This window comes from Streptomyces sp. NPDC039736 (assembly GCF_055596485.1).
In genome coordinates this window covers 110833-168369 of record NZ_JBVIUQ010000005.1, presented here as the reverse complement: position 1 = coordinate 168369, position 57537 = coordinate 110833, and the positions used below count along the sequence as shown (strand labels likewise).

At 71.7% G+C, this 57537-nt stretch carries 51 protein-coding genes and 1 pseudogene (2 of these 52 cut by a window edge); 35 read left to right on the top strand and 17 right to left on the bottom strand.

All coding sequences use genetic code 11. The features are described 5' to 3' along the window. The 4 genes from ACZ56L_RS17430 to ACZ56L_RS17415 form a co-directional block, all read right to left on the bottom strand. Window positions 1–990, bottom strand: partial view of an MFS transporter gene (locus tag ACZ56L_RS17430; protein ID WP_471064837.1) — the 5' portion only. The gene continues 315 nt to the left of window position 1, outside the view; 990 of the gene's 1305 nt are visible here — the first part of the coding sequence; the start codon lies at window positions 988–990; its stop codon lies beyond the left edge, outside the window. 181 nt (window positions 991–1171) lie between these two features. Next, on the bottom strand, window positions 1172–2191 hold the full coding sequence (locus ACZ56L_RS17425) for a carcinine hydrolase/isopenicillin-N N-acyltransferase family protein (protein ID WP_471064835.1): 1020 nt from the start codon (window positions 2189–2191) through the stop codon (window positions 1172–1174). 101 nt (window positions 2192–2292) lie between these two features. Then, the gene (locus tag ACZ56L_RS17420) at window positions 2293–2949 is read right to left on the bottom strand and encodes an MBL fold metallo-hydrolase (protein ID WP_468684100.1); all 657 of its coding nucleotides are present in this window, start codon (window positions 2947–2949) and stop codon (window positions 2293–2295) included. 22 nt (window positions 2950–2971) lie between these two features. Further along, entirely contained in the window at window positions 2972–3658 is a 687-nt protein-coding gene (locus tag ACZ56L_RS17415; protein ID WP_401757749.1) for a maleylpyruvate isomerase family mycothiol-dependent enzyme, read from the bottom strand. Window positions 3659–3909: 251 nt separating this feature from the next. Between ACZ56L_RS17415 and uvrA the strand changes: the two genes are divergently transcribed. The 3 genes from uvrA to ACZ56L_RS17400 all read left to right on the top strand — a co-directional run bounded on the left by uvrA (window position 3910) and on the right by ACZ56L_RS17400 (window position 9351). Then, window positions 3910–6927 (top strand): excinuclease ABC subunit UvrA, encoded by a 3018-nt coding sequence (gene uvrA / locus ACZ56L_RS17410; RefSeq protein ID WP_471064832.1) that lies wholly within the window; start codon window positions 3910–3912, stop codon window positions 6925–6927. A gap of 268 nt (window positions 6928–7195) precedes the next feature. Then, a complete protein-coding gene (locus ACZ56L_RS17405; protein WP_471064830.1) occupies window positions 7196–8770 on the top strand; it encodes an alpha/beta hydrolase in 1575 nt (524 codons plus the stop codon). A gap of 149 nt (window positions 8771–8919) precedes the next feature. Then, window positions 8920–9351 (top strand): Rieske (2Fe-2S) protein, encoded by a 432-nt coding sequence (locus tag ACZ56L_RS17400; RefSeq protein ID WP_345224091.1) that lies wholly within the window; start codon window positions 8920–8922, stop codon window positions 9349–9351. Between the two features lie 202 nt (window positions 9352–9553). On the opposite strand, the gene ACZ56L_RS17395 is transcribed toward ACZ56L_RS17400, so the two are convergent. Next, window positions 9554–10507: a hypothetical protein gene (locus tag ACZ56L_RS17395; protein WP_345224093.1), complete on the bottom strand. Its 954-nt coding sequence runs from the start codon at window positions 10505–10507 to the stop codon at window positions 9554–9556. A 271-nt stretch (window positions 10508–10778) separates the two neighbouring features. Here ACZ56L_RS17395 and ACZ56L_RS17390 point away from each other — a divergent pair, with 271 nt between their 5' ends. The 16 genes and pseudogenes from ACZ56L_RS17390 to ACZ56L_RS17315 all read left to right on the top strand — a co-directional run bounded on the left by ACZ56L_RS17390 (window position 10779) and on the right by ACZ56L_RS17315 (window position 30294). Beyond that, window positions 10779–11438: a papain-like cysteine protease family protein gene (locus tag ACZ56L_RS17390; RefSeq protein WP_468684114.1), complete on the top strand. Its 660-nt coding sequence runs from the start codon at window positions 10779–10781 to the stop codon at window positions 11436–11438. 4 nt (window positions 11439–11442) lie between these two features. Then, a complete protein-coding gene (locus tag ACZ56L_RS17385) occupies window positions 11443–12225 on the top strand; it encodes a hypothetical protein (RefSeq protein ID WP_471064827.1) in 783 nt (260 codons plus the stop codon). Window positions 12226–12298: 73 nt separating this feature from the next. Then, a complete protein-coding gene (gene uvrC / locus ACZ56L_RS17380; RefSeq protein ID WP_471064825.1) occupies window positions 12299–14350 on the top strand; it encodes an excinuclease ABC subunit UvrC in 2052 nt (683 codons plus the stop codon). After that, window positions 14313–15341 carry an RNase adapter RapZ gene (rapZ, locus tag ACZ56L_RS17375; RefSeq protein WP_380836921.1) on the top strand — a complete coding sequence of 343 codons (1029 nt, stop codon included), beginning with the start codon at window positions 14313–14315 and terminating at the stop codon, window positions 15339–15341. The genes uvrC and rapZ overlap by 38 nt, the downstream gene beginning before the upstream one ends. Then, on the top strand, window positions 15338–16396 hold the full coding sequence (locus ACZ56L_RS17370; protein ID WP_345224100.1) for a gluconeogenesis factor YvcK family protein: 1059 nt from the start codon (window positions 15338–15340) through the stop codon (window positions 16394–16396). Before rapZ ends, ACZ56L_RS17370 begins: the two co-directional genes overlap by 4 nt. After that, a pseudogene (whiA, locus tag ACZ56L_RS17365) lies at window positions 16387–17367 on the top strand (DNA-binding protein WhiA); the annotation flags it as partial. The gene ACZ56L_RS17370 and the pseudogene whiA, both read left to right, overlap by 10 nt. A 460-nt stretch (window positions 17368–17827) precedes the next feature. Next, window positions 17828–20785 carry a M14 family metallopeptidase gene (locus ACZ56L_RS17360; protein ID WP_471064823.1) on the top strand — a complete coding sequence of 986 codons (2958 nt, stop codon included), beginning with the start codon at window positions 17828–17830 and terminating at the stop codon, window positions 20783–20785. A gap of 246 nt (window positions 20786–21031) precedes the next feature. Then, a complete protein-coding gene (gene gap, locus ACZ56L_RS17355) occupies window positions 21032–22042 on the top strand; it encodes a type I glyceraldehyde-3-phosphate dehydrogenase (RefSeq protein ID WP_345224105.1) in 1011 nt (336 codons plus the stop codon). A 108-nt stretch (window positions 22043–22150) separates the two neighbouring features. Next, window positions 22151–23362, top strand: coding sequence for a phosphoglycerate kinase (locus ACZ56L_RS17350; protein ID WP_345224109.1), 1212 nt, complete (start codon window positions 22151–22153; stop codon window positions 23360–23362). A gap of 7 nt (window positions 23363–23369) precedes the next feature. Then, on the top strand, window positions 23370–24149 hold the full coding sequence (gene tpiA / locus ACZ56L_RS17345) for a triose-phosphate isomerase (protein ID WP_345224111.1): 780 nt from the start codon (window positions 23370–23372) through the stop codon (window positions 24147–24149). 177 nt (window positions 24150–24326) lie between these two features. Continuing rightward, entirely contained in the window at window positions 24327–24557 is a 231-nt protein-coding gene (gene secG / locus ACZ56L_RS17340; RefSeq protein WP_345224113.1) for a preprotein translocase subunit SecG, read from the top strand. Between the two features lie 180 nt (window positions 24558–24737). Continuing rightward, window positions 24738–25073 (top strand): RNA polymerase-binding protein RbpA, encoded by a 336-nt coding sequence (locus ACZ56L_RS17335; protein ID WP_380836918.1) that lies wholly within the window; start codon window positions 24738–24740, stop codon window positions 25071–25073. A gap of 150 nt (window positions 25074–25223) precedes the next feature. After that, window positions 25224–26435 (top strand): MFS transporter, encoded by a 1212-nt coding sequence (locus tag ACZ56L_RS17330; RefSeq protein ID WP_471064820.1) that lies wholly within the window; start codon window positions 25224–25226, stop codon window positions 26433–26435. Window positions 26436–26484: 49 nt separating this feature from the next. Next, window positions 26485–28158, top strand: coding sequence for a glucose-6-phosphate isomerase (gene pgi, locus ACZ56L_RS17325; RefSeq protein ID WP_380836915.1), 1674 nt, complete (start codon window positions 26485–26487; stop codon window positions 28156–28158). 43 nt (window positions 28159–28201) lie between these two features. Then, window positions 28202–28714: a PH domain-containing protein gene (locus tag ACZ56L_RS17320; protein ID WP_345224117.1), complete on the top strand. Its 513-nt coding sequence runs from the start codon at window positions 28202–28204 to the stop codon at window positions 28712–28714. Next, window positions 28711–30294: a PH domain-containing protein gene (locus ACZ56L_RS17315; RefSeq protein ID WP_471064817.1), complete on the top strand. Its 1584-nt coding sequence runs from the start codon at window positions 28711–28713 to the stop codon at window positions 30292–30294. The genes ACZ56L_RS17320 and ACZ56L_RS17315 overlap by 4 nt, the downstream gene beginning before the upstream one ends. A gap of 77 nt (window positions 30295–30371) precedes the next feature. Here ACZ56L_RS17315 and pgl read toward each other — a convergent pair whose 3' ends face one another. From pgl to tkt, 5 genes are read right to left on the bottom strand one after another with little or no spacing between them, the layout of a single operon-like run. Then, entirely contained in the window at window positions 30372–31154 is a 783-nt protein-coding gene (gene pgl, locus ACZ56L_RS17310; RefSeq protein ID WP_471064815.1) for a 6-phosphogluconolactonase, read from the bottom strand. Continuing rightward, complete coding sequence (gene opcA, locus ACZ56L_RS17305; RefSeq protein ID WP_345224125.1) at window positions 31154–32200, bottom strand: glucose-6-phosphate dehydrogenase assembly protein OpcA; 1047 nt, start codon at window positions 32198–32200, stop codon at window positions 31154–31156. The genes pgl and opcA overlap by 1 nt, the downstream gene beginning before the upstream one ends. After that, entirely contained in the window at window positions 32197–33720 is a 1524-nt protein-coding gene (gene zwf / locus ACZ56L_RS17300; RefSeq protein WP_345224127.1) for a glucose-6-phosphate dehydrogenase, read from the bottom strand. The genes opcA and zwf overlap by 4 nt, the downstream gene beginning before the upstream one ends. A gap of 4 nt (window positions 33721–33724) precedes the next feature. After that, window positions 33725–34843, bottom strand: a complete 1119-nt coding sequence (gene tal, locus ACZ56L_RS17295; protein WP_345224129.1) for a transaldolase — start codon at window positions 34841–34843, stop codon at window positions 33725–33727. Window positions 34844–34877: 34 nt separating this feature from the next. Then, window positions 34878–36980 carry a transketolase gene (gene tkt / locus ACZ56L_RS17290; protein WP_401757774.1) on the bottom strand — a complete coding sequence of 701 codons (2103 nt, stop codon included), beginning with the start codon at window positions 36978–36980 and terminating at the stop codon, window positions 34878–34880. A 384-nt stretch (window positions 36981–37364) separates the two neighbouring features. On the opposite strand from tkt, the gene ACZ56L_RS17285 reads away from it, so the two are divergent. The 3 genes from ACZ56L_RS17285 (at window position 37365) to ACZ56L_RS17275 (ending at window position 39936) form a co-directional block, all read left to right on the top strand. After that, a complete protein-coding gene (locus ACZ56L_RS17285; protein WP_345224133.1) occupies window positions 37365–38315 on the top strand; it encodes a heme o synthase in 951 nt (316 codons plus the stop codon). 92 nt (window positions 38316–38407) lie between these two features. Next, entirely contained in the window at window positions 38408–38761 is a 354-nt protein-coding gene (locus tag ACZ56L_RS17280; protein WP_345224135.1) for a hypothetical protein, read from the top strand. A 95-nt stretch (window positions 38762–38856) separates the two neighbouring features. Then, entirely contained in the window at window positions 38857–39936 is a 1080-nt protein-coding gene (locus ACZ56L_RS17275; protein ID WP_345224137.1) for an amidohydrolase, read from the top strand. Between the two features lie 65 nt (window positions 39937–40001). Here ACZ56L_RS17275 and ACZ56L_RS17270 read toward each other — a convergent pair whose 3' ends face one another. The 4 genes from ACZ56L_RS17270 to ACZ56L_RS17255 form a co-directional block, all read right to left on the bottom strand. After that, entirely contained in the window at window positions 40002–40976 is a 975-nt protein-coding gene (locus ACZ56L_RS17270; protein WP_345224139.1) for a COX15/CtaA family protein, read from the bottom strand. Between the two features lie 76 nt (window positions 40977–41052). Beyond that, window positions 41053–41835 (bottom strand): ABC transporter permease, encoded by a 783-nt coding sequence (locus tag ACZ56L_RS17265; protein WP_345224141.1) that lies wholly within the window; start codon window positions 41833–41835, stop codon window positions 41053–41055. Then, entirely contained in the window at window positions 41832–42758 is a 927-nt protein-coding gene (locus ACZ56L_RS17260; RefSeq protein ID WP_345224143.1) for an ABC transporter ATP-binding protein, read from the bottom strand. The genes ACZ56L_RS17265 and ACZ56L_RS17260 overlap by 4 nt, the downstream gene beginning before the upstream one ends. Before the next feature lie 105 nt (window positions 42759–42863). Next, window positions 42864–43664, bottom strand: coding sequence for an AAC(3) family N-acetyltransferase (locus tag ACZ56L_RS17255; RefSeq protein ID WP_471064813.1), 801 nt, complete (start codon window positions 43662–43664; stop codon window positions 42864–42866). Between the two features lie 160 nt (window positions 43665–43824). Between ACZ56L_RS17255 and ACZ56L_RS17250 the strand changes: the two genes are divergently transcribed. The 8 genes from ACZ56L_RS17250 (at window position 43825) to ACZ56L_RS17215 (ending at window position 50370) form a co-directional block, all read left to right on the top strand. Further along, window positions 43825–44550: a helix-turn-helix transcriptional regulator gene (locus ACZ56L_RS17250; protein ID WP_345224147.1), complete on the top strand. Its 726-nt coding sequence runs from the start codon at window positions 43825–43827 to the stop codon at window positions 44548–44550. Next, on the top strand, window positions 44547–45971 hold the full coding sequence (gene sufB / locus ACZ56L_RS17245) for a Fe-S cluster assembly protein SufB (protein WP_345224149.1): 1425 nt from the start codon (window positions 44547–44549) through the stop codon (window positions 45969–45971). The genes ACZ56L_RS17250 and sufB overlap by 4 nt, the downstream gene beginning before the upstream one ends. A 66-nt stretch (window positions 45972–46037) precedes the next feature. Then, the gene (gene sufD, locus ACZ56L_RS17240; protein ID WP_345224152.1) at window positions 46038–47216 is read left to right on the top strand and encodes a Fe-S cluster assembly protein SufD; all 1179 of its coding nucleotides are present in this window, start codon (window positions 46038–46040) and stop codon (window positions 47214–47216) included. Continuing rightward, window positions 47216–47533 (top strand): non-heme iron oxygenase ferredoxin subunit, encoded by a 318-nt coding sequence (locus ACZ56L_RS17235; RefSeq protein WP_189821526.1) that lies wholly within the window; start codon window positions 47216–47218, stop codon window positions 47531–47533. Before sufD ends, ACZ56L_RS17235 begins: the two co-directional genes overlap by 1 nt. 7 nt (window positions 47534–47540) lie before the next feature. Continuing rightward, window positions 47541–48305, top strand: a complete 765-nt coding sequence (gene sufC, locus ACZ56L_RS17230) for a Fe-S cluster assembly ATPase SufC (protein WP_345224156.1) — start codon at window positions 47541–47543, stop codon at window positions 48303–48305. Further along, complete coding sequence (locus tag ACZ56L_RS17225) at window positions 48302–49558, top strand: cysteine desulfurase (RefSeq protein WP_345224158.1); 1257 nt, start codon at window positions 48302–48304, stop codon at window positions 49556–49558. The genes sufC and ACZ56L_RS17225 overlap by 4 nt, the downstream gene beginning before the upstream one ends. A gap of 12 nt (window positions 49559–49570) precedes the next feature. Further along, window positions 49571–50038, top strand: coding sequence for a Fe-S cluster assembly sulfur transfer protein SufU (gene sufU / locus ACZ56L_RS17220; protein ID WP_345224160.1), 468 nt, complete (start codon window positions 49571–49573; stop codon window positions 50036–50038). After that, entirely contained in the window at window positions 50035–50370 is a 336-nt protein-coding gene (locus tag ACZ56L_RS17215; RefSeq protein WP_189821522.1) for a metal-sulfur cluster assembly factor, read from the top strand. Before sufU ends, ACZ56L_RS17215 begins: the two co-directional genes overlap by 4 nt. A gap of 75 nt (window positions 50371–50445) precedes the next feature. Here ACZ56L_RS17215 and ACZ56L_RS17210 read toward each other — a convergent pair whose 3' ends face one another. Further along, on the bottom strand, window positions 50446–51456 hold the full coding sequence (locus ACZ56L_RS17210) for a DUF7847 domain-containing protein (protein WP_471064808.1): 1011 nt from the start codon (window positions 51454–51456) through the stop codon (window positions 50446–50448). A 384-nt stretch (window positions 51457–51840) separates the two neighbouring features. Between ACZ56L_RS17210 and ACZ56L_RS17205 the strand changes: the two genes are divergently transcribed. From ACZ56L_RS17205 to ACZ56L_RS17195, 3 genes are all read left to right on the top strand, one after another. Next, on the top strand, window positions 51841–52161 hold the full coding sequence (locus tag ACZ56L_RS17205) for a DMT family transporter (protein ID WP_345224167.1): 321 nt from the start codon (window positions 51841–51843) through the stop codon (window positions 52159–52161). 115 nt (window positions 52162–52276) lie between these two features. Beyond that, a complete protein-coding gene (gene dapD / locus ACZ56L_RS17200) occupies window positions 52277–53281 on the top strand; it encodes a 2,3,4,5-tetrahydropyridine-2,6-dicarboxylate N-succinyltransferase (protein WP_401757788.1) in 1005 nt (334 codons plus the stop codon). Between the two features lie 77 nt (window positions 53282–53358). After that, the gene (locus ACZ56L_RS17195) at window positions 53359–53595 is read left to right on the top strand and encodes a hypothetical protein (RefSeq protein ID WP_345224172.1); all 237 of its coding nucleotides are present in this window, start codon (window positions 53359–53361) and stop codon (window positions 53593–53595) included. Here ACZ56L_RS17195 and dapA read toward each other — a convergent pair. Further along, window positions 53586–54485 carry a 4-hydroxy-tetrahydrodipicolinate synthase gene (gene dapA, locus ACZ56L_RS17190; protein ID WP_471064806.1) on the bottom strand — a complete coding sequence of 300 codons (900 nt, stop codon included), beginning with the start codon at window positions 54483–54485 and terminating at the stop codon, window positions 53586–53588. The two genes, ACZ56L_RS17195 and dapA, sit on opposite strands and share 10 nt — an antisense overlap. A 149-nt stretch (window positions 54486–54634) precedes the next feature. Here dapA and ACZ56L_RS17185 point away from each other — a divergent pair, with 149 nt between their 5' ends. Together ACZ56L_RS17185 and ACZ56L_RS17180 are read left to right on the top strand one after the other, a co-directional pair. After that, window positions 54635–55291, top strand: coding sequence for a DUF4232 domain-containing protein (locus ACZ56L_RS17185; protein ID WP_471064804.1), 657 nt, complete (start codon window positions 54635–54637; stop codon window positions 55289–55291). 107 nt (window positions 55292–55398) lie between these two features. Continuing rightward, the gene (locus ACZ56L_RS17180; RefSeq protein WP_401757793.1) at window positions 55399–56100 is read left to right on the top strand and encodes an antibiotic biosynthesis monooxygenase; all 702 of its coding nucleotides are present in this window, start codon (window positions 55399–55401) and stop codon (window positions 56098–56100) included. A gap of 95 nt (window positions 56101–56195) precedes the next feature. Here ACZ56L_RS17180 and ACZ56L_RS17175 read toward each other — a convergent pair whose 3' ends face one another. Then, window positions 56196–57537: the 3' portion of an endonuclease/exonuclease/phosphatase family protein gene (locus tag ACZ56L_RS17175; protein ID WP_401757795.1), read on the bottom strand. 524 nt of this gene lie beyond the right edge of the window; only the last 1342 of its 1866 coding nucleotides appear in the window; its start codon lies off the right edge, out of view; the stop codon is at window positions 56196–56198.

Here is a 57537-nt window from a genome sequence, read left to right as displayed (position 1 = left end):
GCCCAGGAAGCCCAGGAACATCCACAGCGGCTGCCCCGTGGCCAGCAGCGCCGTCATCGGGAACGTCCACACGGCGCTGAGCGCGCACCCGGCCAGGCACATCGGCCGCCGCCCCACCCGGTCGCCGAGCACCGCGGCGAGCGGGATCAGCGGCCCCTTGAGCACCACGGCCGCCATGACGCAGCCGAGCATGACGGTGCGGTCCACGCCCAGGCGCTCGGTGCCGTACGCCAGCGACCAGGTCGACATCGTGTAGACCAGCGCGTACCCGAGGGAGAGCGCCCCGGCGGTCAGCAGCACCAGCCGCCAGTGGTCGCGCACCACCTCGGCGAACGGCGCGCCCGCGCGCTCGCCCTTCGAGGCCAGGTCCCGGAAGTCCGGCGTCTCCGCCAGCGAGGAGCGCAGCAGCAGCCCGGCCGCGGCGAGCACGCCCGCCGCCCAGAACGGCACCCGCCACCCCCACGCGGTGAACTGCGCGTCCGACAGCACCGCCGACATCGCCAGCATCACGCCGTTGGCCAGCAGGAACCCGATCGAGGGCCCGGCCTGCGGAAAGCTCGCCCACAGGGCCCGCCGGTGCGGCGGCGCGTGCTCCACGGTGAGCAGCACCGCCCCGCCCCACTCGCCGCCGAGTCCGAGTCCCTGGAGGAAGCGCAGCAGGATCAGCAGCACCGGCGCGAGGATGCCGATCGTGTCGTACGTCGGCAGACAGCCGACCGCCACCGTCGCCGCCCCGGTGAGGATCAGCGAGGAGAACAGCACGGGCCTGCGGCCGAGACGGTCGCCCATGTGCCCGAAGAGGACCGCGCCGACCGGGCGGGCGACGAACCCGACCCCGAAGGTGCCGAAGGCCGCGAGCGTGCCGGCCAGGGGGGAGAAGGAGGGGAAGAAAAGGGGGCCGAGGACGAGGGCCGCTGCGGTGCCGTAGAGGGCGAAGTCGTAGAACTCGATGGCCGTCCCGGCGAGCGAGGCGGTCGCGAGCCGGAGCATGGAGGGACCGCCCGTCCGGGAGGCACGGGAGGCTCGGGACGTCCGGGCCGGTGATCGTGAAGCGCGCATGCGGCCGTCGCTACCCGGGGCGCCGCGCCCTCAAGAGGCGCGCGGCACTAGTCGTACCGGTTCACCGGGAAAATCACCCGGCAGGCCCCGGCCCGGCCCCCGGCGCCGGCCCTCACTCCATGGGCAGCGTGAACTCGTGCCGCTTTCCCCAGCGTTGCCCCGTCACCAGCGTCACCCTGCCGGTCTTCAGGCCGTACACCACGGACCACTGCGTGTGCGGCTGCGCGACGGAGCGCAGCAGCTCCAGGGAGCCGCCGGTGTCCAGCACCCCCCTGGCGGCGTCGAGCGTCTTCGCGGCGGTCCCGTACCGCGCGTCGTTGCGGCGCTCGGCGACCGGGGTGCCGGCGAAGGTGAAGTTGACCGCGCCGTTCCACGGCTGCCTGCCGCGCTCGGCGACCACGTTCCTGCCGCCGACCAGCTCGACCACGGCGGAGTCGCCGGTGGCGTCGGCGAGGAAGTAGTGCAGCGGCGGACTGTCGGTGAAGTCCAGTTCGTACTGGTCGAAGAGGCGGAGCGCCTCGGCGACGGTGGCCGCCTTGTCGAGGGCGATGCGCTGGATCCGCGTACTGCCCACCCGGGGGCCGCCCCTGGGCCCGTCGGCGCGGTCCACGGAGGCGAAGCCCACCGCGAGGCCCTTGCTGTTCATGCCGTCGAAGGGCAGCAACGGGGCCTGGAGCAGGGCCCGTCTGCCGCGCGCCGTCGTGAAGTCGGCGGCGGAGCCGAGGCCGAGGTAGGAGGTGTCGACGACGGACACCGAGGCGTAGCCGTCCGGCGGGTCGGTGAACAGGAGCAGCGCGGGGCCGTGCCGCCAGTCGAAGTTCCGCGCGAACCGCGGGTCGTTCCGGTCGCCGTTGGCAAAGAACAGCGAGCACCCGAAGTCCGGCCGCCGCTCCACCCGCACCGCGCGCAGCCGCTCGTAGGCGCCCTCGAAGCGCAGGTGCCACAGCGGGTGGTCGTCCACCTGGCGCAGGGACTTCAGCTTCGCCTCGTCCCCGGCGGAGAGCCCTCCGCCCGACGCCGGCTGCGAAGTGCCCGGAGACCTCGCGGACGCACCCGGATCCGCGCATCCGGACAGCAGGACGGCCAGGGCGAGGAACGGGGCGGCGACGGCGGCGGCGCGGGGCTTCTTCATGGCTCGGCCCTCCCTTTCCTCCACTGTCCGCGCGGAACAGCGGCGTCCGGGAGGGCCGTGCGGTCACGAGTGCGTGACGGTGCGGAGCCGTCCGCCAGGGGCTACCAGCCGCGCTCGCGCCACTCCCGCAGGTGCGGGCGCTCGTCCCCGAGCGTGGTGTCGTCGCCGTGCCCCGGGTAGACCCAGGACTCGTCCGGCAGCGGGGCGAAGACCTTCGCCTCGACGTCGTCGAGCAGCGAGACGAAGGCGGCCGCGTCGCCGAAGGTGTTGCCCACGCCGCCCGGGAAGAGGCAGTCGCCGGTGAAGACGTGCGGGTGGCCGTGCGGGTCGTCGTACACGAGGACGACGCTGCCCGGGGTGTGCCCGACGATGTGCCGCGCGGTCAGCTCCACGCGCCCCACCCGCACGGTGTCGCCGTCCTCCAGCAGGGTGTCGGTGGGCACCTCGATGCCCTCCGCGTCGTACCGCCCGGCGAGCGTGCGCGCACCGGTGGCGGCGACCACCTCGGCGAGGGCCTGCCAGTGGTCGCCGTGCCGGTGCGTGGTGACGACGGAGGCGATCGAGTCGTCGCCGATCAGCGACAGCAGGGTGTGCGGCTCGGCCGCGGCGTCGATCAGCATCTGCTCGCCGGTGTCCCGGCAGCGCAGCAGATACGCGTTGTTGTTCATCGACCCGACCGCGACCTTGGAGATCATCAGGTCCTTGAGCTCGTGCACGTCCGCAGGTCCGCCGACCTTCACCGCTCCGCTGTACGTCATACCGGGCAGCCTATAGCGGCCGTCACAGCGGCGGCAGTACGGGCAGGGCCCCGCCGGTGACGGTGAGCGCCCCGCCGTCGCGGCGGCCCGCCAGCCAGCCCACGAGGTCGGGTGCGGCGCCCTCGACGGAGACGTGCTCCTCCAGTCCGCCGCCAGTGGTCCACACCCGGCCCGCCCGGTCCTTCAGGCCGATCGACGGCAGTTGCGCGTGCCGTCCGAAGCGGTCGGCGAGGAACTCGATCTCGCGCTGCACGAACTCCTCGGGCAGGTCCTCCAGCTCGTAGCCGATCCCGAGGTCCACATGGTGCAGCTCGATCTCGATCAGCCGCCGGAACGGAATGCGCGACGCCGCGTCCGTGACGCCGTTGCGCAGCTCGACGGTGCGGCTCCAGTCGTCGTACGCCTCGGCCGCCCGGCGGAAGCCGTCGGCGGTCGCGCGGACGTCGTCGAGCTGCACGTCCAGGGGGCGCGGGGCGTCGCGCTCGATGTCCGCGTCGCGGCCCTCGGCGCTGACGTACATGGGGCGGCCGGCGAGGACGTTCTGGAGGGCGTCCCCGTTGCGGGCGAGGTGCGCCAGCACATGACCGCGGCTCCAGCCGGGCAGGCGGGAGGGCAGGGCGACGGCGTCGTCGTCCAGGGCGGCGGCGTCGGCGAGCAGGCGGTCCGTGGCATCGCTCAGCAGGGCCAGATCGTGCGCATGATCATTCATGGGGCAGACGATAGGCGGCCGCGCAAGGCGCGACCACTCGTTCGGGTGAAGCCGATGCCATGTGGCCAATAATCGAATGTACGTGCTATACGCTCGAAGGGAACATCCGAGCCCGCCGTCGCCGTTGAAAGGAACGGTGCCCGAGGGCTCGGCGTCCTCTGTGGCACAGGGGACCGCCCATACGGGCACCCCCGTCTCAGCAGCCTGCTTCTCGGCACCCTGCTTTCTTCTCCAGAAAGGTGCGAACCGGCGTGGCCGACCGTCTCATCGTTCGTGGCGCTCGCGAGCACAACCTCAAGAACGTCTCGCTGGACCTCCCCCGCGACTCCCTCATCGTCTTCACGGGACTCTCCGGTTCGGGCAAGTCCTCCCTCGCGTTCGACACGATCTTCGCCGAGGGGCAGCGCCGCTACGTCGAGTCGCTCTCCTCCTACGCGCGGCAGTTCCTCGGCCAGATGGACAAGCCGGACGTGGACTTCATCGAAGGTCTCTCGCCCGCCGTCTCCATCGACCAGAAGTCGACCTCGCGCAACCCGCGCTCGACGGTCGGCACCATCACCGAGGTCTACGACTACCTCCGCCTGCTCTTCGCCCGCATCGGCAAGCCGCACTGTCCCGAGTGCGGCCGCCCGATCGCCCGGCAGTCGCCGCAGGCCATCGTCGACAAGGTGCTGGAGCTGCCGGAGGGCAGCCGCTTCCAGGTGCTGTCGCCGCTGGTGCGCGAGCGCAAGGGCGAGTTCGTGGACCTCTTCGCCGAGCTCCAGACCAAGGGGTACAGCCGTGCCCGGGTCGACGGCGAGACCGTCCAGCTCAGCGAGCCGCCCACGCTCAAGAAGCAGGAGAAGCACACGATCGAGGTGGTCATCGACCGCCTCACCGTGAAGGGGAGCGCCAAGCGCCGCCTCACGGACTCCGTGGAGACCGCCCTCGGGCTCTCCGGCGGCATGGTGATCCTCGACTTCGTCGACCTCGACGCGGACGACCCCGACCGCGAGCGGATGTACTCCGAGCACCTGTACTGCACGTACGACGACCTGTCGTTCGAGGAGCTGGAGCCGCGCTCCTTCTCCTTCAACTCGCCCTTCGGCGCCTGCCCCGACTGCTCCGGCATCGGTACGCGCATGGAGGTCGACCCCGAGCTGATCGTCCCCGACCCGGAGAAGTCCCTGGACGAGGGCGCCATCCACCCCTGGTCGCACGGACACACCAAGGACTACTTCGCCCGGCTGGTCAACGCCCTCGCGAGCGAGCTCGGCTTCAGCACCTCGATGGCGTGGGCGGGCCTGCCGCAGCGCGCCAGGAAGGCGCTGCTCCACGGCCACAAGACGCAGATCGAGGTCCGCTACCGCAACCGCTACGGCCGCGAGCGCGCGTACACCACCTCCTTCGAGGGCGCACTGCCGTTCGTGAAGCGGCGGCACGCGGAGTCCGACAGCGACTCCAGCCGCGAGCGCTTCGAGGGCTACATGCGGGAGGTGCCCTGCCCCACCTGCCAGGGCACGCGCCTCAAGCCGCTGATCCTCGCGGTCACGGTGATGGAGAAGTCCATCGCCGAGGTCTCCTCGATGTCGATCAGCGAGTGCGCCGACTTCCTCGCGCAGCTCACGCTGAACGACCGGGACAAGGTGATCGCCGAGCGCGTCCTCAAGGAGGTCAACGAGCGGCTGCGCTTCCTGGTCGACGTGGGCCTGGACTACCTGTCGCTGAACCGCCCGGCGGGCTCCCTGTCCGGCGGCGAGGCCCAGCGCATCCGGCTCGCCACCCAGATCGGGTCGGGCCTGGTGGGCGTGCTGTACGTCCTGGACGAGCCGTCCATCGGCCTGCACCAGCGCGACAACCACCGCCTCATCGAGACGCTGGTGCGCCTGCGCGACATGGGCAACACCCTCATCGTCGTCGAGCACGACGAGGACACGATGAAGGTCGCCGACTGGATCGTCGACATCGGCCCCGGCGCCGGCGAGCACGGCGGAAACGTCGTGCACAGCGGCTCCCTGAAGGGCCTGCTGGCCAACAAGGAGTCGATCACCGGGCAGTACCTGTCCGGCAAGCGGGCCATTCCGACTCCGGACGTACGCCGTCCCGTCGACCCGGCGCGCCACCTCACGGTGCACGGGGCGCGGGAGAACAACCTGCGGGACATCGACGTCACCTTCCCGCTGGGCGTGCTGACCGCCGTCACCGGTGTCTCGGGTTCCGGCAAGTCGACGCTGGTCAACGACATCCTCTACACGCATCTGGCGCGCGAGCTGAACGGCGCGCGCAGCGTTCCGGGCCGCCACACCCGGGTGGAGGGCGACGAGCTCCTCGACAAGGTCGTGCACGTCGACCAGTCGCCGATCGGCCGCACCCCGCGGTCCAACCCGGCGACGTACACCGGAGTCTTCGACAAGATCCGCAAGCTGTTCGCGGAGACGACGGAGGCGAAGGTCCGGGGCTACCAGCAGGGCCGGTTCTCCTTCAACGTCAAGGGCGGCCGCTGCGAGAACTGCTCCGGCGACGGCACCATCAAGATCGAGATGAACTTCCTGCCGGACGTCTACGTCCCGTGCGAGGTGTGCCACGGCGCGCGGTACAACCGCGAGACGCTCGAAGTGCACTACAAGGGCAAGAACATCGCCGAGGTGCTCAACATGCCGATCGAGGAGGCGCTGGCGTTCTTCGAGCCGGTCACCTCGATCGCCCGGTACCTCCAGACCCTGAACGAGGTCGGTCTCGGGTACGTACGCCTCGGCCAGGCCGCGACCACGCTCTCCGGCGGCGAGGCGCAGCGCGTCAAGCTGGCGGCGGAGCTCCAGAAGCGGTCGTCGGGGCGGAGCGTCTACATCCTGGACGAGCCGACCACCGGTCTGCACTTCGAGGACATCAGCAAGCTCATCAAGATCCTCGAGGGGCTCGTAGAGAAGGGGAACTCGGTGATCGTCATCGAGCACAACCTCGACGTCATCAAGACCGCCGACTGGGTCGTGGACATGGGCCCCGAGGGCGGCAAGGGCGGCGGCCTGGTCGTCGCCGAGGGGACGCCGGAAGAGGTGGCGGGCGTGCCCGCCAGCCACACCGGGAAGTTCCTGCGGGACATCCTCGACCCGAGCCGGATCAGCGACGCCTCGCCTGCGGGGGCGGGGCGGAAGAAGGCCGCCGCGAAGAAGCCGGCCGCCAGGAAGACGGCGGCGAAGAAGGCCGCGGCGCCGGCGAAGAAGGCTGCCGCCCCGGCGAAGAAGGCTGCCGCCCCGGCGAAGAAGGCCACCGCGAGGGCTCGCAAGGCCTGATCCTTCCCGGTCGTACGGTGCTCGGGCGCGGGCCCGGGGGTCCCTTCGGGGGCTCCCGGGCCCGCTCTGCTGTTCCGGCACGGGGGTCCCGTGCGCGCGTCGGCGCGGGTGCGCCGTGGTCGCCCGTGCGGTTCCCCGCACCCCTGACGGGGCGCTCCTTGCCCGCAGCCGCCCCCGGGGCCCTGGGGCACGCCTTCGCCGCGCTGCGTGCCGTCGTCGGTGCTCATAGGCTGATTCCGGGGGCCCGCCTCGCGAAAGGCACACCCGGATGCACCCACGCCGCACCGCGACCGCCCTCACCTGCACCGCCCTCCTGCTCGCCGCGAGCACCACCACCGCCGTCGCCGCCGACACCGCTCCCGACCTCGCCCGCTTCTACGAGCAGAAGCTCACCTGGGGCGACTGCGCCGCCGAGGAGCAGCCCCGGGGCGGCACCGCCCTCAAGGGCATGGAGTGCTCCCGTCTCACCGTCCCGATCGACTACGCGAAACCGGACCTCGGCACCCTCGCCCTCGCCGTCGGCCGCTACCGCGCCACCGGCGCGGACACCGGCCGCAAGGGCTCCCTCGTGTTCAACTTCGGCGGCCCCGGCACCTCCGGCGTGACCACGCTGGCCGAGGCCAGGGACACGTACGAGAGCCTGGGCAGGCGTTACGACCTGGTCAGTTTCGACCCCCGGGGGGTGGGGCGGAGTTCGCCCGTCGACTGCGGCAAGGAGGCCGAGGAGGAGTTGGCGGAGGGCGACGGCGCCCCGCGGACGCCGTCCGGCGACCGGCGGCTCGACGCCGGCGCGCTGGTCAAGGAGGCCGAGGCCGTCGCCGCCGCCTGCGCCCGGCACACCGGCAAGCTGCTGCCGCACGTCGGCACCGTCAACGTCTCCCGCGACATGGACGTCCTGCGGCAGGCGCTGGACGAGCGGAAGCTGAACTACATGGGCATCTCCTACGGGACCCGGCTCGGCTCGGTGTACGCGGCCCAGTTCCCCGACCGGTCCGGGCGGCTCGTCCTGGACGCCGTGGACACCCTCACCGAGAGCTCCCGGGTCTCCGGGCTCAACCAGGCCCGCGCCTTCCAGCAGGCCTTCGACACCTTCCTGGCGACCTGCGCCGAGCGGTACCCGGAGGACTGCCCGCTCGGCGGCACCGTCGCGGACGCCACCCGCACCGTGGACCGGGTCGTCGCCTCCCTCTCCGAAGCCCCGCTGAAGGCCCCGGACGGAACCGCGTTCACCGTGGCGGACCTGCGCGGCGCGATGAGCACGTCCATGTACGTCCCCCAGGCCTGGGGCGCGCTCGCGTTCGGCATCGCGGAGATCGACCGGAACCGCGACCCCTCGGTCCTCGTCGAACTCAACGAACTCGCCGACGCGCCCGGCAACGCCGACGAAGCCATTCTGGCCGTCAACTGCGCCGACGACCCCGACCGCACGCCCCTCACCGAGGAGGAACTCGCCGCAGCGGAGAAGGAGTTCGACCAGGCGTCCCCCGACTTCGGCCGCGACATGATCGGCGGCGCGTTCTCCTGCACCGGCTGGCCCGCGGGCACGGACTACATCCGGAAGCTGGAGAACATCAGCGGCCCCGAGGTCCTGTTGATCGGCACCAGGGGCGACCCCGCCACCCCGTACCGGTGGACCGAGGAGACCGCGAAGCGGCTCGGCAAGGCGGTCGTGCTGCGGTACGAGGGGGAGGGCCACGGCGCGTACGCCAATTCTCCGTGCGTCCGCGAGAAGGCGGATGCCTATCTGGTCGACGGCACTCTCCCGGACGACGGGACGTCCTGCCCCGCGGTGCCGCCCGGCGTGCCGGACCAGGACCTCCCGGAGACCCTGCCGGATGCCTGACGCGTTCGCGTCAGCCGTGGTCCGACGTGCTCCCCGGCGCACCGTCCCCACCCGCCCCGCGGGTATCGTCGATGCGGCACCGCGCACCGCCGCCCGCCCGTGGCCGCGCGATGCCGCCGCCCGCCCGCACCGCACCCGTGGAGAGCCCCATGTCCGGCATCCCGTCCGCCGCCCGCCGCACCGTCCTCAAGGGCGTCGCCCTCGCCGGGGCCGCCGGGCTCGGCGCCGCCGCCTGCTCCACCGAGTCCAAGCTCGGGCACGCCCAGACGCCGACCCCGACGGCGCCGCTCGACCTCGGCGACCCGGCGGCGGTGCCGGTCGGCGGCTCCAAGCTGTACAGGGAGCAGCGCGTCGTCGTGAGCTGCCCCAAGAAGGGCGAGTACAAGGCGTTCAGCGCCCAGTGCACCCACGCGGGCTGCGAGCTCGACCGGGTCGAGGGCAACGAGGGCAACTGCCCCTGCCACGGCAGCCGCTTCGACACCACCACCGGCCAGGCGCTCAAGGGCCCCGCCACCGCGCCGCTGCCGGCCGTCCCGGTCAAGGTCAAGGACGGCAAGCTGATCGCGGGCCCGGACGCCTGAACCGGTCGCAGCCGGTCACCTCCCGGGGACCGCACCCGTCCGACCCGGTCGCCCGAACCGGCCGCGGCCGGTCACTTCCCGGGGGCCGCACCCGTCCGACCCGGTCGCCCGACCCGGTCGCAGTCGGTCACTTCCCGGCAGCCCGAACCGATCGCGTCCGGTCGCCTCCCAGAGCCCTGAACCGATCAGAAACGGTCCGGAGCTACTCCCAGTCCCAGTCGACCCCCAGATTCCCCGGCCGCACCCCCTGCTCCACGAAGTGCACCGTGCCGTGCCGCCCGCTCAGCGTCAGATCCTGCCGCCCCACCCTCGGCGACCCGGCCGACGCCTGGGCGAAGCGGCGGCACCGCACCGGCAGCGCCCGCTCGTCGAAGCGCACCTGGAGCACGTACTGCCCGCCCGCGAAGCGGAAACCGCGCACGTACTCGACGCAGGTCCCGCCGGTGCCGTCCTCGAAGCCGTACGCGAAGAAGTACGTGTCCCCGGCCCGCAGCCGCGCGTCGAACAGCATCTCCGCGACGACGAGCCCGCTCTCCCGGTGCCACCGCACCCGCCCGGTACGGCAGTTGTCCCCGGCCCGCACCCGCACCCGGGACGGGTCGCAGCCCGGGTCGCCGTGGTGCACCGCCAGATAGCGGTCCACGCCGTCCCGGTGCGCCCGCACCACGTGCTGGGAGTCGCGCCCCACCAGCTCCCGGCCGGGCCCGATGCGCACCCGCTCCTGATGGCCGACGGTGTGCAGACCGCCGTCCACCGGCGACTCCAGTTCCGCCAGCAGCATCTCCACCGAGCCCGACGCCTCCACCAGGGCCCGGTACGCACGGCCCTGGGGCCGCTCGCCCTCCGCCCCCTCCGCCACCAGCAGCCGGATCAGCGACTCGGCAGGCAGCCCCAGCACCCCCTCCAGCTCCCGCACCGCGCGCAGCGATTCCGGCCGCTGGGGCCGGCGCGCCCCCTGCTGCCAGTAGCTGAGGCTGGTCACCCCGACGGTGATGCCCCGCCCCGCCAGGTGGTGGCGGACGCGTTGCAACGGCAGCCCGCGCAGTTGCAGGGCCGCCCGCAGCGCCAGGTGGAAGGGCCCGGTCCGCAGCAACTGCTCCAGATCGGCCCGCGCCGGTACGAGGTCGTCGGCTTCCGGTGTCGGGTGCTGCCGCATCACGGCTCCTCCGCTGGCAGTGAACGTTCACGGAGGCACACCGCACCGCCGCGCCGCCGTCGGTGAAGCGGGCTGGTGGACGGAAGCGGTCCGTTCACATCGGGGCCACCGCGTTCACAGCTCCGCGTCACCCCGCATTGAAGCGTGTTGACCTGCACTCGACAACACCCGATGCTCCTCAACAGCGTCCGGACGCGCTCCTCCGCCCTCCCCCCAGCTCGCCAGTCCGTGAGCAGGGGAGGCCCCAACCCCCCGCCTCGGGAGGAACGCGATGCGCGATCGAAGCGACACCCGTCCCCGTACGGCCCTCAGACGGCTCTCCCCGGCCGTCCTGACCGCCGCCCTGCTGCTCGCCGTCCCCACGGCGACCGCCACCGCCGCACCCGTGCCCGTCGACCGGCCCGCCGCGGCCGCCCGGCAGGACGCGGCCCCGGCGGCGGCGCCCCTGCTCGCCGCCAAGCGCCTGAACATCACCATGCAGGCCCAGGAGAAGACCAACTGGTGCTGGGCCGCCGCCGGCAACACCATCGCCACCTGGTTCGGCCGCTCCTACAGCCAGAACCAGTTCTGCAACGCCGCCTTCAACCGCAACCAGAACACCGCCTGCCCCAACAACCAGGCCACCCTGGGCAACGTCCAGACCGGCCTGCGCTGGGCGGGCGTCAACCCGGGCTCCTACGTCACCGGCTGGCTGCGCTACCCGACCGTGCAGAGCGAGATATCCGCCGACCGCCCGGTCGAGACCCGCATCCAGTGGTCGAGCGGCGGCGGCCACATGCACGTGATCTACGGCTACGACACCGCCAACGACTGGGTCTACTGGGGCGACCCGTGGAAGACCAGCAGCCGCTACAACTGGGCCTCGCACGACTGGTACGTGAACAACAACGAGTTCTCCTGGACCCACTCGCTCTACAAGATCGGGGCGTGACGCCGTGACACCGCACGCCAAGCACCTCAGAACAGCCGCCCTCGCCGCCGTCACCACCACCCTGCTGCTGGGCGCCGCCGCCGAGGCCGCGGCCGACGAGACGCCCGCCGCCCTGGCCCACCGGGCGGCCACCGCGCCCGCCACCCTGGACACCCTGTCGCGCTTCTTCGCCCGGGACGGAGCCCTCGCCCGCGCCGCCGCCCCCCGCGTCCAGGACGCCACCGTGCCGGTGCACACGCTCTCGGCGGAGTTCGTCGCGGGCAAGAAGGGGGCCGCGGCCTCCAGGCTGGACTTCATGGCCACCACCGCCGTGTCCTCGGACGGCCGGCAGGCCTCCGTGTGGATGGCGCCGGACAAGGGCGTCTGGAAGGTCGTGAACATCGCCACCGGCGACGACGAGACCCGCTACGCCGCCGCTGGCGCACGCGCCCTCCCGGGCGGCACCGTCTTCCGCGAGCCCCAGATCGACGCCTGGTACGTCCACGACGCCACCCGCGTGCTGCCGCTCGACGAGGACGCCACCCGGGCCGTCGGCGCCCGGGGCTCCACCCTCGCCGCCTACCAGCAGCGCGTCCACGCCGCCTACGCCGACAAGCTCCCCGGCACCGCCTACGCCCGGCAGGGCAAGGCCGGCGGCTACGCGGCCCCCGCCGCCCCCGCAGCCCCGGAGACCGGCGCCTCCGGGGGCGGCGCCCCCGCGGCCCCCGTGGCCGCCGGGGGAGCGGCCGTGCTCCTCGCCGCCGCGGGACTCGCCGCCGTACGGCTGCGCAGGCGCACGCACGCATAACCGGCACCGCCACACGGCCGGGACGCCCCACCGGGGCGTCCCGGCTGTCAGTGCCCGCAAGTAGGCTGCACCCATGGCAGATCCCTCCAGCTACCGTCCCAAGCCGGGCCAGATCCCCGACTCGCCGGGGGTCTACCGCTTCCGCGACGAACACCGCCGGGTGATCTACGTCGGGAAGGCCAAGAGCCTGCGCCCGCGCCTGTCCTCGTACTTCCAGGACCTGGCCAACCTCCACCCGCGCACGCGCACGATGGTGACCACCGCCGCGTCCGTGGAGTGGACGGTCGTCGCCACCGAGGTCGAGGCGCTCCAGTTGGAGTACTCCTGGATCAAGGAGTTCGACCCCCGGTTCAACGTCAAGTACCGCGACGACAAGAGCTACCCGCACCTCGCGGTGACGATGAACGAGGAGTTCCCGCGCGTGCAGGTGATGCGCGGCCCCAAGAAGAAGGGCGTGCGCTACTTCGGCCCGTACGGCCACGCCTGGGCGATCCGCGAGACCGTCGACCTGATGCTGCGCGTCTTCCCCGTGCGCACCTGCTCCGCCGGCGTCTTCAAGCGCTCCGCCCAGATCGGCCGCCCCTGCCTGCTCGGCTACATCGGCAAGTGCGCCGCCCCCTGTGTGGGCCGGGTCACCCCCGAGGAGCACCGGGAACTGGCCGAGGACTTCTGCGACTTCATGGCCGGACGCACCGGCACGTACCTCAAGCGCATCGAGCAGCAGATGGTGATCGCCGCCGAGGACATGGAGTACGAGAAGGCCGCCCGGCTGCGCGACGACATAGGGGCGCTGAAGCGCGCCCTGGAGAAGAACGCGATCGTCTTCAACGACGCCACCGACGCCGACCTGATCGCCCTCGCCGAGGACGAGCTGGAGGCGGCCGTGCAGATCTTCCACGTGCGCGGCGGACGGGTGCGCGGCCAGCGCGGCTGGGTCACCGACAAGGTCGAGAACGTCGACACGGCGGGCCTCGTCGAGCACGCCCTCCAGCAGCTCTACGGCGAGGAGAGCGGCGAGGCGGTGCCCAAGGAGGTGCTCGTCCCGGCGCTCCCCGACGACACCGTCGCCGTCAACCAGTGGCTGACCGCCAAGCGCGGCTCCAACGTCTCGCTGCGCATCCCGCAGCGCGGCGACAAGAAGGACCTGATGGCCACGGTCCAGCGCAACGCCCAGCAGTCCCTGGTCCTGCACAAGACCAAGCGCGCCTCCGACCTGACCACCCGCTCGCGGGCCCTGGAGGAGATCGCCGAGGCCCTCGGGCTGGACGGTGCGCCCCTGCGCATCGAGTGCTACGACATCTCGCACCTCCAGGGCGACGACGTGGTGGCCTCCATGGTGGTCTTCGAGGACGGCCTCGCCCGCAAGAGCGAGTACCGGCGCTTCGAGATCAAGTCCTTCGAGGGCCAGGACGACGTCCGGTCCATGCACGAGGTGATCACCCGCCGCTTCAAGCGCTACCTGTCGGCGAAGGAGAAGACCGGCGACCTCATGGGCGGCGAGATCTCCGAGGAGCAGCTCCAGGAGGACGACGGCAGGCCCAAGCGCTTCGCCTACCCGCCGCAGCTCGTGGTGGTGGACGGCGGACAGCCGCAGGTGGCGGCCGCCCAGCGGGCCCTGGACGAGCTGGGCATCGACGACGTCGCGGTCTGCGGCCTCGCCAAGCGCCTCGAAGAGGTCTGGCTGCCGGACGAGGACGACCCGGTGGTCCTGCCGCGCACCAGCGAGGGCCTCTACCTCCTCCAGCGGGTACGTGACGAGGCCCACCGCTTCGCCATCGCCTACCAGCGCACCAAGCGCGCCAAGCGTTTCCGGGCCGGGCCCCTGGACGACGTGCCGGGGCTGGGCGAGACCCGCAAGCAGGCGCTCATCAAGCACTTCGGTTCGGTGAAGAAGCTCCGATCCGCCACAATTGATCAGATCTGCGAGGTTCCGGGGGTGGGCCGCAGAACGGCCGAGACCGTCGCCGCCGCCCTCGCAGCGGCGGCCCCGGCCGCACCCGCTGTGAACACGGCGACAGGAGAGATCATTGAGGAGGACGAGGCAGCCGCACCCGCGGCCGCCCCGTCACCGAACGGGGGAAGCACACATGAGCAGCACACCGCAGCAGAGCAGCCCAGAGCCTGACCGGGGCCCCGCACCGGCCCCGGCAGACCACCCGGGCCCCGCACCGGACCCCACCGGGCCGGCCACCGACCGAGACGGAGCACACGTGAGTACGGGCATCAAGCGGGAGACCGCCGAGGCCGCCGAGACGCCCATCCCCGAGCTGGTCATCATCTCCGGCATGTCCGGGGCCGGCCGCAGCACGGCCGCGAAGTGCCTGGAGGACCTCGGCTGGTTCGTCGTCGACAACCTGCCGCCCGCGCTGATCCCCACCATGGTGGAGCTCGGCGCCCGCTCCCAGGGCAACGTGGCCCGCATCGCCGTCGTCGTCGACGTCCGCGGCCGCCGCTTCTTCGACAACCTCCGCGAGTCCCTCGCCGACCTCGACGCCAAGGGCGTCCACCGGCGCATCGTCTTCCTGGAGTCCTCCGACGACGCCCTGGTCCGCCGCTTCGAGTCGGTCCGCCGCCCGCACCCCCTCCAGGGCGACGGCCGCATCACCGACGGCATCGGCGCCGAGCGCGACCTGCTGCGCGAGCTGCGCGGCGACGCCGACCTGGTGATCGACACCTCCAGCCTCAACGTCCACGAACTGCGCGCCAAGATGGACGCCCAGTTCGCCGGCGACGAGGAGCCCGAGCTGCGCGCCACCGTCATGTCCTTCGGCTACAAGTACGGCCTGCCCGTCGACGCCGACCTCGTGGTGGACTGCCGCTTCCTGCCCAACCCCCACTGGGTCCCCGAGCTGCGCCCCTTCACCGGCCTCAACGAGGAGGTGGCGGGCTACGTCTTCAACCAGCCCGGCGCCAAGGAGTTCCTGGACCGGTACACCGAGCTGCTCCAGCTCATCGCCACCGGCTACCGCCGCGAGGGCAAGCGCTACGTCACCATCGCGGTCGGCTGCACCGGCGGCAAGCACCGCTCGGTCGCCATGTCCGAGAAGCTGGCCGCCCGCCTGTCCACCGAGGGCGTCGAGACCGTCGTCGTCCACCGGGACATGGGGCGCGAGTGACCAACCGCACCGTCCGGCTGCACCGCCTGCGCAGGGTCACCTCCGCGCTGGGCGGCGAGCCGTCCCCGCGCGCCGCACGCGGCAGGCGCGGCGCCACGCCCAAGGTCGTCGCCCTCGGCGGCGGCATGGGCCTGTCCGCGTCGCTGACCGCGCTGCGGCGCATCACGGGCGACCTGACCGCCGTGGTCACCGTCGCCGACGACGGCGGCTCCAGCGGCCGGCTCCGGGAGGAGCTGGGCGTGCTGCCCCCCGGCGACCTGCGCAAGGCCCTCGCGGCCCTGTGCGGGGACGACGACTGGGGGCAGACCTGGTCGCGCGTCATCCAGCACCGCTTCCAGTCCAAGGGCGACCTGCACGAGCACGCGGTCGGCAACCTGCTGATCGTGGCCCTCTGGGAGCAGCTCGGCGACCACGTGCAGGCCCTGGACCTGGTCGGCAGGCTCCTGGGAGCGCACGGCCGGGTGCTGCCCATGTCCGCGGTCCCGCTGGAGCTCCAGGCGCTCGTCCGCGGCCACGACCCCGAGCGCCCCGACGACATCGACACCGTGCGCGGCCAGGCGACCGTCGCGCTGACCCCCGGCGAGGTGCAGTCGGTGCATCTCGTACCGCACGATCCGCCGGCCGTTCCGGAGGCGGTGGCCGCGGTCCGTGACGCCGACTGGGTGGTTCTCGGACCCGGTTCCTGGTTCTCCTCGGTGATCCCCCACCTGTTGGTGCCGGAACTGCTGGATGCCCTGGTGGAGACCAAGGCGAGGCGGATCCTGTCCCTCAATCTGGCACCCCAGCCAGGCGAAACCGAGGGCTTTTCACCGCAACGTCATTTGGAGGTTTTGGCCCGACACGCCCCTAAACTCGCCCTCGACGTGGTGCTGGCCGACCAGGCCGCCGTGCCCGACCTTCCCTCACTCGCCGATGCCGCCAAACGGTTCGGTGCGACGGTCGAGCTGGCGCCGGTGGCCCGGCCCGACGGAGCCCCCCAGCACGACCCGGAGCTCCTGGCAGCCGCGTACGACCGTATTTTTCGGATGCATGGAAGGATCGGCCCATGGCGATGACGGCAGCGGTGAAGGACGAGATCTCCCGGCTCCCCGTCACCCGGACCTGCTGCAGAAAGGCAGAGGTCTCGGCGATCCTCCGGTTCGCGGGCGGCCTGCACCTGGTGAGCGGGCGCATCGTGATCGAGGCGGAGCTGGACGTCAGCTATGCGGCACGCAGGCTGAAGAAGGACATCCTGGAGATCTTCGGGCACAGCTCGGAGCTCGTGGTGATGGCGCCCAGCGGTCTGCGCCGCGGTTCGCGCTTCCTCGTACGGGTGGTGGCGGGCGGCGACCAGCTCGCCCGCCAGACGGGCCTGGTGGACGGCCGCGGGCGGCCCATCCGGGGGCTGCCCCCGCAGGTGGTCTCGGGGGCCACCTGTGACGCCGAGGCGGCCTGGCGCGGGGCCTTCCTCGCGCACGGCTCCCTCACCGAGCCGGGCCGCTCGTCCTCCCTGGAGGTCACCTGCCCGGGCCCGGAGGCGGCGCTCGCGCTGGTCGGCGCGGCCCGCAGGCTCTCCATCGGCGCCAAGGCGCGCGAGGTGCGCGGCGTGGACCGGGTCGTCGTGCGCGACGGCGACGCGATCGGCGCGCTGCTCACCCGGCTCGGCGCGCACGACTCGGTACTGGCCTGGGAGGAGCGGCGGATGCGCCGCGAGGTCCGCGCCACCGCCAACCGGCTCGCCAACTTCGACGACGCCAACCTGCGCCGCAGCGCCCGGGCGGCCGTCGCCGCCGGGGCCCGCGTGCAGCGCGCGCTGGAGATCCTCGGCGAGGAGGTGCCCGAGCACCTCGCCGCGGCGGGCCGCCTGCGCATGGAGCACAAGCAGGCGTCGCTGGAGGAGCTGGGCGCGCTGGCCGACCCGCCGCTGACCAAGGACGCGGTCGCCGGCCGCATCCGACGGCTGCTGGCGATGGCCGACAAGCGGGCGCAGGACCTCGGCATTCCGGGTACGGAGTGCAACCTCACCGAGGACATGACCGAGGAGATCGAGGAGGAGATGGCCAAGGGCCTCGCCGCCTCGCTGGCCAACAGCGCCGCACTCGCCGACGACTCCGCCCTGTCCGGCGCCCCGGGCGGCGGCATGACGGGAAGCATCACGGGCAGCGTGCCGGGGATGACGGCGCCCGGGATGACGGGGACCGGGATGGCGGCGCACGGCATGGCGGCCGGCCCGGCCGACGCCCTGGTGGCCGGAACGGCCGGCGGTGCGGCCACCGGCGTGGCCGGCGACCTGGCGGCCGGTAGGGCCGGCGGGATGGCCACGAGCCTGTAGCCCGCGGGGTCCCCCGCCGCGGAATTCATGACTCCGCCACAACTCGCTGCCTCTGACGCCCAGTTGGGTGCCAGGGGCAGCTTTCTGTGTTGCTGATGTGCTCTTGACGTGGCCATGAATGGTCATGATTCTGACGTCTGTTCACTCACGTGACAGACAACTGCAAGGGGGGCACATGAGACGCAGAGCGAGATCGATACTCGCCGCATCCTCACTGCTGATAGCCGGCCTGGCCGCGATACCCGTGGCCCAGGCGCAGCCCGCCGGAGACACCGCACCGGGCGGCGACGGCGTCACGGTCTTCGACGCGAAGGTCACCCAGGCACAGGTGCCGCTGCTCCTGCGGGCCGGCACCGACGCCCACGAGCTCAGCGAGCGGGTCCCGGCCAAGGGCACCGCCACCGTCGAACTGATCCTCACCCAGAAGCGGGCCGCCGAACTGCGCGCCCAGGGCGTGGACCTGGCCGAGCGCAGGCTCCCCGCGGCCAAGGCGCGGGCCGCGGCCGCCGGGGACGGCGTGTTCCGCCCGTACAGCGGCAAGGGCGGCCTCCAGGAGGAGCTGCTGGCCGTCGCGCAGGCCAACCCGTCCATCGCCAAGGCCGTCTCCATCGGCAAGACGGTCCGGGGCAAGGACATCCTGGCCCTCAAGCTGACGAAGAACGCCCGCACCAGCGCCGACGGCTCCAAGCCCGCCACGCTCTACGTGTCCAACCAGCACGCCCGTGAGTGGATCACCCCGGAGATGACCCGCCGGCTGATGCACCACTTCGTCAACGGGTACGGCAAGGACGCGAAGATCACCGGGCTCGTCGACAGGAGCGAGCTGTGGTTCGTGCTGTCCGCCAACCCGGACGGCTACGACTACACGCACACCGACCCCACGAACCGCAACGTCCGGCTGTGGCGCAAGAACCTCCGCGACACCAACGGCAGCGGGAGGACCGAGACCGGCGACGGCATCGACCTGAACCGCAACTTCGGCTACAAGTGGGGCTACGACAACGAGGGTTCGTCCCCCGACCCCTCGGACGAGACCTACCGCGGCCCGAAGGCCATGTCCGAGCCCGAGACGCTCGCCCTGGACCGCTTCCAGAAGCGCATCGGCTTCAAGTACGCGATCAACTACCACTCGGCCGCCGAACTGATCCTCTACGGCGTCGGCTGGCAGGTCGCCACCCCCACCCCCGACGACGTGGCCCTCAAGGCCCTTGCCGGCACCCCGGAGAACTCCGCCGTTCCCGGCTACCACCCGCAGGTCTCCTCGGAGCTGTACGTCACCAACGGCGAGGCCGACGGGCACGCCGGCAACGTCAACGGCATCAAGATGTTCACCCCCGAGATGTCGACCTGCCAGACGATCTCCGACCTGGACCCGAACGACCGGTGGAACGCCCGCGACTGCATGTCGGGCTTCAACTTCCCCGACGACGAGAAGCTGATCCAGCAGGAGTTCGCGAAGAACATCCCCTTCGCGCTCTCCATAGCCGAGACCACGCTCACCCCGGACCAGCCGAAGTCCTCCGTCGGCATCGACGCCCCCGACTTCACGCTCGACCCCTTCACCACGTCCTACGCCCGCGACCGCGACCAGGAGATCAACGTCACGGTCCGCAAGTCGGTGCGCGACAAGGAGCTCAAGTACCGCGTCAACGGCGGCAAGGTCCACGACCAGGCGCTGAAGCCGTGGGACGGCGGACTGCGCTACGGCGACGAGGACAACACCTACTTCGACGACTACCGCGCCAAGGTCCAGGACGGCGAGCCGGGCGACAAGGTCGAGGTCTGGTTCACCGGCGAGACGAAGGCCGGAAGGCCCACCGAGAGCGAGCACTTCACCTACACGCTCGCCGACCGCCCCAAGGCCGCCCACCTGGTGGTCGCCGAGGAGGGCGCACCGGCCACCGAGGTCCAGAAGTACGTGGACGCGCTGAAGGCCAACGGCCGCTCCGCCACCTCCTGGGACGTCGCCGCCCAGGGCGCCCCGCACTCGCTCGGCGTCCTCGGCCACTTCGACTCGGTCGTCCACTACACCGGGGCCAACGCCCCGGGCGGCCCGACCCAGTACCAGCTCCGCCAGTACCTCAACGAGGGCGGCAAGCTGGTCGAGGCCGGTGAGAAGGCCGGCGGCACGGCCCAGCTCGGCCCGGCCGTCACCGACGACTTCAGCCAGTACTACCTCGGCGCGTACGGCCGCGCGAACGCCCCCGGCGCCACCGGCTTCGCGGGCGCGGGCGGCCTGCAGGGCCTCACCACCCCGCTCGCGGGCGCCCCCGGCAACCCGCTGGACACCCCCGGCACCTACCTGGTCACCTCCGACTCGCTCCCGGCGGCCGAGTTCCCGCAGTTCAAGAGCGCCCAGGCGGGCCGCTACACCGGGATCGCCAACCCGTACGCCCCCTACCAGGGCTCCTGGATGGCGTCCGCGACCAGTCAGAGCGGCCAGTACAAGCGCCTGACCCGCACCGTCGACCTGACCGGCGTCAGCGCCGCCGACCAGCCGACCCTGCGCGCCGCGCTCAACTGGAACACCGAGAACGGCTACGACCACGCGTTCCTGGAGGCCCGTACTGCGGGCGCCGAGGACCACACGACGCTGCCCGAGAAGAGCGGCCTCACCAAGAACACCGTCCCGGCCCAGTGCGACCAGGGCTTCTACCTGGAGGCGCACCCCTTCCTGGCGCGCTACCTCACCCGGGGCGACGCGGGCTGCACCGCGAGCGGCACCAGCGGCCAGTGGAACAGCTTCACCGGTTCCTCCGGCGGCTGGAAGCAGGTCTCCTTCGATCTGAGCGCCTACGCGGGCAAGAAGGTCGAGCTGTCCCTGGCCTACGTCACCGACCCGAGCGACCTGGGCCGCGGCGTCTTCCTGGACGACACCCGTCTCACCGTCGGCGGCGCCGACCGCGACGCGGAGGGCTTCGAGACCTCCCTCGGCGCCTGGGCGCCGACGGCCGCCCCGGCCGGCAGCCCGGCGGTGACCGGCCCGTGGGCCCGCACCGGCGAGCTGTTCCAGACGTACGCGGCGGTCACCACCCGTGACACCGCGCTCCTCGGCTTCGGCCTGGAGCACGTGCCGGACGCCGGACAGCGCGCCAAGCTCCTGGAGAAGGCCCTGCGGAGCATCAAGGGCTGAGTCCGGCCGCGTCCGGAAGGCCCCCACCGGTCACGCTGAGTAATACGGACAAAGGTCCCGACGACCCGTACTACCCGCTCCATTACCGGGTAGTACGGGTCGTCGAGTCATGTTCCGGCCACGGCACGGCCGCACTCGATGCGACGTGAAGGTCTACGGAGAGGTAGGGTCGACAGCGGTCGGGGACATCCCATACAAGCTCGCCGAGGCGTCGAAACCCCGGCGTACCAACGAGGAGATCGGTTCGTGACGATCCGCGTAGGAATCAACGGCTTCGGCCGCATCGGGCGCAACTACTTCCGGGCGCTGCTGGAGCAGGGCGCCGACATCGAGGTCGTGGCTGTCAACGACCTGGGTGACACCGCGACCACCGCGCACCTTCTGAAGTACGACACCATCCTGGGCCGCCTCAAGGCCGAGGTGTCGCACACCGAGGACACCATCACCGTCGACGGCCACACCATCAAGGTGCTGTCCGAGCGCAACCCCGCCGACATCCCGTGGGGCACGCTGGGCGTCGACATCGTGATCGAGTCGACCGGCATCTTCACCAAGAAGGCCGACGCCGAGAAGCACATCGCGGGCGGCGCGAAGAAGGTCCTCATCTCGGCCCCGGCCAAGGACGAGGACATCACCATCGTGATGGGCGTCAACCAGGACAAGTACGACGCGGCCAACCACCACGTCATCTCCAACGCCTCCTGCACCACCAACTGCGTGGCGCCGATGGCCAAGGTTCTCGACGAGAACTTCGGCCTGGTCAAGGGCCTGATGACGACGGTCCACGCGTACACCAACGACCAGCGCATCCTGGACTTCCCGCACTCGGACCTGCGCCGCGCCCGCGCCGCCGCCGAGAACATCATCCCGACCACGACCGGTGCCGCCAAGGCCACCGCCCTGGTCCTCCCGCAGCTCAAGGGCAAGCTGGACGGCATGGCGATCCGCGTGCCCGTGCCCACCGGCTCGGTCACCGACCTGGTCGTGGAGCTCGGCCGCGAGGTCACCAAGGACGAGGTCAACGCCGCGTTCAAGAAGGCCGCCACCGACGGCGACCTCAAGGGCTACCTCACGTACACCGAGGACCCGATCGTGTCCTCCGACATCGTCGGCGACCCGTCGTCCTGCACCTTCGACTCCTCCCTGACGATGGTCCAGGAGGACAAGACGGTGAAGATCCTCGGCTGGTACGACAACGAGTGGGGCTACTCGAACCGTCTGGTCGACCTGACCGTCTTCGTCGGCGGTCAGCTCTGACCACGCAGTACTGAGATCATCTCGATGTGAGCGACAGGGCTCGGGCAGCGCAACGCGGCGCTGTACGGGCCCTGTGGCCTGTCCAGCCCTTCTGAGGAGCCGTACTTCATGAAGACGATCGACGAACTCATCGCCGACGGGGTCGCGGGCAAGCGGGTCTTCGTCCGCGCCGACCTCAACGTGCCGCTCGACGGCACCACGATCACCGACGACGGCCGCATCCGCGCCGTCGCCCCCACGATCGCCAAGCTCGCCGCCGCGGGCGCCCGGGTGATCGTCGCCTCGCACCTGGGCCGCCCCAAGGGCTCCCCGGACCCGGCGTTCTCCCTGGCCCCGGCCGCCAAGCGGCTCGGCGAGATCCTCGAAGCCGAGGTCGCCTTCGCCACCGACACGGTCGGCGAATCCGCCCGCGCCACGGTCGAGGCCCTGGCCGACGGCAAGGTCGCGGTCATCGAGAACCTGCGCTTCAACGCCGGTGAGACGGCCAAGGACGACGCCGAGCGCGGCGCCTTCGCCGATGAGCTCGCCTCCCTCGCCGACCTGTACGTCGGCGACGGCTTCGGCGCGGTGCACCGCAAGCACGCGTCGGTCTTCGACCTCCCGGCCCGCCTGCCGCACGCGGCCGGCGACCTCATCGCCACCGAGGTCGGCGTGCTGAAGAAGCTCACCGAGGACGTCAAGCGCCCCTACGTCGTGGTCCTCGGCGGCGCCAAGGTCTCCGACAAGCTCGGCGTGATCGATCACCTCCTGGAGAAGGCCGACCGCATCCTGGTCGGCGGCGGCATGGCGTACACCTTCCTCAAGGCCCAGGGCCACGAGGTCGGCATCTCGCTCCTGCAGGAGGACCAGATCCCGGTCGTCCTGGAGTACCTGGAGCGGGCCGAGAACAAGGGCGTCGAGTTCGTCCTGCCGGTCGACGTGCTGGTCTCCGCGGACTTCCCGGACCTGAAGACCAAGGCTCCGGCCAACCCGGCCACCGTCGCCGCCGACGCCATCCCGGCCGACCAGGAGGGCCTGGACATCGGGCCCAGGACCCGCGAGCTGTACGCTGCCAAGCTGGCGGACGCCGCCACGGTCTTCTGGAACGGCCCCATGGGCGTCTTCGAGCACCCCGACTACGCCGGCGGCACCGCCGCCGTCGCGCAGGGCCTGCTCGACAGCAGCGCCTTCACGGTCGTCGGCGGCGGCGACTCCGCCGCGGCCGTCCGCATCCTCGGCTTCGACGAGAACGCGTTCGGCCACATCTCGACCGGCGGCGGCGCCAGCCTGGAATACCTGGAAGGCAAGACCCTGCCCGGCCTTGCCGCACTGGAGGACTGATCCTGAGATGAGCACCACCCGCACCCCGCTGATGGCGGGCAACTGGAAGATGAACCTCAACCACCTCGAGGCCATCGCCCACGTCCAGAAGCTCGCCTTCGCGCTGACCGACAAGGACTACGACGACGTGGAGGTCGCGGTCCTGCCGCCCTTCACCGACCTGCGTTCGGTGCAGACCCTGGTCGACGGCGACAAGCTGAAGATCAAGTACGGCGCCCAGGACCTCTCGGCGCACGACTCCGGCGCGTACACCGGCGAGATCTCCGGTGCGATGCTGGCGAAGTTCAAGTGCTCCTACGTGGCCGTCGGCCACTCCGAGCGCCGCCAGTACCACAACGAGACCGACGAGGTCGTCAACGCCAAGGTCAAGGCCGCGTTCAAGCACGGCCTGACCCCGATCATGTGCGTCGGCGAGGGCCTGGACGTCCGCAAGGCCGGCCGGCAGGTCGAGCACACGCTCGCCCAGGTCGACGGCGGCCTGAAGGACGTCCCGGCCGAGCAGGCCGAGTCCGTCGTCGTCGCGTACGAGCCCGTGTGGGCGATCGGCACCGGCGAGGTCGCCACGCCCGAGGACGCGCAGGAGGTCTGCGGCGCGATCCGCGGCCGGCTCGCCGAGCTGTACTCGCAGGAGCTGGCCGACAAGGTCCGCATCCAGTACGGCGGCTCCGTCAAGTCCGGGAACGTCGCCGCGATCATGGCGAAGCCCGACGTCGACGGCGCGCTGATCGGCGGCGCGGCGCTGGACGTCGACGAGTTCGTCAAGATCGTGCGCTACCGCGACCAGTAGTCGCACCGGTGCCGGCCGGGCGCGTGCCAGGTCACGGCGGTCACCGGTAGTACCGGCAGTGAGTAGGCCCTAGGGCCGATCCGTCGTACTCTGACGGGGGCCGGTGGCTCGCCACCGGCCCCCGTCGTCTTTGTCTGTCCCGAGACTTGATCCGAGGAAGTTGGTCCAGCCGTGGTTATGGGGTTCTCGATCGCCCTGATCGTATTCAGCCTGCTGCTGATGCTGCTGGTTCTGATGCACAAGGGGAAGGGCGGCGGCCTCTCCGACATGTTCGGCGGTGGCATGCAGTCGTCCGTCGGAGGGTCCTCGGTCGCCGAGCGCAACCTCGACCGGATCACCGTCGTCGTCGGCCTGATCTGGTTCGGCCTCATCGTGGCGCTCGCGCTGCTGATGAAGCTCGACGGCTGACGCACATCGTCCGGTACGACCGGTCCGATGCCGGGATCGCGGCCTATCATGGGCAGGCGTCCCGGCGTCGGGGTGTAACTCCCGTCACTGGACGCGCGTTGGGCCTTATTCCAGAGTGGGCGCCCGCCGCGGGGCAGTAGGACGCAGCCTCGCAGCACCATCACGCAGGGAGTTACGACCGTGGCAAGTGGCAACGCGATCCGGGGAAGCCGGGTCGGAGCGGGGCCGATGGGCGAGGCCGAGCGCGGCGAGTCCGCGCCCCGCCTGCGCATCTCCTTCTGGTGCTCCAACGGGCACGAGACACAGCCCAGCTTCGCCAGCGACGCAGCTGTCCCCGACACCTGGGACTGCCCGCGCTGCGGGTTCCCGGCCGGTCAGGACCGGGACAACCCCCCGGCTCCGCCGCGCACGGAACCGTACAAGACACATCTCGCCTACGTGCGGGAGCGGCGCAGCGACGCGGACGGCGAGGCGATCCTCGCCGAGGCGCTCGCCAAACTGCGGGGCGAGATCTAGGAATTGAGCGGGGGCCGGACACCTGGGGGTGTCCGGCCCCCGCTGCCTGCGCCGGCACGGTGGCTGTTTCCGCCGGTCAGGCCGATTGTCAGTGGTACCCCTTACGGTCTTTCCACGATCTGAACGGCTCGGCCGGCGGGGGTGGTGGTTGTGGCAGCGGTGCAGGCGGTGGAGGGGCGGGCGCCCGCGTGGCGCGGTGGATTCGGGCGGCTGTGGTCGGCCGCCGTCGTGTCCAAGTTCGGCGACTCCCTGCGTACGGCCGCGATGCCGCTGCTCGCGGCCACGCTGACCGAGGACCCGGTGCTGGTGGCGCTGGTGAGCGCGGGCGGGTTCCTGCCGTGGCTGCTGTTCGGGCTGCTCGGCGGGGCGGTCGCCGACCGGGTCGACCAGCGGCGGGCGATGTGGGCCGTGGACCTCGCGCGGGGACTGCTGATGGCTGCCTTCGCGGTGGCGGTCGCCCTGGGACAGGCCTCGATCGCCCTGCTGATCGGGGTGGCCTTCGCGCTGACCACGCTCCAGACCCTGTTCGACAACGCGGCGACCGCCCTGCTGCCCTCGCTCGTCCCCGCGCACGCCCTGGGCTCGGCGAACGCCCGGCTGATGACCGGGCAGCAGGTGGCGGGGACCTTCCTGGCGGCCCCGCTGGTGCCGCTGCTGCTGGTCGTGGGGTCCTCGGTGCCGTACGCGGCCGACGCGCTCACCTATGCCCTCGCCGCCGCGCTGATCGCCTCGCTGCGGGTTCCGGCACCCGCGCGGGCACCGCGCCCGGCGGGCAGCACCCTGCGCGGGGACATCGCGGCCGGGCTGAAGGTGCTGTGGGCGGACCGGCGCCTGCGCGGGCTGTGCACGGCCACCACCCTGTGCAACATCGGCGTCGGCGGGCTCGTCGCCACCCTGGTGCTGCACATCACCGGCTGGCTGGACGCCGGGCAGGCGGGATTCGCGGCGGCGATCACCACGTACGGAGTGGGCGGCGTGGCCGGCGGGGCGGTGGCCGGACGGCTCGCCGCCCGGTTCGGCCGCATACGCAGCGTGTTCCTGGCCGGACTGGCGCAGACCGCCGCGCTCGTCGTGCTGGGGACGGTCCGGGAGCTGTGGGCGGCGGTGGCCGCGATGGCGGTGTTCGGGCTGATGGGCATCGTGTGGAACGCCAACCAGACGACCCTGGTGCAGGAGCGCAGCCCGGCGGAGATGCTGGGCAGGGTCAGCTCCGCCTTCCGCACGCTCGCCGTCGCCGGGGCCCCGCTCGGGGCGCTCCTGGCGGGGGTCGCGGCGGCCGGGTGGGGGCTGAACGCGCCGGCGCTGCTGGCGGCGGCCCTGATGGCGTCCGCCGTTGCCGCACTCGTACCCCTGATCAATTAGGTTGGGGAAGCAGCGGGGGATGCAGGCGGATACGAGTAGAAGTGGGCTGATGTCCGAGATGAACGCGATGGATTCGAAGAACGGCCGTACCAGGCTGAACCAGCTCCCCGAGTGGACGGCCCTGGGCAAGCACCGGGAGCAGTTGGGCGACACCCACCTGCGCGACCTGTTCGCCGCCGACCCGGCCCGCGGCACGGGCTGCACCCTCCAGGTCGGCGACCTCCACCTCGACTACTCCAAGCACCTGGTCACCGACGAGACCCTGGGCCTGCTGCGCGAGCTGGCCCGGGCCACCGGCGTGGCCGAGCTGCGGGACGCCATGTTCCGCGGCGAGAAGATCAACACCACCGAGGACCGCGCGGTCCTGCACACCGCACTGCGCGCCCCGCGCGACGCGGTGATCGAGGTCGACGGCGAGAACGTCGTCCCGGCCGTGCACGCCGTCCTCGACAAGATGGCCGCCTTCTCCGACAAGGTCCGCTCGGGGGAGTGGACCGGTCACACCGGCAGGCGCATCAGGACGGTCGTCAACATCGGCATCGGCGGCTCCGACCTCGGTCCGGCCATGGCGTACGAGGTGCTGCGCTCCTTCAGCGACCGCGAGCTGGACTTCCGCTTCGTGTCCAACGTGGACGGCGCCGACCTGCACGAGGCGATCCGCGGCCTGGACGCCGAGGAGACCCTCTTCATCGTCGCCTCCAAGACCTTCACGACGATCGAGACCATCACCAACGCCACCTCCGCCCGCGACTGGCTGCTGGGGCAGCTCGGCGGTGACGAGTCCGCCGTCGCCCGGCACTTCGTGGCGCTGTCCACGAACGCCGAGAAGGTCGCCGACTTCGGCATCGACACGGCCAACATGTTCGAGTTCTGGGACTGGGTCGGCGGACGCTACTCCTACGACTCGGCCATCGGCCTCTCGCTGATGATCGCCATCGGCCCGGACCGCTTCCGGGAGATGCTCGACGGCTTCCACCAGGTCGACGAGCACTTCCGCACCGCGCCGGCCGAGGAGAACGCGCCGCTGCTGCTGGGCCTGCTGGGCGTCTGGTACGGGGCCTTCTTCGACGCACAGGCGCACGCGGTCCTGCCGTACAGCCACTACCTGTCGAAGTTCACCGCCTACCTCCAGCAGCTCGACATGGAGTCCAACGGCAAGTCCGTGGACCGCGACGGCGTCCCCGTCGACTGGCAGACCGGACCGGTCGTCTGGGGCACCCCGGGCACCAACGGGCAGCACGCGTACTACCAGTTGCTGCACCAGGGCACCAAGGTCGTCCCGGCCGACTTCATCGGCTTCGCCCGCCCGGTCCGGGACCTGACGCCCGGCCTGGCGGCCCAGCACGACCTGCTGATGGCGAACTTCTTCGCCCAGACGCAGGCGCTGGCCTTCGGCAAGACGCCGGACGAGGTGCGGGCCGAGGGCGTCGCCGAGGAACTGGTGCCGCACAAGACCTTCCGCGGCAACCACCCGACGACCACCATCCTCGCCGACGAGCTGACGCCGTCCGTGCTGGGCCAGTTGATCGCCCTCTACGAGCACAAGGTGTTCGTCCAGGGCGCGATCTGGAACATCGACTCCTTCGACCAGTGGGGCGTCGAGCTGGGCAAGGTCCTGGCGAAGAAGATCGAACCGGTGCTGACCGGAGCGGAGCGGGGCGAGGCGCTCGACAGTTCGACCGCCGCTCTGGTGGGCAAGTACCGTACCTTGCGCGGCCGATGAGGCCGACCGGCTGACGGGTGAGGGCCACGGGGGAGGGGTGACGGTGTCGGGGACCGGAACGGGCACGGGAGCGGTACGGCTGAGACCGCCGCGCAACAGGTTCGACCGCAGGGTCGTCCCCTGGTGGCGGGTGCAGTGGCTGCTGCTCGTGCTCCCGCCGGTCCTCGTCCTCGTGCTCCTGGGAGTGCTGATCGAGCCGGCCAGGTTCTGGCTGTTCCTCCCCGCGGTGCTGATCGCCGTGCCCGGGCTGCTCGCCGCCCTGTTCCTGCCCGGGTGGTGGTACCGGGTGCACCGCTGGGAGGTCACCGACTCCGCGGTCTACACCCACACCGGGTACTTCTGGCAGGAGTGGCGGGTGGCGCCGATGTCGCGGATCCAGACCGTGGACACCGTGCGCGGCCCGCTGCAACAGGCCTTCGGGCTGTCCACCGTCGTCGTCACCACCGGGTCCGCCAAGGGCGCGGTCAAGATCGAGGGTCTCGACCACGAGGCCGCCGCCGAACTCGCCGAGCAGCTCACGCGGATCACCGGGGCGACCCCCGGGGACGCCACATGAGCGGGACACCGGCGGACGGGGCGGACGCCGCCCCCGCCGCCGACGCTCCGGCCCAGGACGCACCCGTCGACGCGGCGTGGCAGCGGCTCGACCGGCGCACGGTGCTCGTCGCCTCGCTCCTCATGGGCGGCATCGCCGTCAGCGGCGGAGTGCCCGCCTTCGTCGCCCTCGTCGTCCCCTTCGGGGCGGTCACGGCGCTCGCCTGGGTGCTGGGCGGAGCCGCGCTGTTCGTCCTCGGCAGCGCCGCCCTGGAGTACCTCCGGTGGCGGCACACCCGCTACCGGATCGGCCCCGAGCGGGCCGAACTGCACACCGGGCTGCTGCTGGTGAAGCGCCGCTCCCTGCGCCGGGAGCGCATCCGCACCGTCGACCTGACCGCCCATCCGCTGCTGCGCCTCCTCGGCCTGGTCAAGGTGCGCATCGGCACCGGGGAGCACAGCGCCGGGGGAGCGGACTCCATCCTGGAGATCACCCCCGTCACCCGGCAGGAGGGCGACCGGCTGCGCCGCGAACTGCTGGAGCGGGCCGCCCTCCAGGACGGGGGCGAGAACGTCGACGGCAGGCTCGCCGCCCTGGACCCGCGCTGGATCAGGTACGCGCCCGTGTCCTTCACCGCGCCGCTGCTCGGCCTCGGCGCGGGGGGCGCCGTGATGCAGGGCAGCGAGTGGTTCGGGCTCCAGACGGAGGTCATCCAGTGGGTCGGCGGCCTGTTCGACGGGGTCGCCGTGCTCTGGATGATCCTCACGCTGGCCGTGGCGCTGCTGCTCGCGGGGGCGGTCGGCGCGCTCGGCCTGTTCGTCGAGATGTGGTGGGGCTACCGTCTCGACCGCGAGCCGGGCGGGACGCTGCGGGTGCAGCGGGGCCTGTTCACCTCCCGGTCGATCTCCCTGGAGGAGCGGCGGCTGCGGGGCGTGGAGGTGCTGGAGCCGCTCGGCGTCCGGCTGGCCGGGGCGGCCCGCGTGGACGCGGTGGCGACGGGCCTCGCCGAGACCGAGACCGACCAGAAGACGGACCGCAAGACCCTCCTCCCGGCCGCGCCACGGGAGTTCGCCGACACGGTGGCGGCACGGGTGCTGCGCGAGCCCGTCTCCCCGACCTCCGCGGTACGGCTGCGCGCTCACCCGGTGGCGGCGCGGGGACGCCGGCTGCGGTGGGCGCTGGGCTCGGTGGCCGGCGCGGCCCTGGTACTGGTCGTGCTGGGCGTGCTGCTCACCCGGGTGCTGGTGTGGGTGGGGGTGGGACTCGCCGCCGTGCTGCTGCCGGTGGCGGCCCTGCTCGCGGTGGACGCCTACCGCTCGCTGGGGCACGGACTGACCGGGAAGTACCTGGTGGTGCGCTCGGGCTCGATGCGCAGGGCCACGGTGGCGCTGCGGCGGGACGGGGTGATCGGCTTCACCGTGAAGCAGTCGGTGTTCCAGCGCCGGGCCGGGCTGGTCACCGTGACGGCGACGACCGCCGCCGGGTCCGGCGCCTACTCCGCGTACGACGCGGGGCAGACGGAGGGCCTGGAGTTCGCGGCGGAGGCGGTGGCGGGACTGCTGGGGCCGTTCCTGGAACGAGAACCGGACAGCCCGCCGTAACCCCCTGCGCGACGCACCGCGGCCCGGCCGTCCCCCTCGTGGGGGGAAGCGCCGGGCCGCGGTGCGCGGGGCGAAGGTCAGGCCGACGCCGGGGGGTACAGGGACCTCGGGAGTTCCGAGGCCGCCGACTGGTCCAGCAGCCAGAGCGTGCGGGCCCGGCCGTACGCGCCGGAGGCCGGGGCCTGGATCTCGCCGGGGCCGGAGAGGGCGATCGCCGCCGCCTTCGCCTTGTCCTCGCCCGCCGCGAGCAGCCACACCTCGCGGGCCGCCCGGATCGCCGGGAGGGTGAGCGAGATGCGGGTGGGCGGGGGCTTGGGGGCGCCGTGGACGCCCACCACCGTCCGCTCGGTCTCGCGCACCGCCGGGTGCTCCGGGAAGAGCGAGGCGACATGGGTGTCCGGGCCGACGCCCAGCATGAGCACGTCGAAGGCGGGGACCCGGCCGTGGTCCTCGGGACGCGCCGCCGCGGCCAGTTCCGCCGCGTACGCCTCCGCCGCCGAGTCCGCGCCCTCGTACCCCGCGTCCGAGGCCGGCATGGCGTGCACCCTGGCCGGGTCCAGCGGGACCGCGTCCAGCAGCGCCTCGCGGGCCTGCGTGTAGTTCCGCTCGGGGTCGTCGGCGGGGACGTAGCGCTCGTCGCCCCACCACAGGTCCAGGCGCGACCAGTCGATCGCGTCCCGGGCCGGGGAGGAGGCCAGCGCCGCCAGCAGACCGTTGCCGTTGCGGCCGCCGGTGAGGACCACCGACGCCGAGCCGCGGGCGGCCTGCGCGTCGACGACCTTCGTGATGAGCCGGGCCGCCGCGGCCTGCGCCATCAGCTCCTTGTCCCGGTGCACCACCAACTGCGGCGCGCTGCTCATCACTTGGCGGCCGCCTTCTTCGCGGGAGCCGCCTTCTTCGCCGGGGCGGGCTTGTCCTCGGAGCCCTTCGCGGCGGCGGTCCCGCCGGTCGCGGAGGCTTCCGCCTGCTCCTTGTCCACGACCGCGCCCAGCCGGTCCACGCCGAACTTCAGCGCGGAGGCGTACGTGTCGTCCGGGTCGAGCCGGCGCAGTTCCTCGGCCAGCAGCTCCGCGGTCTCGCGGCGCTTGAGGGCCACCGCGCGGTCCGGCTGCCCGCTCATGCACAGGGTGGCCAGGGAGCCGTCGGCACGGTCCAGGACGATCGGGCCGTCCTCGGTCTCCATCCGCACGGCGGTCAGGCCGGGGCCGGGGGAGAGCGTGCGCTTGACCGGCACGGCGAGCCGGTCGGCCAGCCACATCGCCAGCAGCTCGCAGCTCGGGTTGAACTCCTCGCCCTCCACCTCGACCGCGGTGACCCTGGTGGGCAACTGGTCGAGCGCGGCGGCCAGCATCGAGCGCCACGGGGTGATGCGGGCCCAGGACAGGTCCGTGTCGCCCGGCGTGTAGTTCTCGCTGCGTGCCGTTAGCTCGTGGATCGGCTGCTCGGCGGCGTAGGTGTCGGTCACGCGGCGCTGGCCCAGCGACCCCAGCGGGTCCTTCGCCGGGTCCACAGGACCGTTCACCGGCCACCAGACGACGGTGGGGGCGTCCGGCAGCAGCAGCGGCAGGACCACCGACTGGGCGTGGTTGATGACCTCGCCGTACAGCCGCAGGACCACCGTCTCACCGGTGCCCGCGGCCGCGCCGACCCGCACCTCCGCGTCCAGCCGCGCCTTCGCGCGGTCGCGCGGCGAGCGGGAGGGACGCTTGACGACGACCAGCTTGCGCGAGGGGTGCTCGCGCGAGGCGTCGTTGGCCGCCTTCAGGGCGTCGTACGCGTTCTCCTCGTCGGTGACGATGACGAGGGTGAGCACCATGCCGACGGCGGGGGTCCCGATGGCCCGCCGCGCCTGCACGAGTGCCTTGTTGACTTTGCTGGACGTGGTGTCCGTCAGGTCGATTTTCATGGCCGGCGCCAGCTCCGTCCGTCTCGTGCGAGCATTTCGTCCGCCTCGACCGGGCCCCAGGTGCCGGACGCGTACTGGGCGGGCTTGCCGTGGGTGTCCCAGTACTCCTCGATCGGGTCGAGGATCCGCCAGGACTGCTCGACCTCCTCCAGGCGCGGGAACAGGTTGGCGTCGCCCAGCAGCACGTCCAGGATCAGGCGCTCGTACGCCTCGGGGCTCGACTCCGTGAAGGACTCGCCGTACGCGAAGTCCATCGACACGTCCCGGATCTCCATGGAGGTGCCGGGCACTTTGGAGCCGAAGCGCACGGTCACGCCCTCGTCCGGCTGGACGCGGATGACGATCGCGTTCTGGCCGAGCTCCTCGGTGGCGGTGTGGTCGAAGGGGGAGTGCGGGGCGCGCTGGAAGACGACCGCGATCTCCGTCACGCGGCGGCCGAGGCGCTTGCCGGTGCGCAGGTAGAACGGGACGCCCGCCCAGCGGCGGTTGTCGATCTCCAGCTTCACGGCGGCGTAGGTGTCGGTCTTCGACTTGGGGTCGATGCCGTCCTCCTGGAGGTAGCCGACGGCCTTCGCGCCGCCCTGCCACCCCGCCGCGTACTGGCCGCGCACGGTGTCCCGGCCCAGATCCTTGGGGATCTTGACCGCGCCCAGCACCTTGGACTTCTCCGCGACCAGCGCGTCCGCCTCGAAGGAGGCGGGCTCCTCCATGGCGGTCAGCGCGAGCAACTGGAGGAGGTGGTTCTGGATGACGTCGCGGGCCGCGCCGATGCCGTCGTAGTACCCGGCCCGGCCGCCGATGCCGATGTCCTCGGCCATGGTGATCTGCACGTGGTCCACGTACGACCGGTTCCAGATCGGCTCGAACATCTGGTTGGCGAACCGCAGCGCCAGGATGTTCTGCACCGTCTCCTTCCCCAGGTAGTGGTCGATCCGGAAGACCTCGTTCGGGGGGAAGACCTCGTGGACGATCCGGTTGAGCTCCTGTGCGGAGGCCAGGTCGTGCCCGAAGGGCTTCTCGATGACGGCGCGCCGCCAGGAGTTCTTCTGCTGGTCGGCCAGCCCGTGCTTCTTGAGCTGCTGGACGACCTGCGGGAAGAACTTCGGGGGCACGGAGAGGTAGAAGGCGAAGTTGCCGCCGGTGCCCTGCGCCTGGTCGAGCTCCTGGATCGTCGTCTTCAGGGTCTCGAACGCCTTGTCGTCGTCGAAGTCGCCCTGGACGAAGCGCATGCCCTGGATGAGCTGCTGCCAGACCTCCTCGCGGAACTCCGTGCGCGCGTGCTCCTTGACGGCGTCATGCACGACCTGCGCGAAGTCCTCGTTCTCCCAGTCGCGCCGGGCGAAGCCGATGAGCGAGAAGCCCGGCGGCAGCAGACCCCGGTTGGCCAGGTCGTAGACGGCGGGCATCAACTTTTTACGGGACAAATCGCCCGTGACGCCGAAGATGACCAGGCCCGACGGCCCCGCGATGCGCGGGAGCCGTCGGTCCTGGGCGTCACGCAGCGGATTGCTGCTGGACAAGTGGTCAGCCCTCCGAAGGAGCGAGGCGCTTGAGCTCGGCCTCGGTCGACTTGAGCAGGTCGTTCCAGGCGTCCTCGAACTTGGAGACCCCCTCGGTCTCCAGCAGCTCCACGACGTCGTCGTACTTGATGCCCAGCTTCTCGACGGCGTCGAGCTCGGCGCGGGCCTGCTCGTACGTGCCCGCGATGGTGTTGCCGGTGATCTCGCCGTGGTCGGCCGCGGCCTCCAGGGTCGCCTCCGGCATGGTGTTCACCGTGCCCGGGGCCACCAGGTCGTCGACGTACAGCGTGTCCTTGTACGACGGGTCCTTGACGCCGGTCGAGGCCCACAGCGGACGCTGCTTGTTGGCCTGCGCCTTGTCGAGGGCCGCCCAGCGCTCGCCGCTGAAGACCTCCTCGTACGCCTGGTAGGCGAGGCGTGCGTTGGCGAGCGCGGCCTTGCCCTTGAGGGCCTTGGCCTCGTCCGTGCCGACGCCGTCCAGGCGCTTGTCGATCTCGGTGTCCACGCGGGACACGAAGAAGGAGGCCACCGAGTGGATCTTGGAGAGGTCCAGGCCCGCGGCCTTCGCCTTCTCCAGGCCCGCCAGGTAGGCGTCCATCACCATGCGGTAGCGCTCCAGCGAGAAGATCAGCGTGACGTTGACGCTGATGCCCAGGCCGATGACCTCGGTGATCGCCGGGATGCCGGCCTTCGTCGCCGGGATCTTGATGAGCGTGTTGGGGCGGTCCACCAGCCAGGCGAGCTGCTTGGCCTCGGCGACCGTCGCCCGGAGGTTGTGCGCCAGACGCGGGTCGACCTCGATGGAGACCCGGCCGTCCTGGCCCTGCGTCGCGTCGAAGACGGGGCGCAGGATGTCGGCGGCGTCCCGGACGTCCGCCGTGGTGATCATCCGGATGGCTTCCTCGACGGTCACCCCGCGGGCCGCGAGGTCGGTGAGCTGGACGTCGTAGCCGTCGCCCTGCGAGATCGCCTTCTGGAAGATCGACGGGTTGGTGGTGACGCCCACGACGTGCTGCTGGTCGATCAGCTCGGCGAGGTTGCCGGAGGTGATCCGCTTGCGCGAGAGGTCGTCGAGCCAGATCGCAACGCCCTCGTCGGAGAGGCGCTTGAGTGCGTCTGTCATGAGAAATGCATCTCCTAGATCGTTTGTACGAGGGTCAGCGCTGGGCTGCGTCGAGCGATTCCCGGGCGGCGGCCGCGACGGCCTCGCCGGTGAAGCCGAACTCCTTGAAGAGGACCTTGCCGTCCGCCGAGGCGCCGAAGTGCTCCAGCGAGACGATCCGGCCCGCGTCGCCGACGTACTTGTGCCAGGTGAGACCGATGCCGGCCTCGACCGCCACACGCGCCTTGACCGACGGGGGAAGGACGCTGTCCCGGTACCCCTGGTCCTGCTCCTCGAACCACTCCACGGACGGCATCGACACGACCCGCGTCGGAACGCCCGCGGCCTGGAGCTCCTCGCGCGCCTCGACGGCGAGCTGGACCTCGGAGCCGGTGCCGATCAGCACGACCTGGGGCTCCGCGGTCCCGCCGTCGGCCGACTCGGCCTCGAAGAGCACGTAGCCGCCGCGGGCCGCGTCCTCGTTGCGCTCGTACGTCGGCACGCCCTGGCGGGTCAGCACCAGGCCCGTGGGGGCGCCCTTGCCGAAGACCTTGGTGTACCGCTTGAGGATCTCGCGCCAGGCGATCGCGGTCTCGTTGGCGTCCGCCGGGCGGACGACGTTGAGACCCGGGATCGCGCGCAGCGAGGCCAGGTGCTCCACCGGCTGGTGGGTGGGGCCGTCCTCGCCGAGGCCGACCGAGTCGTGCGTCCACACGTACGTCACCGGCAGGTGCATCAGCGCGGACAGGCGCACGGCGTTGCGCATGTAGTCGGAGAACACCAGGAAGGTGCCGCCGTAGATGCGGGTGTTGCCGTGCAGCGCGATGCCGTTCATCTCGGCGGCCATCGAGTGCTCGCGGATGCCGAAGTGCACGGTGCGCCCGTACGGGCTGGCCTCGGGGAGCGGGTTGCCCTCGGGGAGGAACGACGAGGTCTTGTCGATCGTCGTGTTGTTGGAGCCCGCGAGGTCGGCCGAGCCGCCCCACAGCTCCGGGATGACCGCGCCCAGCGCCTGGAGCACCTTGCCGGAGGCGGCGCGCGTGGCGACGCCCTTGCCGGTCTCGAAGACGGGGAGCTTCTCCTCCCAGCCCTCGGGCAGCTCGGTGGCGGCGATGCGGTCGAACTCGGCGGCGCGCTCCGGGTTGGCGGTGCGCCAGGCGGCGAAGCCCTTCTCCCACTCGGCCTTCGCCTCGGCGCCGCGGTCCAGCGCCTTGCGGGTGTGGGCGATGACCTCGTCGGAGACCTCGAAGGTCTTCTCCGGGTCGAAGCCCAGCACGCGCTTGGTGGCCGCCACCTCGTCGTCGCCGAGCGCCGAGCCGTGCGCGGCCTCGGTGTTCTGCGCGTTCGGGGCGGGCCAGGCGATGATCGAGCGCATCGCGATGAAGGAGGGCTTGTCGGTGACCTTCTTCGCCTCGACGATCGCGTCGTACAGCGCCTCGGGGTCCAGGTCGCCGTCCGGCTTCGGGGCCACCCGCTGGACGTGCCAGCCGTACGCCTCGTACCGCTTCAGCGTGTCCTCGGAGATCGCGGTCTCCGTGTCGCCCTCGATCGAGATGTGGTTGTCGTCCCACAGCAGGACCAGGTTGCCGAGCTTCTGGTGACCGGCCATCGAGGACGCCTCGGCGGAGATGCCCTCCTGGAGGCAGCCGTCACCGGCGATCGCGTAGACGAAGTGGTCGAACGGCGACTCGCCGGCCGGGGCCTCCGGGTCGAACAGGCCGCGCTCGTAGCGGGCGGCCATCGCCATGCCCACCGCGTTGGCGACGCCCTGGCCCAGCGGGCCGGTGGTGGTCTCGACGCCGACCGTGTGCCCGTACTCCGGGTGGCCCGGGGTCTTGGAGCCCCAGGTGCGGAACGACTTCAGGTCGTCCAGCTCCAGGCCGAAACCGGCCAGGTAGAGCTGGGTGTAGAGCGTGAGGGACGAGTGGCCCGCGGACAGCACGAAACGGTCGCGGCCGGTCCAGTCGGCGTCCGCCGGGTCGTGCCGCATCACCTTCTGGAAGAGGGTGTACGCGGCCGGCGCGAGGCTCATGGCCGTACCCGGATGGCCGTTGCCGACCTTCTGTACGGCGTCCGCGGCCAGGACGCGGGCGGTGTCTACGGCCCGCTGGTCCAATTCGGTCCACTCAAGGTCTGTGGTGGTCGGCTTGGTGCTCACCCTGGGTCAGGGCTCCTCTCCACAATGTTCGGGTCCCGGTGTCTGTTCCGCACCGGGCGCTGTCGAGCCTACCCCCGTGCGCACGCGCAAAATTTCGAGTCCACGCCATGGAAAAACGAGGCGTCACATACCAGAGTGCGCGCGCCGAACGGGGTTCGCCTCCCGGCGAACTCATTTCCGTATACATCCGGACACTACTCCCCGAGTACCCCGTCCGGCCGGTTGTGCACGGTCGGCCCAACACGAGCCCACCCCGGCGGAGGGCGACGTACGGGCAACGTCTAGAGTGGCGTGGTACGCGCAAGTCTTTACCGGGCCTTCATGTCCGGCGACCGGGCCTTCCCGCCCGGAGCTTGCTTCAGGAATTCATCGTCAGGGGTGTGCGTGACGGCCGTCGAGTCCCGACCCGCAGGGGTCGCTTCGACTCCCAGCCCGGGGGGCCATCGGCCGTTCGGAGCCCGGGTCAAGGCGTTTGTTGCACTGACCAAGCCGAGGATCATCGAACTCCTGCTGATCACCACCGTCCCGGTGATGTTCCTGGCGGAGCAGGGTGTCCCCGACCTGTGGCTGGTGCTGGCCACCTGTCTCGGCGGGTATCTCTCCGCCGGTGGCGCGAACGCGCTCAACATGTACATCGACCGCGACATCGACGCGCTGATGGACCGCACGTCGCAGCGTCCGCTGGTCACCGGAATGGTCAGTCCGCGCGAGTGCCTGGTCTTCGGCATCTCGCTCGCGGTGATCTCCACGCTCTGGTTCGGACTGCTGGTCAACTGGCTGTCCGCGGCCCTGTCGCTCGGCGCGCTGCTCTTCTACGTCGTCGTCTACACGATGATCCTCAAGCGCCGCACCGCGCAGAACATCGTCTGGGGCGGCATCGCCGGCTGCCTGCCGGTCCTCATCGGCTGGTCCTCGGTGACCGACTCGATGTCGTGGGCGGCGGTCATCCTCTTCCTCGTCATCTTCTTCTGGACGCCGCCGCACTACTGGCCGCTGTCCATGAAGGTCAAGGACGACTACGCCCGCGTCGGCGTGCCGATGCTGCCGGTGGTCAAGGGCAACAAGGCGGTCGCCCGGCAGATCGTGGCGTACAGCTGGGTCATGGTCGCGGTCTCCCTGCTGCTCCAGCCGCTCGGCTACACCGGCTGGTTCTACACGATCGTCGCGGCCGTCACCGGCGGCTGGTGGCTGTGGGAGGCGCACGGTCTCCAGGCCCGTGCCAAGGCGGAGGTCACGGGCGCGAAGCTGAAGGAGATGCGGCTGTTCCACTGGTCCATCACCTACGTCTCGCTGCTGTTCGTGGCGGTCGCGGTGGACCCCTTCATCCGCTTCTGACCGCCCCGCTCCCCGCGACGGGCGGGACACGTGGTCAAGGCCACGTGTCCCGCCCGTCGCCAGTTTCCCTACTCGTCGGTAGCATCCTGCTCATGGCAGACACCAAGCAGGCAGAGCGGCCCACCTCGGTGGAGAAGTCGGCGGCGCGCCGGACGGCGAAACTGGCCAAGCAGATCACCGCCTTCGCCGGCCGGCACGGCGGCGCCGAGGGCCAGCTCGCGTACATCGGCCAGTGCGGCACCCGGATCGTCCTCGTCGGTGACGACGGCGCCTGGGGCGATCTGGTGGCCCCGACCTACGACGTGGCCAGGGCGGCCACCGAGCAGGCCGGGATCACCGTCCACGAGGACTTCGACGGCGAGTTCGCCGCGAAGGTCGAGACCGGCCCGTACGAGTGGAAGCGGATGGCCGGGATCCAGCTCGGCGGCACCCCGGACAAGCGCTAGCGGCACCCGGCCCGCCCGCGGTACCCGGGGCGGGCCTCACCCGTTAGGCCCTGTGGAAGCGTCACACGCGTCACGCCACCCACAGGGAGTACCCGATGTTCGTCACCCCGCCGTCCCTGGTGGACCAGTACTGCCACGGCGTGCTCCGCACCGAGCTGGGCCTGGGCACCTTCGAGGCCCACCTCGGCCGCACGCCCGCGCCGCCCGCGCCCGGCACCACCTTCTTCGACACCCAGACGGGGTTCGCGGTACGCCGCTGGTGCCCGCCCCTGCTGGGCCTGGAGCCGCACTGCCCGCCCGCCGGCTACCTGGCCCGGCGCCGCGAACTGGGCGTGCTGGAGGCGGGGCGACGGCTGCTGCGCGGCACCGGCATCGCCGCCTACCTGGTCGACACCGGCCTCCCCGGCGACCTCACCCGCCCCCGGGAGCTGGCCGCCACGGGAGACGCCGAGGCGCACGAGATCGTACGGCTCGAACTGCTGGCCGAGCAGGTCGCCGACACCTCGGGGACGGCGGAGGACTTCCTCGCGAACCTCGGCGAGGCCATGCACGCGGCGACGAGGACCGCCGTCGCCTTCACCTCCGTGGCCGGCGTACGGCACGGGCTCGCCCTCGCGCCGCACCCGCCGGGGCCCGGCGAGGTGCGGGGCGCCGCCGGGCGCTGGCTGGCCGGGCGCCGGGCCGGCGGGCGGCTGTCCGACCCCGTGCTCCTGCGGCATCTGCTGTGGAACGCAGTGAGCTGCGGGCTGCCGCTCCAGTTGCACGTGTCGGGGGACCCGGAGCGGCTGACGGAGTTCGCGGCGGCGAGCGCGGGCCTCGGCACGGACCTGGTGCTGCTGCACGACCACCCGTACCACCGGCACGCGGCGCACCTGGCGGGCGTCTTCCCGCACGTGTACGCGGACCTGGGGCCCGCCCTGTCGCACACGGGCGCGCGGGCCGCCGCCGTGCTCGCGGAGATGCTGGAGCTGGCGCCGTTCGGGAAGGTGCTCTTCTCCAGCGGCGCGCGCGGGCTGCCGGAGCTGCACGTGGTGGGGGCGCGTTCGTTCCAGGAGGCCCTCGGCCGGGTGCTCGGCGGGTGGGTGGCCGAGGGGGCCTGGTCCAAGCCGGACGCGGAGCGGGTCGCGGGGATGATCGGCGCGGGGAACGCGCGGCGGGTGTACCGGCTGGCGTAGGCGCCGTACGCACGGCGAAGGGGCCCGGGATCTCGTCCCGGGCCCCTTCGCCGTGCCGCGTACGGTCAGGCGCTCGCCGGCACCTGTACGACGGGGGAGTCCGCGACGGCGTCCGGCGTCTCCACCGGGCGCTCGCGCAGGCTCAGCAGCAGGCGGATCACCGCGATCCACATGAGGGAGGAGAGCAGCATGTGCAGGGCCACCAGGATCTCCGGCACGTGCGTGAAGTACTGCACGTAGCCGACGGCGCCCTGGGCGGCCAGCACGATCAGCAGGTCGCGGGAGCGGCGGCGGACGTCGTCCGGCGCGTCCACCACCCGCAGCACCAGGAACATCGCGATGGCCAGCGCGCAGACCACCCAGGCGGCGATCGCGTGCACGTGCGCGGCGGCGGTCCAGTCCCACGGCATGCGCGGCACCTCGCTCTTGTCGCCCGCGTGCTTGCCGGAACCGGTCACCGAGGTGCCGAGCACGATCAGGACGCCGGTGGCGGCCACGATCCCCCAGGCGAGCTTGCGGACCGGGCGCGGCACGCGCGGAACGGGGGCGCCGTCGCCCTCGCGGGTGCGCTGCCAGGTGACGGTGGCCAGGGCGAGCAGGGCGTTGGCGGCCAGGAAGTGACCGGCCACCGTCCAGGGGTTGAGGCCCATCCACACGGTGATGCCGCCGAGCACGGCGTTGCACATCACCAGCCAGAACATGCTCCAGGCGGTGCGGGTGAGGCCGCGCCGCCAGGGCTTGGTGGAGCGTGCCGCGATGATCGCCCAGCCGACGGCCGCCGACAGGACGTACGTCAGCATGCGGTTGCCGAACTCGACGAAGCCGTGGAAGCCCTGTTCGGGCGTCACGAAGAGGCTGTCGTCCGTGCACTTGGGCCAGGTGTCGCAGCCGAGACCGGAACCGGTCAGCCGGACCGCGCCGCCGGTCACGATGATGAGAACGCTCATGACGACCGCGGAGAGCGCGGCGCGCCGGAGCGTACGGGGCGTGGGCGTCCATCGCTGGGCGATGAGGGCGAGGGGGGTCAACACGGCAACCATGGTAGGCCGGTGCTTGTGCGAGTTTTCACGAGGGGGGCGGTGGCGGCGTGTGACCTCACTCCCACGTGCGTACGGCTCACTCCCAGCGGAAGAACTTCGCCGCCGCGCCCAGGCCGAGGACCGCCCACACGGCGAGGACGCCGAGGTTGCTCCAGGGGAGGGAGGCGCCGTGCTGGAGGACGTCGCGCAGCCCTTCGGAGAGCGCGGAGATCGGCAGCAGGCCGAGCACCTCCCGCACCGCGTCCGGGAACTTGTCCAGCGGGACGATGACGCCGCCGCCGACCAGGAGGAGCAGGAAGACGAGGTTCGCGGCGGCGAGCGTCGCCTCCGCCTTGAGGGTGCCCGCCATCAGCAGGCCGAGCCCGGAGAAGGCCGCCGTGCCGAGGACCAGCAGGAGGAGCACGGAACCGGGGCTGCCCTGCGGGGACCAGCCGAGGCCGAGGGCGATGGCGGTCAGCAGGATCACCTGGAGGACTTCGGTGACCAGGACGGAGAGCGTCTTCGCCGTCATCAGCGCCCAGCGCGGGAGCGGCGAGGCGCCGAGCCGCTTGAGGACGCCGTAGCGGCGCTCGAAACCGGTGGCGATGGCCTGGCCGGTGAACGCGGTCGACATCACGGCGAGCGCCAGGACGCCGGGGGCGAGGAAGTCGACGGACTTGCCGGAACCGCCCGGCGAGACGGGCACCGCGATGATGTCCACGGCGGAGAACAGGACCAGCAGCAGCGCCGGGATGATCACCGTGAGGAGCAACTGCTCGCCGTTGCGCAGCAGCATCTTCGTCTCGAGCGCGGTCTGCGCGGCGATCATCCGGCCGAGCGGGGCCGCTCCCGGCCTGGGGGTGTAAGGGGCGGTGCTCATGGACGCAGGTCCTTACCGGTGAGTTCCAGGAAGACGTCTTCGAGGGTGCGGCGCTCGACCGAGATGCCGTCCGGCAGCACGCCGTGCTGGGCGCACCAGGTGGTGACGGTGGCCAGCAGCTGCGGGTCGATCTTCCCGCCGATGCGGTACGTCCCCGGGATCAGCTCCTCGGCGACGGTGTCGGCGGGCAGCGCCTTGAGGAGGGACGTCACGTCGAGCCCGGGGCGGCCGGTGAAGCGCAGGGTGTTCTCGGCGCCGCCGCGGCACAGCGCGGCGGGGGAGCCCTGGGCGATGACCCGGCCGGCGTCCACGATCGCGACGTCGTCGGCGAGCTGCTCGGCCTCGTCCATGAAGTGCGTGGTGAGGACGACGCCCACGCCGGACGCGCGGAGCTCCCTGACCAGGTCCCAGGTGGAGCGGCGGGCGTGCGGGTCGAGGCCCGCGGTCGGCTCGTCCAGGAAGACCAGTTCCGGGCGGCCGACGACGGCCATCGCGAGCGCGAGGCGCTGCTGCTGGCCGCCGGAGAGCCTGCGGTAGGTCGTCCGGCCGCAACCGCCCAGGCCCAGGCGCTCGATGAGGGCGTCCACGTCGAGCGGGTGGGCGTGCAGCTTGGCCATGTGGCGGAGCATCTCGTCGGCGCGGGCGCCGGAGTAGACGCCGCCGGACTGGAGCATCACGCCGATGCGGGGGCGCAGCCGCGCGGCGTCGGCGACCGGGTCGAGGCCCAGGACGCGCACGGTGCCCGCGTCGGGCTTGCGGTAGCCCTCGCAGGTCTCGACGGTGGTGGTCTTGCCTGCGCCGTTGGGGCCGAGGACGGCGGTGACGGTGCCGGCGGCGACGGTGAGGTCGAGGCCGTCGACGGCGGTCTTGGATCCGTACCGCTTGACCAGGCCGGTGACCTGGACGACGGGCTGATGTGACATGGGAGCGAGTCTAGGCGGCGGCGGTCCGGGGCCCGGCGGGGGGCGGCCCCGGCCCGAACACCGCGCGGACGCCGCCGGGCGGATGCGGTCCGTGGCCTTCGGGGGCTACGGCCGGGGCCGGTTCTCCCGCAGCCAGCCGACCGCGTACGCGACCGCCTGCCGCAGCGGGAAGAGGCGGGCCGTGGCGCCGCCGACCCGGCCCCGGACCACCGGGTGGGCCCGCTCGTACGCCGCTCCCAGCTCCGCGAAGCCCTCCTCGTCGACGGACGTGTCCCGGACCGTCAGCCAGCGGCGGCCCCCGGGGGTCGTCACCGGGAAGGAGTTGTCCGCCCGGGGGGAGGGGACGCGGTACTCGGCCAGGTGGAAGGCCGTGCAGGTGGCCCAGCCGGTGCCGAGGAAGAGGACCCGGGCGTCGACCGACTCCAGCCGGGCCAGCGGGCTGCGCTCGCCCAGGCGGCAGTCCAGCGCGTGGTCCTCGGTCAGGAGGGCGGCGCGCGGGCCGACGGCCGCGAAGGAGGTCTGGGGGTGCGCGCTGCGCAGGGCGCCCGGCCAGGTCCGCACGGCTTCCGGCAGCGCGCCGACGCCCCGGGTGGGCGCGGTGGCCGGGTCGTACGCGGGCATCGACGCCCGGATCGGCTCCCACCACTCGCGCGGCACCGGCGGGTTCCCCCACCCGGCGGGATCGGAGTAGTCGCTCGAATGGGCGGGGACGGCCAGGGTGCCCCGCGGGCCGAGCGCGTCCAGCAGGGCCTCGACGACGGCCACCCGGCCTCCGCTCACCCAGCCCAGCGAGCTGAGCGAGGAGTGGACGAGGAGCGTCTCGCCCGGGCGCACCCCCAGGCCGCGCAGGTCCTGGGCGAGGGAGTCACGGGTGCACAGCGGGGCGCGCACGGGGCTGGTCGACATAGCCGGGGAGTCTGCCACGGCGGTCCGCCGCGCGCCCGCGGATTTTCCTCCGGTGATCGTTTCCGCAGGTCAACTTAGGTTTGCCTAAGTGATGCAGTCCACCGATCTTGCTCGCGGTCCCGGGTTGTCAGGCTCTGAGGAATTACGCAACAATGGCGTTGTGAAATACGAAGGCGAGGTCCCCCAGGCGGACGTCGCGACCGGTGAGCGGTCCACCCGCAACCGCGTCGCGCGCTCCATCCTGGACCACGGCCCGTCGACGGTCGCCGATCTGGCGAAGCGCCTCGGCCTCACCCAGGCCGCCGTGCGCCGCCACCTCGACGCGCTCGCCGCCGACGACGTGGTGCAGGCGAAGGAACAGCGGGTGTACGGCGCGCGCACGCGCGGACGCCCCGCGAAGGTCTTCGCCCTCACCGACTGCGGCCGGGACGCCTTCGACCAGTCGTACGACAAGCTCGCGGCCGACGCCCTGACCTGGATCTCCCGGGCGGCCGGCGGCGGCGAGCAGGGCGAGGCGGCCGTCACCGCCTTCGCCCGCGCCCGGATCGCCGCGCAGGCGCACGCGTACCGCGAGGCCGTCGAGGCCGCGCCCCCCGAGCGGCGCACGGAGGCTCTGGCGAGGGCCCTGAGCGCCGACGGGTACGCTGCTACGGCGCGTAGCGCACCGGTCGGAGAGCAGCTGTGCCAGCACCACTGCCCTGTCGCCCACGTCGCGGAGAAGTTTCCGCAGCTCTGCGAGGCGGAGACCGAGGTCTTCTCCGCACTGCTCGGGACCCACGTCCAGCGGCTGGCCACCATCGCCCACGGCGACGGGGTCTGCACGACGTACATCCCCAAGACCGCACATTCAGCATCAGCAAGCACGGCCGGGAGGAACCCCGCATGACTCTCCCTATCGAGGAGACTGCCCACCCCGAACTCGAGGGCCTGGGTACGTACGAGTTCGGCTGGGCCGACTCCGACGCGGCAGGCGCCGCGGCCAAGCGTGGCCTGTCCGAAGCTGTCGTCCGCGACATCTCGGAGAAGAAGAACGAGCCCGAGTGGATGCTGAAGCTGCGTCTCAAGGGGCTCAAGCTGTTCGGCAAGAAGCCCATGCCGAACTGGGGCTCCGACCTGTCGGGGATCGACTTCGACAACATCAAGTACTTCGTGCGCTCGACCGAGAAGCAGGCCGCTTCCTGGGAGGAGCTGCCCGAGGACATCAAGAACACGTACGACAAGCTCGGCATCCCGGAGGCGGAGAAGCAGCGCCTCGTCGCCGGTGTCGCGGCCCAGTACGAGTCCGAGGTCGTCTACCACCAGATCAACGAGGAGCTGGAGGCGCAGGGTGTCATCTTCATGGACACCGACACCGCGCTGAAGGAGCACCCGGAGCTCTTCCAGGAGTACTTCGGCACCGTCATCCCGGTCGGCGACAACAAGTTCGCGTCGCTCAACTCGGCCGTGTGGTCCGGCGGTTCGTTCATCTACGTGCCCAAGGGCGTCCACGTCGAGATCCCGCTCCAGGCCTACTTCCGCATCAACACGGAGAACATGGGCCAGTTCGAGCGCACCTTGATCATTGTCGACGAAGACGCCTACGTGCACTACGTCGAGGGCTGCACCGCGCCGATCTACTCCTCGGACTCGCTGCACTCCGCCGTGGTCGAGATCATCGTGAAGAAGGGCGGCCGCTGCCGCTACACGACGATCCAGAACTGGTCGAACAACGTCTACAACCTGGTCACCAAGCGCGCCGTGGCGTACGAGGGCGCGACCATGGAGTGGGTCGACGGCAACATCGGCTCCAAGGTCACCATGAAGTACCCGGCCGTCTACCTGATGGGCGAGCACGCCAAGGGCGAGACCCTGTCCATCGCCTTCGCGGGCGAGGGCCAGCACCAGGACGCCGGCGCGAAGATGGTGCACATGGCGCCGAACACGTCGTCCAACATCGTCTCGAAGTCGGTGGCGCGCGGCGGTGGCCGTACGTCCTACCGCGGTCTCATCGAGATCGGCGAGGGCGCGCCCGGGTCGAAGTCCAACGTGCTGTGCGACGCGCTGCTGGTCGACACCATCTCGCGCTCCGACACGTACCCCTACGTCGACGTGCGCGAGGACGACGTGTCCATGGGCCACGAGGCGACCGTCTCCAAGGTCTCCGAGGACCAGCTCTTCTACCTGATGAGCCGCGGCATGACCGAGTTCGAGGCGATGGCGATGATCGTGCGCGGCTTCGTCGAGCCGATCGCCAAGGAGCTCCCGATGGAGTACGCCCTGGAGCTCAACCGGCTGATCGAGCTGCAGATGGAGGGGTCGGTCGGCTGACGCCGGCCACCCCCCGTCAGCGGCAACCGACTTCTTCTGATGCAGAGAGAGAGCTACACGACAGCCATGGCTGAGGCTCAGAACATCCCGGCCGGTTCGACGACCGCCGGTTCCCTCGCGGTGGCGGCGGAATCCACCACCGCCACCCGCATGAGCGCGCCGCCGTCCTTCGACGTGGCGGACTTCCCCGTGCCGCACGGCCGCGAGGAGGAGTGGCGGTTCACCCCGCTCGCCCGGCTGCGCGGTCTGCACGACGGCACGGCCGAGGCCGGCGGCGAGCTGACCGTCGAGGTCGAGGCCCCCGAGGGCGTCACCGTCGAGACGGTCGACCGCGCGGACGCCCGCCTCGGCAAAGCCGGGAAGCCGGTGGACCGCGTGGCGGCCCAGGCGTACAGCTCCTTCGAGAAGGCCTCGGTCGTCTCCGTGCCCAAGGAGACCGTGCTCACCGAGCCGATCCGCGTCTCGGTGCGCGGCGGCGGCGGCACGGCGTACGGCCACCAGGTCTTCGAGCTCGGCCAGTTCGCCGAGGCCGTCGTGGTCATCGACCACACCGGCGACGGCGTCCTCGCCGCCAACGTCGACTACGTGCTCGGCGACGGCGCGAAGCTGACCGTCGTCTCCGTCCAGGACTGGGACGACAAGGCCGTCCACGTGGCGCAGCACAATGCGCTCGTCGGCCGGGACGCGTCGTTCAAGTCGGTCGTCGTCACCTTCGGCGGCGATCTCGTACGGCTGCACCCGCGCGTCACGTACGCCGGTCCCGGCGGCGAGGCCGAGCTGTTCGGCCTGTACTTCACCGACCGGGGCCAGCACCAGGAGCACCGTCTCCTGGTCGACCACAACGTCCCGAACTGCAAGTCGAACGTGGCCTACAAGGGCGCCCTCCAGGGCCAGGACGCGCACGCGGTGTGGATCGGCGACGTCCTGATCCAGGCCGCCGCCGAGGGCACCGACTCGTACGAGATGAACCGCAACCTGGTGCTGACCGACGGCGCGCGCGTCGACTCGGTCCCCAACCTGGAGATCGAGACCGGCGAGATCGCCGGAGCGGGCCACGCCTCGGCGACCGGCCGCTTCGACGACGAGCAGCTCTTCTACCTCCAGTCCCGCGGCATCCCCGAGGACGAGGCCCGCCGGCTGGTCGTCCGCGGCTTCTTCGCCGAGCTGGTCCAGCAGATCGGCGTCGCCGACGTCGAGGAGCGCCTGCTCGCGAAGATCGACACGGAGCTGGAGGCGTCGGTCTGATGGCGTTCGTGAAGGTGGCCTCGCTGAGCGAGCTGGAGACCGACACCCCCAAGCGGGTCGAGGTCGACGGCACGCCGGTGTCCCTGGTGCAGACCGAGGGCGAAGTCTTCGCGATCAACGACATCTGCTCGCACGCGAACGTCTCGCTGTCCGAGGGCGAGGTGGAGGACTGTGCCATCGAGTGCTGGTTGCACGGCTCCAGCTTCGACCTGCGCACCGGCAAGCCGTCCGGTCTTCCCGCGACGCGCCCCGTCCCCGTATACCCCGTAAAGATCGAAGGGGACGATGTGCTCGTCTCCGTCACCCAGGAGTCCTGAGTACCCCATGGCAACGCTTGAAATCCGCGACCTGCACGTCTCCGTCGATGTCGAGAACGGCACCAAGGAGATCCTCAAGGGCGTCGACCTGACCGTGAAGCAGGGCGAGACCCACGCCATCATGGGCCCCAACGGCTCCGGCAAGTCCACCCTCGCGTACTCGATCGCGGGTCACCCCAAGTACACGATCACCAGCGGCACCGTCACCCTCGACGGCGAGGACGTCCTGGAGATGTCCGTCGACGAGCGCGCCCGCGCCGGCATGTTCCTCGCCATGCAGTACCCGGTCGAGGTCCCCGGCGTCTCGGTGTCCAACTTCCTGCGCACGTCGGCGACCGCCCTGCGCGGCGAGGCGCCCAAGCTGCGCACCTGGGTGAAGGAGGTCAAGTCCGCGATGGAGCAGCTCCAGATGGACCCCTCCTTCGCCGAGCGCAACGTCAACGAGGGCTTCTCGGGCGGTGAGAAGAAGCGTCACGAGATCCTCCAGATGGAGCTCATGAAGCCGAAGATCGCCATCCTGGACGAGACGGACTCCGGTCTGGACGTCGACGCCCTGCGCCAGGTCTCCGACGGCGTCAACCGCGTCCGCGGGACCGGCGAGGTCGGCACGCTGCTGATCACGCACTACACGCGCATCCTGCGCTACATCAAGCCGGACTTCGTGCACGTCTTCTCGGCGGGCCGGATCGTCGAGTCCGGCGGCCCGGAGCTGGCCGACCAGCTCGAGGCCGAGGGCTACGAGAAGTACACGAAGGGTGGCGTCACCGCGTGACACAGTTGCCGGGCCTCCTCGACACGGACGCGATCCGCAAGGACTTCCCCCTGCTGGACCGGATCGTCCACGGGGACAAGAAGATCGTTTACCTGGACTCCGCTGCGACCTCGCAGAAGCCGCGCCAGGTGCTCGACGCGCTGAACGAGTACTACGAGCGGCACAACGCGAACGTGCACCGCGGTGTGTACACGGTCGCCGAGGAGGCCACGGCGCTGTACGAGGGCGCCCGCGACAAGGTCGCCGCCTTCATCAACGCGCCGAGCCGCGACGAGGTCATCTTCACGAAGAACGCCTCGGAGTCGCTCAACCTCGTGGCCAACATGCTGGGCTGGGCCGACGAGCCCTACCGGGTGGACCGCGAGACCGAGATCGTCATCACGGAGATGGAGCACCACTCCAACATCGTGCCGTGGCAGCTGCTCTCGCAGCGCACGGGCGCGAAGCTGAAGTGGTTCGGGCTGACCGACGACGGCCGGCTCGACCTGTCGAACATCGAAGAGATCATCAACGAGAAGACGAAGATCGTCTCGCTGACGCTGGTCTCGAACCTGCTGGGCACGGTCAACCCGGTCGAGACGATCATCCGGCGCGCGCAGCAGGTCGGCGCGCTGGTCTGCATCGACGCCTCGCAGGCCGCCCCGCACATGGTGCTCGACGTGCAGGCCCTGCAGGCCGACTTCGTGGCCTTCACCGGTCACAAGATGGTCGGCCCGACGGGCATCGGCGTCCTCTGGGGCCGCCAGGAGCTGCTGGAGGACCTTCCGCCGTTCCTCGGCGGCGGCGAGATGATCGAGACCGTGTCGATGCACTCCTCGACGTACGCCCCCGCGCCGCACAAGTTCGAGGCCGGCACGCCCCCGATCGCCCAGGCCGTCGGCCTCGGCGCGGCCGTGGACTACCTCTCGGCGATCGGCATGGAGAACATCGCGCGCCACGAGCACGCGATCACCGAGTACGCGGTCAAGCGCCTCCTGGAGGTCCCCGACCTGCGGATCATCGGTCCGGCGACGGCGGAGGACCGCGGCGCCGCGATCTCCTTCACCCTCGGCGACATCCACCCGCACGACGTGGGCCAGGTCCTGGACGAGGAGGGCATCGCGGTCCGCGTGGGACACCACTGCGCGCGCCCGGTGTGCCTGCGGTACGGGGTTCCCGCGACCACGCGAGCGTCGTTCTACCTGTACTCCACGCCCGGCGAGGTCGACGCCCTGGTCGACGGCCTGGAGCACGTACGGAACTTCTTCGGTTAAGGGCTGGGGATCGTGAAGCTGGATTCGATGTACCAGGAAGTCATCCTGGACCACTACAAGCACCCGCACGGGCGCGGCCTGCGCGACGGCGACGCCGAGGTGCACCACGTCAACCCCACCTGCGGCGACGAGATCACGCTCCGGGTGAAGTACGACGGCGACCGCGTCGAGGACGTCAGCTACGAGGGGCAGGGCTGCTCGATCAGCCAGGCCAGCGCCTCGGTGCTGAACGACCTCCTGGTCGGCAAGGACCTGGAGACGGCCCGGAAGATCCAGGAGACCTTCCTGGAGCTGATGCAGTCCAAGGGCGCCGTCGAGCCCGACGACGCGATGGAGGAGGTCCTGGAGGACGCCGTCGCGTTCGCCGGGGTCTCGAAGTTCCCGGCCCGGGTCAAGTGCGCCCTGCTGAGCTGGATGGCATGGAAGGACGCGACCGCCCAGGCTTTGGGCGAGAGCGAGAAGAAGGAGAAGTCGGCATGAGCGAAGAGACCCTGACGACCAAGCCGGCCTCCGAGGAAGAGGTCCGCGAAGCCCTGTACGACGTGGTCGACCCCGAGCTGGGCATCGACGTCGTCAACCTGGGCCTCATCTACGGCATCCACGTCGACGACGCCAACATCGCCACCCTCGACATGACGCTCACCTCGGCGGCCTGCCCGCTGACCGACGTCATCGAGGACCAGGCCAAGTCGGCCACCGAGGGCATCGTCAACGAGCTCAAGATCAACTGGGTCTGGATGCCGCCGTGGGGCCCGGACAAGATCACGGACGACGGCCGCGAGCAGCTCCGCGCGCTCGGCTTCAACGTCTGAGTCCTCCCGCACGGACCGCACGGACACGGCTGTGCCCCCGACGCTCCTGGTGAGCGCCGGGGGCACAGCCGTGTCTCAGTGCCGCGGGGGCGGCGGGCCGTACGCCGCCTCGGCCAGGGCCGGGGCCAGGTGCTCGCGGCGGATGCGCTGGTCCACGTACAGCAGCCCGGTGGCGAGCTGGGGGAAGAAGATCACCACGATCTGGCTGACGAAGCTGCCCACCAGGACGATCAGCACGTAGCCGCCCACGGCCAGCGCCATCTGCACCAAGGACATCTCCTCGCCGGTGTCCGGGGCGACCGCCATGCTCGGGACCAGCGAGAACATGCCCAGCAGGCTGAACGGGACCTGGATCAGCCAGCTCGCCATCCACGCCATCGCGTACACCAGCAGCGAGATCCCGAAGATCCGCCACCAGGAACCCCGCACCAGCCGGGCCGAGCGGCGCAGCGCCTGCATCGCGCCCGCCGACTCGAAGACGGCGACCGCCGGGGCGAAGGCGAAGCGCACCCACAGCCAGACGACCACCGGCACGAGCAGCAGCCCGCCCAGGAGCCCCACGGCGGCCAGGCAGTTCGCCGCGTCGCCGCCGACGTCCTCCACGACCGCCATCATCAGCCCGACGTACCCGATCATCAGCAGGACCGTCAGGACGGCCGCGGCCAGGGCCGGAAGCAGCAGCGCGCCCGCGACGGCGGGAACCCGGCGCACCGCCCTGCGCCACACCGCGCGGAACGAGGTGGGACGGCCGAGCACCGCCTCCTGGAGGGCGACCGCCGAGGCCGCCTGCGTCGTCGCCGTGGCGAACAGCAGGCACACCGCGCCCAGCACGGCCACCAGGCCGAAGCTCACGGCCAGGGACGTGACGTGAGACGCGACGGCCGTGCCGTTGCGGTCCGCGCGCTCCAGCGCGTCGAAGGTGTCCACGTTGCCCCAGAACGCCAGGGCCGCCGCGCCGCCCACGAGCAGCAGGGCCGCCGCGTGGACCACGGCGGCGACGCCGACGAGCGGCTTCCAGTGGCGGCCGAAGGCGGCGAAGGTGCCGCCCAGGACGTCACCCACGTCCAACGGCCGGAGCGGGATCACGCCGGGCTTCGGCGGGGGCGGGGGAGGCGGGGCCCAGCCGCCGCCCCAGCCGGGGCCGGGAGGGGGGCTCTGGTGGGGGCCGCCGGGGTGTGTCACTGCGTGCTCCGTGAGGTCGGGGTTACGGGCGGGGGGTGGGGGGTCACCGTATCCGGGTGCCCAGGATCCGCGGAATGACGGACGCGGGCAGGGATCGGGACCAGAACGTTGCCGGGCCGGGGGCGCGGTCGCCGGGCTCGGAACGTGGCGGACGCGGGTGCGGCGGCCGGCGTGCGGGGACGTTCGTGCGGCGGCCGGTGTGCGGGAACGTTCGTGCACCGGTCGGCCGGTGATGACGCGCGTGCGGCGGCCCGGTGGCGGGGCGGGCCCGAACGTACGCTTCGGGGCATGCCCTACGTTCTGCTGGCCGCGGCGATCGCGGCGGAGGTGGCCGGGACCACGGCCATGAAGTTCAGCGACGGCTTCACCCGGCTGTGGCCCTCGCTCCTCACCGTCGTCGGGTACGTGGTGGCCTTCGGGCTGCTGTCGGTGACCCTCAAGTCGCTGGAGGTGGGCACCGCGTACGCCATCTGGGCGGGCGTCGGAACGGCCGCCGTCGCGGCCATCGGGATGCTGTTCCTCGGCGAGCCGGCGACCGCCGTCAAACTGCTGGGGATCGTGCTGGTGATCGCGGGCGTGGTGCTGCTGAATCTCGGCGGGGCGCACTGAGGGCGGCGGCGGGCGCCCGGCCGGGCAGGGCGGGCGCGGGCTGCCGGGGACGGCGTGCTTCCGCAGGCCGAGACCGGTTCGCCCGGGCGGGCCGGGGCCGGTTAGGTTTCCTGTCATGACCGATACGACTGCTTCTCGTACCTCCGGCGCCGTCGCCGCCGGACTCGCCACCCTCGCCGCCGACGGCACCGTCCTCGACACCTGGTTCCCCGCCCCCGAGCTGGTCGCACCGCAGGAGGCCGACGCGGCGGGCCCGGCCGGGACCGAGCGCCTCACCGCCGAGCGCGCCGCCGAACTCCTCGGGGCCTCCGCGCCCAGGGCACTGGGCCCCGACGCCCGCCGCGGCGTCGAGGTCGTGGCCGTCCGTACGGTCATCGCCTCCCTCGACGACAAGCCGCTGGACGCCCACGACGCGTACCTGCGCCTGCACCTGCTCTCGCACCGTCTGGTGCAGCCGCACGGGCAGAACCTGGACGGTCTTTTCGGGTTGCTCGCCAACGTGGCGTGGACCTCGCTGGGGCCGGTGGCCGTGGACTCGGTGGAGGAGGTACGGCTCAACGCGCGCGCCGAGGGGCTGCACCTCCAGGTGACCTCGATCGACAAGTTCCCGCGCATGACGGACTACGTCGCGCCCAAGGGCGTGCGGATCGCCGACGCGGACCGGGTGCGGCTCGGGGCGCACCTGGCGGCCGGGACCACGGTGATGCACGAGGGGTTCGTGAACTTCAACGCCGGGACGCTCGGGACCTCGATGGTCGAGGGGCGCATCTCGGCCGGTGTCGTGGTCGGCGACGGCTCCGACATCGGCGGCGGCGCGTCGACGATGGGCACCCTGTCCGGCGGCGGCAACGTCCGGATCACCATCGGCGAGCGCTGCCTGGTGGGTGCGGAGGCCGGGGTCGGCATCGCGCTCGGGGACGAGTGCGTGGTGGAGGCGGGGCTGTACGTCACCGCCGGGACCCGGGTCACGATGCCCGACGGGCAGATCGTGAAGGCACGCGAGCTGTCCGGGGCGTCGAACATCCTGTTCCGGCGGAACTCGGTCTCCGGCGCGGTGGAGGCACGGCCCAACAACGCGGTGTGGGGCGGCCTGAACGACGTGCTGCACAGCCACAACTGACCCACCGGCGGCCGGAGGACCGCAGGACGCGTCGTCGGCCCAGTGACCTTTGGGCCGTACGAGTGGTTAAGCCGATCATGAATCTGCCGATCATGCGCACGGTCCTGGCCGTCGCCGCAGCCCTCGTCCTTCCGGTCCTCGCCGGCTCCGCCGCGTACGCCGACGAGACGCACCACAACTCCCACAACGCGCCGAGGGTGTCCCTGCTGAGCACCGGGCAGATCGACGACCCGCTGGAGGACGTGCTGGAGCACGCCGCGATCCTGGGGCGGACGTACGTCGTGGAAGGGGCGGAGGCGCCCGATCAGTCCTGACGCGTCAGCTCCTCGTACGCGGCCAGCAGCCCGTCGACCACCTCGGTGGCGGCGGGCTGCAGCGGTTCGCGGAGCGGGCCCGCGGGCAGCCCGAGCGCGTTCAGGAGGGCCTTGGCGGTGACCGTGCCGGGCAGGCCGGACGCCATCATCAGCTCCGCCAGCGGGAGCGTGCGGTGGTGCAGGCGGGCCGCCGCGGCCACGTCGCCGCGCGCGTGGGCGTCCAGCGGGGCCCGCACCGCCCGCGGCGCGACGTTCGCGACCGTGCTGATGAAGCCCGCGCCGCCCACCGAGCGCAGCGGCAGGTTCGTCTCCTCGCAGCCCGAGTAGTACGCGAGATCCGTGCGGGCGATCACCTTCGCGCTGCCCAGCAGGTCGTACGCGCAGTCCTTCACGCCCGTGATGCGGGGGTGGGCGGCGAGGCGCAGCAGCGTCTCGGGTTCGATGCGCACTCCGGTGCGGGCCGGCACGTCGTAGAGGACGACCGGGATGCCGACGGCGTCCGCGACCCGGCGGAAGTGCGCCTCCAGGGCCGCCTGCGGGGGCCGGCTGTAGTACGGGGAGACCACCAGCAGGCCGTCCGCGCCCGCGCGTTCGGCGGAACGGGCCAGTTCCACGGTGTGCGCGGTGTGCGCGCTGCCGACCCCGGCGAGCAGCGGGACGTCCGCACCGACCGCTTCCCGTACCGCGCGCAGCAGGGCCGACTTCTCGGCGTCGGAGGTGGTCGGCGACTCCCCGGTGGTGCCGTTCAGCACCAGGCCGTCGCAGCCGCCGACGGTCACCAGGTGGTCGGCGAGCTTCTGCGCGCCGGGCAGGTCGAGGGCGTCGCCGGTGGGGGAGAAGGGCGTGATCATCGCGCAGAGGGCGGGCCCGAAGGGGGCAGGGGTCGTCATGGACGCAGTCTCGGGGACACGCACTGTTCAGGTCCACTTAGAAATTCTTTGCTCGAAAGGTAAGCAGAGGTTGGCTGTTGGGTACCGTCTGGCATGATCCCGGCAGGGGAGGCGCGGGGCGTTCCGCGCGGGGGCAGGGGAGTGGTGGCGTGGATTTCCGTACGCGTGCGAGTACGGGCAGGGGTGCGGGCGCCCGGGCGGGTGCGGTGGTGCTGCTCGGGGTGTTGGTGCTCACCGGCTGCGACGGCTTCCTGGTTCCGCCGGGAGAGGGGGAGCGCCGGCCGACGCCCAGCGCCGGGGCGCCGTCGCCCTCGGCCGCCCCGACGGCCCCCGTCCGCACCGGCGCGCCGCCGCAGGCCGTGGCGCCGTCCGCCGGGGCGACGTACCGCCCGCCCGTCGCGCACGACTGTTATGCCGGTGTGCGGGTGGACCTGGGGGGAATCCAGTCGGCGCTGATGCACCGGTCGGCCGTCGTCACCCTCACCAACTGCGGCGACGTGCCCTACCGGCTCTCCGGCCGGCCGGACGTCAGGGCGTTCGCCGCCGACGGCAGGGTCCGCGACATCGAGGTGGACGTACGCGAGGAGGGGAAGCGGGCCGACGAGGTGGTGCTGCTGCCGCCGGGCGCGGTGGCGTACTCCCGGCTGGACTGGCGGCCGTACGACGGTGTCGAGAAGGCACGCGCCCTGGAGATCGCCGCCGGGCCCGGCCAGCCCGCGCGCAGCTTCTCGCTGGAGGAGGAGGGGGACGTGGAGATGGTCGACGCCTTCGACGTGACGCCCTGGGCGCTGACCCGGCCGAAGTGAACGGCCCGGGGCCGGGACGCTTGACCTCGACCTGGCTTGACGTTTCAGGATGATCCCGGAAGCCGCCCCGGGGGAACCGCTCCCGGCGTTCGGACGAGAGGACCGCCATGACCGCAGCCGTCGTCAACAGCCGACCGGACATCACCCGTTCAGGGGTGCGGGTCGTCAAGGTCAGTACCTGGGACGTGGGCTCACCGGAAGGGCAGCGGGCGGCCGTCGGCGCGATCGAGCGGGCGTGGCTGTCGCGCCCGTGGCCCGAGCGGGGGCCGCTCTCGTACAGCGTGTACGCCGGCGAGGACGGCCGGACGCTGCTGCACTACAGCCAGTGGGCGGACGAGGACGCCTACCGGGCGTTCTTCGCCGAGGGCCGCGACGAGCGGAACGAGGAGATCGACGCCGCCGTGCCCGGGGTGCGGCGGCTCGGGCTGCACTCGTACGAGCTGTACCGCAGCAGGATCACCGAGGGCGACGACCGCCTCCCGGGCAGCGTCGCGGTCGTCGAGGTGGACTTCGCCTCGCCCGACCCGGCGCGGGCGCGGAAGTGGGTGGACACCGTCTTCGCCGCGCTCGACGCCTCGGCCGGCGAGGACGAGCCGGACGGCGGCCTCTCCGCGCACTTCCACGTGGGCCTCGACGGCTCCCGGGCCCTCAACTTCGCCGAGTGGACCGACGCCGCCTCGCACGCCGCGATGATGAACGCGCCCGGGGAGACGCCCGTGGAGTGGCAGCGCGTCCACGGCTTCGACGGGCTGACGGGCAGCAGGGTGCGGCGGTACGCCCCCGCGCTCAGCCTGAGCGCGGGGGCGTGACGGGCGCTGCCGGTGTCACGGGCACTCCCGGGAGCGCCGGTGCCCCGGGCGTGCCCCAGGGCTGCCGGTGCTCTCCGGCGGCGGCGCTCCCCCCGCTACGGGCGGAAGCGGAGCACCTGGGGGTCGTGGTCGCTGTTCTGGTCGGCGAACTCGGCGTTGATGTGCACGCTGTCGTAGGAGAAGTGCTTGACGGCGGGGCTGGTCAGGATCTGGTCGAGCACCTGGCTGTTGCCCTGGAAGACGTACGAGTAGCGCTCGGAGCGCGGCAGGGACTTCACGGCCGCGCGCAGGGCGCCGCCGTCGGTGAGGGCCTCCGTGGTGGCGGAGAACTCGAAGTCGTTGATGTCGCCGAGGACCAGGACGTTCGCCCGGCGGTCCGCCTTCAGGACGTCCTTCACGAATGCGTTCACCGTCTGCGCCTGTGCCAGCCGGCGGACCTCCGAGGAGCGGACCGGCGGCTGGTGGTGCGAGGTCAGGGCCTCGTCCCCGCCCTTGGAGCCGAAGTGGTTGGCGACCACGATCACCGGCTCGCCGCGGAAGCGGAACTCGGCCGCCAGGGGCTTGCGGCTGTTCTCCCAGGCGGCGTTCGCCGGGTCGACGCGGCCGGGGGAGAGGGTGAGCGCCGCGCGGCCCCGCTCGCGGACGACGCCCGTGGCCTTCGTCGCGTCGCCGCCCGCGCGGTGGGTGAGGGAGACCCGGGCCGGGTTGTAGAGGAAGACCTGGCGGATGTTGCCGCCGGGCTCGCCGCCGTCCTTGTTGTTCTCCGGGTCGATCGAGGTCCAGGCGTACGCGGGACCGCCCGCCGCGGCGATCGCGTCCGTGAACTTCTTGACCGTCGCCCCGGCGGCGACCGTGCCGTCGTTCTGCTTCCCGTTGTCGTCCTGGATCTCCTCCAGGGCGACGACGTCGGGCGAGGCGAGGTTCTCCACGACCGCCTTCGCGAGGGCGTCGAACTTCTCCTGCGGGTCGGTCGGGTCGAGGTTCTCCACGTTGTACGTGGCCACCGCCAGCTCGCCGCGCGACTGCTTGCGGGTCTGCTCGCGCTTCAGGCCCCGGTCGACCACCGTGCCGAGGGTGTTCGCGGTGAGCGTGTAGCCGCCGTACTGGTTGAAGTCGAGCGGGCCGGTCGCGCCGCCGGACAGCACGTCGCCGACGTTCGCCTTCGGGAACGGCCGCTCGGCGAGCGGGGCCAGTTGCTGGATCTGTATGCGGCCGGTGTTCTGGGCGGCGTACGAGCCGTAGACGGCGCCGCCGCGCCGGTTGTCGTTCTCCCCGGGCTTGACCGTCACCCACAGTTCGGCGTGCGCGTCGGTCGCGCCGACGACGCGGGAGGTGCCGACGCGGACGTTGCTGCCCTCCAGGGACTCGTAGAGGTCGAGGGCGTAGCGGCGCGGGTTCAGGGCCAGGCCGTTGATGCTGCCGCCGGCCGCCGGGTCG

Coding starts and splice junctions, on each gene's coding strand:
- ACZ56L_RS17425 (WP_471064835.1), bottom strand. CDS start 2,191: ATGAAGAAGCCCCGCGCCGCCGCCGTCGCCGCCCCGTTCCTCGCCCTG.
- ACZ56L_RS17420 (WP_468684100.1), bottom strand. CDS start 2,949: ATGACGTACAGCGGAGCGGTGAAGGTCGGCGGACCTGCGGACGTGCAC.
- ACZ56L_RS17415 (WP_401757749.1), bottom strand. CDS start 3,658: ATGAATGATCATGCGCACGATCTGGCCCTGCTGAGCGATGCCACGGAC.
- ACZ56L_RS17405 (WP_471064830.1), top strand. CDS start 7,196: ATGCACCCACGCCGCACCGCGACCGCCCTCACCTGCACCGCCCTCCTG.
- ACZ56L_RS17400 (WP_345224091.1), top strand. CDS start 8,920: ATGTCCGGCATCCCGTCCGCCGCCCGCCGCACCGTCCTCAAGGGCGTC.
- ACZ56L_RS17395 (WP_345224093.1), bottom strand. CDS start 10,507: ATGCGGCAGCACCCGACACCGGAAGCCGACGACCTCGTACCGGCGCGG.
- ACZ56L_RS17390 (WP_468684114.1), top strand. CDS start 10,779: ATGCGCGATCGAAGCGACACCCGTCCCCGTACGGCCCTCAGACGGCTC.
- uvrC (WP_471064825.1), top strand. CDS start 12,299: ATGGCAGATCCCTCCAGCTACCGTCCCAAGCCGGGCCAGATCCCCGAC.
- rapZ (WP_380836921.1), top strand. CDS start 14,313: ATGAGCAGCACACCGCAGCAGAGCAGCCCAGAGCCTGACCGGGGCCCC.
- ACZ56L_RS17360 (WP_471064823.1), top strand. CDS start 17,828: ATGAGACGCAGAGCGAGATCGATACTCGCCGCATCCTCACTGCTGATA.
- ACZ56L_RS17350 (WP_345224109.1), top strand. CDS start 22,151: ATGAAGACGATCGACGAACTCATCGCCGACGGGGTCGCGGGCAAGCGG.
- tpiA (WP_345224111.1), top strand. CDS start 23,370: ATGAGCACCACCCGCACCCCGCTGATGGCGGGCAACTGGAAGATGAAC.
- secG (WP_345224113.1), top strand. CDS start 24,327: ATGGGGTTCTCGATCGCCCTGATCGTATTCAGCCTGCTGCTGATGCTG.
- pgi (WP_380836915.1), top strand. CDS start 26,485: ATGTCCGAGATGAACGCGATGGATTCGAAGAACGGCCGTACCAGGCTG.
- ACZ56L_RS17315 (WP_471064817.1), top strand. CDS start 28,711: ATGAGCGGGACACCGGCGGACGGGGCGGACGCCGCCCCCGCCGCCGAC.
- pgl (WP_471064815.1), bottom strand. CDS start 31,154: ATGAGCAGCGCGCCGCAGTTGGTGGTGCACCGGGACAAGGAGCTGATG.
- opcA (WP_345224125.1), bottom strand. CDS start 32,200: ATGAAAATCGACCTGACGGACACCACGTCCAGCAAAGTCAACAAGGCA.
- tal (WP_345224129.1), bottom strand. CDS start 34,843: ATGACAGACGCACTCAAGCGCCTCTCCGACGAGGGCGTTGCGATCTGG.
- ACZ56L_RS17280 (WP_345224135.1), top strand. CDS start 38,408: ATGGCAGACACCAAGCAGGCAGAGCGGCCCACCTCGGTGGAGAAGTCG.
- ACZ56L_RS17275 (WP_345224137.1), top strand. CDS start 38,857: ATGTTCGTCACCCCGCCGTCCCTGGTGGACCAGTACTGCCACGGCGTG.
- ACZ56L_RS17270 (WP_345224139.1), bottom strand. CDS start 40,976: ATGGTTGCCGTGTTGACCCCCCTCGCCCTCATCGCCCAGCGATGGACG.
- ACZ56L_RS17265 (WP_345224141.1), bottom strand. CDS start 41,835: ATGAGCACCGCCCCTTACACCCCCAGGCCGGGAGCGGCCCCGCTCGGC.
- ACZ56L_RS17260 (WP_345224143.1), bottom strand. CDS start 42,758: ATGTCACATCAGCCCGTCGTCCAGGTCACCGGCCTGGTCAAGCGGTAC.
- ACZ56L_RS17255 (WP_471064813.1), bottom strand. CDS start 43,664: ATGTCGACCAGCCCCGTGCGCGCCCCGCTGTGCACCCGTGACTCCCTC.
- sufB (WP_345224149.1), top strand. CDS start 44,547: ATGACTCTCCCTATCGAGGAGACTGCCCACCCCGAACTCGAGGGCCTG.
- sufD (WP_345224152.1), top strand. CDS start 46,038: ATGGCTGAGGCTCAGAACATCCCGGCCGGTTCGACGACCGCCGGTTCC.
- ACZ56L_RS17235 (WP_189821526.1), top strand. CDS start 47,216: ATGGCGTTCGTGAAGGTGGCCTCGCTGAGCGAGCTGGAGACCGACACC.
- sufC (WP_345224156.1), top strand. CDS start 47,541: ATGGCAACGCTTGAAATCCGCGACCTGCACGTCTCCGTCGATGTCGAG.
- ACZ56L_RS17215 (WP_189821522.1), top strand. CDS start 50,035: ATGAGCGAAGAGACCCTGACGACCAAGCCGGCCTCCGAGGAAGAGGTC.
- ACZ56L_RS17205 (WP_345224167.1), top strand. CDS start 51,841: ATGCCCTACGTTCTGCTGGCCGCGGCGATCGCGGCGGAGGTGGCCGGG.
- dapD (WP_401757788.1), top strand. CDS start 52,277: ATGACCGATACGACTGCTTCTCGTACCTCCGGCGCCGTCGCCGCCGGA.
- ACZ56L_RS17195 (WP_345224172.1), top strand. CDS start 53,359: ATGAATCTGCCGATCATGCGCACGGTCCTGGCCGTCGCCGCAGCCCTC.
- dapA (WP_471064806.1), bottom strand. CDS start 54,485: ATGACGACCCCTGCCCCCTTCGGGCCCGCCCTCTGCGCGATGATCACG.
- ACZ56L_RS17180 (WP_401757793.1), top strand. CDS start 55,399: ATGACCGCAGCCGTCGTCAACAGCCGACCGGACATCACCCGTTCAGGG.